Source organism: Limnohabitans sp. 2KL-27 (assembly GCF_001269345.1).
Taxonomy (GTDB): domain Bacteria; phylum Pseudomonadota; class Gammaproteobacteria; order Burkholderiales; family Burkholderiaceae_C; genus Limnohabitans_A.
Genome location: NZ_CXOP01000002.1, coordinates 1,176,581 through 1,232,241 on the forward strand (window position 1 = coordinate 1,176,581; position 55,661 = coordinate 1,232,241).

Annotated in this window: 57 protein-coding genes (2 of these 57 running past the window's edge); 29 read left to right on the forward strand and 28 right to left on the reverse strand. The window is 60.6% G+C overall.

Going from position 1 to position 55,661, the window contains the following annotated elements; all coding sequences use genetic code 11:
- From gltA to LHAB_RS08500, 7 genes are all read right to left on the reverse strand, one after another.
- A protein-coding gene (gltA, locus tag LHAB_RS08470; protein ID WP_090045364.1) for a citrate synthase crosses the window boundary here: on the reverse strand, positions 1-233 show its 5' end (the start). It extends 1,066 nt beyond the left edge of the window; only the first 233 of its 1,299 coding nucleotides appear in the window; its start codon is at positions 231-233; the stop codon falls past the left edge of the window.
- A gap of 41 nt (positions 234-274) precedes the next feature.
- Entirely contained in the window at positions 275-583 is a 309-nt protein-coding gene (locus tag LHAB_RS08475) for an FAD assembly factor SdhE (protein WP_090045366.1), read from the reverse strand.
- Positions 583-1,287: a succinate dehydrogenase iron-sulfur subunit gene (locus LHAB_RS08480; RefSeq protein ID WP_019427020.1), complete on the reverse strand. Its 705-nt coding sequence runs from the start codon at positions 1,285-1,287 to the stop codon at positions 583-585. The genes LHAB_RS08475 and LHAB_RS08480 overlap by 1 nt, the downstream gene beginning before the upstream one ends.
- 63 nt (positions 1,288-1,350) lie before the next feature.
- The gene (gene sdhA / locus LHAB_RS08485) at positions 1,351-3,156 is read right to left on the reverse strand and encodes a succinate dehydrogenase flavoprotein subunit (protein ID WP_090045368.1); all 1,806 of its coding nucleotides are present in this window, start codon (positions 3,154-3,156) and stop codon (positions 1,351-1,353) included.
- 53 nt (positions 3,157-3,209) lie between these two features.
- Complete coding sequence (gene sdhD, locus LHAB_RS08490; RefSeq protein WP_062405624.1) at positions 3,210-3,578, reverse strand: succinate dehydrogenase, hydrophobic membrane anchor protein; 369 nt, start codon at positions 3,576-3,578, stop codon at positions 3,210-3,212.
- A 40-nt stretch (positions 3,579-3,618) separates the two neighbouring features.
- Complete coding sequence (gene sdhC, locus LHAB_RS08495) at positions 3,619-4,050, reverse strand: succinate dehydrogenase, cytochrome b556 subunit (RefSeq protein ID WP_090045369.1); 432 nt, start codon at positions 4,048-4,050, stop codon at positions 3,619-3,621.
- Between the two features lie 128 nt (positions 4,051-4,178).
- Positions 4,179-4,964, reverse strand: coding sequence for a GntR family transcriptional regulator (locus tag LHAB_RS08500; RefSeq protein ID WP_090045372.1), 786 nt, complete (start codon positions 4,962-4,964; stop codon positions 4,179-4,181).
- A gap of 240 nt (positions 4,965-5,204) precedes the next feature.
- Here LHAB_RS08500 and LHAB_RS08505 point away from each other — a divergent pair, with 240 nt between their 5' ends.
- The 8 genes from LHAB_RS08505 (at position 5,205) to LHAB_RS08540 (ending at position 15,279) form a co-directional block, all read left to right on the forward strand.
- The gene (locus LHAB_RS08505) at positions 5,205-6,191 is read left to right on the forward strand and encodes a malate dehydrogenase (protein ID WP_090045374.1); all 987 of its coding nucleotides are present in this window, start codon (positions 5,205-5,207) and stop codon (positions 6,189-6,191) included.
- 109 nt (positions 6,192-6,300) lie between these two features.
- Complete coding sequence (locus LHAB_RS08510) at positions 6,301-7,209, forward strand: HpcH/HpaI aldolase/citrate lyase family protein (RefSeq protein WP_369814130.1); 909 nt, start codon at positions 6,301-6,303, stop codon at positions 7,207-7,209.
- Positions 7,210-7,238: 29 nt separating this feature from the next.
- Positions 7,239-7,760 carry a hypothetical protein gene (locus tag LHAB_RS08515; protein ID WP_090047822.1) on the forward strand — a complete coding sequence of 174 codons (522 nt, stop codon included), beginning with the start codon at positions 7,239-7,241 and terminating at the stop codon, positions 7,758-7,760.
- A 33-nt stretch (positions 7,761-7,793) separates the two neighbouring features.
- A complete protein-coding gene (gene acnB, locus LHAB_RS08520) occupies positions 7,794-10,385 on the forward strand; it encodes a bifunctional aconitate hydratase 2/2-methylisocitrate dehydratase (RefSeq protein WP_090045377.1) in 2,592 nt (863 codons plus the stop codon).
- Between the two features lie 168 nt (positions 10,386-10,553).
- Positions 10,554-11,516, forward strand: a complete 963-nt coding sequence (locus tag LHAB_RS08525) for an MBL fold metallo-hydrolase (RefSeq protein ID WP_090045379.1) — start codon at positions 10,554-10,556, stop codon at positions 11,514-11,516.
- Between the two features lie 180 nt (positions 11,517-11,696).
- The gene (locus tag LHAB_RS08530) at positions 11,697-12,692 is read left to right on the forward strand and encodes an aldo/keto reductase (RefSeq protein ID WP_090045381.1); all 996 of its coding nucleotides are present in this window, start codon (positions 11,697-11,699) and stop codon (positions 12,690-12,692) included.
- A 158-nt stretch (positions 12,693-12,850) separates the two neighbouring features.
- Positions 12,851-14,053 carry an FAD-dependent monooxygenase gene (locus LHAB_RS08535; RefSeq protein ID WP_090047824.1) on the forward strand — a complete coding sequence of 401 codons (1,203 nt, stop codon included), beginning with the start codon at positions 12,851-12,853 and terminating at the stop codon, positions 14,051-14,053.
- Between the two features lie 20 nt (positions 14,054-14,073).
- A complete protein-coding gene (locus tag LHAB_RS08540) occupies positions 14,074-15,279 on the forward strand; it encodes a lytic murein transglycosylase (RefSeq protein WP_090045383.1) in 1,206 nt (401 codons plus the stop codon).
- An 18-nt stretch (positions 15,280-15,297) separates the two neighbouring features.
- Here LHAB_RS08540 and LHAB_RS08545 read toward each other — a convergent pair whose 3' ends face one another.
- From LHAB_RS08545 to LHAB_RS08580, 8 genes are all read right to left on the reverse strand, one after another.
- The gene (locus LHAB_RS08545; RefSeq protein ID WP_090045385.1) at positions 15,298-17,565 is read right to left on the reverse strand and encodes a xanthine dehydrogenase family protein molybdopterin-binding subunit; all 2,268 of its coding nucleotides are present in this window, start codon (positions 17,563-17,565) and stop codon (positions 15,298-15,300) included.
- Positions 17,562-18,029: a (2Fe-2S)-binding protein gene (locus tag LHAB_RS08550; RefSeq protein ID WP_090045387.1), complete on the reverse strand. Its 468-nt coding sequence runs from the start codon at positions 18,027-18,029 to the stop codon at positions 17,562-17,564. The genes LHAB_RS08545 and LHAB_RS08550 overlap by 4 nt, the downstream gene beginning before the upstream one ends.
- A gap of 44 nt (positions 18,030-18,073) precedes the next feature.
- Positions 18,074-18,961: a tryptophan 2,3-dioxygenase gene (gene kynA / locus LHAB_RS08555; protein WP_090045389.1), complete on the reverse strand. Its 888-nt coding sequence runs from the start codon at positions 18,959-18,961 to the stop codon at positions 18,074-18,076.
- A 10-nt stretch (positions 18,962-18,971) separates the two neighbouring features.
- On the reverse strand, positions 18,972-20,258 hold the full coding sequence (gene kynU / locus LHAB_RS08560) for a kynureninase (protein ID WP_194943134.1): 1,287 nt from the start codon (positions 20,256-20,258) through the stop codon (positions 18,972-18,974).
- Positions 20,259-20,280: 22 nt separating this feature from the next.
- Complete coding sequence (kynB, locus tag LHAB_RS08565; RefSeq protein WP_090045391.1) at positions 20,281-20,907, reverse strand: arylformamidase; 627 nt, start codon at positions 20,905-20,907, stop codon at positions 20,281-20,283.
- Positions 20,908-20,975: 68 nt separating this feature from the next.
- Positions 20,976-21,284, reverse strand: coding sequence for a YkgJ family cysteine cluster protein (locus LHAB_RS08570; protein ID WP_090045393.1), 309 nt, complete (start codon positions 21,282-21,284; stop codon positions 20,976-20,978).
- 60 nt (positions 21,285-21,344) lie between these two features.
- Positions 21,345-22,283, reverse strand: coding sequence for an ornithine carbamoyltransferase (gene argF, locus LHAB_RS08575; RefSeq protein WP_090045395.1), 939 nt, complete (start codon positions 22,281-22,283; stop codon positions 21,345-21,347).
- Complete coding sequence (locus LHAB_RS08580) at positions 22,280-23,482, reverse strand: aspartate aminotransferase family protein (RefSeq protein WP_090045397.1); 1,203 nt, start codon at positions 23,480-23,482, stop codon at positions 22,280-22,282. Before LHAB_RS08580 ends, argF begins: the two co-directional genes overlap by 4 nt.
- A gap of 203 nt (positions 23,483-23,685) precedes the next feature.
- On the opposite strand from LHAB_RS08580, the gene LHAB_RS08585 reads away from it, so the two are divergent.
- The gene (locus tag LHAB_RS08585; protein ID WP_090045399.1) at positions 23,686-24,006 is read left to right on the forward strand and encodes a DUF3579 domain-containing protein; all 321 of its coding nucleotides are present in this window, start codon (positions 23,686-23,688) and stop codon (positions 24,004-24,006) included.
- Between the two features lie 293 nt (positions 24,007-24,299).
- Here the strand turns inward: LHAB_RS08585 and rpsT are convergent, their stop codons facing one another.
- The gene (gene rpsT, locus LHAB_RS08590; protein ID WP_090045401.1) at positions 24,300-24,602 is read right to left on the reverse strand and encodes a 30S ribosomal protein S20; all 303 of its coding nucleotides are present in this window, start codon (positions 24,600-24,602) and stop codon (positions 24,300-24,302) included.
- A 153-nt stretch (positions 24,603-24,755) separates the two neighbouring features.
- Here rpsT and murJ point away from each other — a divergent pair, with 153 nt between their 5' ends.
- Both murJ and LHAB_RS08600 read left to right on the forward strand, forming a co-directional pair.
- Positions 24,756-26,321 carry a murein biosynthesis integral membrane protein MurJ gene (murJ, locus tag LHAB_RS08595; protein ID WP_090045403.1) on the forward strand — a complete coding sequence of 522 codons (1,566 nt, stop codon included), beginning with the start codon at positions 24,756-24,758 and terminating at the stop codon, positions 26,319-26,321.
- An 18-nt stretch (positions 26,322-26,339) separates the two neighbouring features.
- Positions 26,340-27,200, forward strand: a complete 861-nt coding sequence (locus LHAB_RS08600) for a SirB1 family protein (protein WP_090045405.1) — start codon at positions 26,340-26,342, stop codon at positions 27,198-27,200.
- A gap of 80 nt (positions 27,201-27,280) precedes the next feature.
- On the opposite strand, the gene purM is transcribed toward LHAB_RS08600, so the two are convergent.
- Positions 27,281-28,333 (reverse strand): phosphoribosylformylglycinamidine cyclo-ligase, encoded by a 1,053-nt coding sequence (gene purM / locus LHAB_RS08605; RefSeq protein ID WP_090045407.1) that lies wholly within the window; start codon positions 28,331-28,333, stop codon positions 27,281-27,283.
- 129 nt (positions 28,334-28,462) lie between these two features.
- Between purM and LHAB_RS08610 the strand changes: the two genes are divergently transcribed.
- The 8 genes from LHAB_RS08610 to LHAB_RS08645 all read left to right on the forward strand — a co-directional run bounded on the left by LHAB_RS08610 (position 28,463) and on the right by LHAB_RS08645 (position 35,126).
- The gene (locus LHAB_RS08610) at positions 28,463-29,578 is read left to right on the forward strand and encodes an AI-2E family transporter (RefSeq protein WP_228763387.1); all 1,116 of its coding nucleotides are present in this window, start codon (positions 28,463-28,465) and stop codon (positions 29,576-29,578) included.
- Positions 29,575-30,261, forward strand: a complete 687-nt coding sequence (hda, locus tag LHAB_RS08615; protein WP_090045410.1) for a DnaA regulatory inactivator Hda — start codon at positions 29,575-29,577, stop codon at positions 30,259-30,261. The genes LHAB_RS08610 and hda overlap by 4 nt, the downstream gene beginning before the upstream one ends.
- Positions 30,258-30,926 (forward strand): histidinol-phosphatase, encoded by a 669-nt coding sequence (locus tag LHAB_RS08620; protein WP_090045412.1) that lies wholly within the window; start codon positions 30,258-30,260, stop codon positions 30,924-30,926. The genes hda and LHAB_RS08620 overlap by 4 nt, the downstream gene beginning before the upstream one ends.
- The gene (pcnB, locus tag LHAB_RS08625) at positions 30,923-32,479 is read left to right on the forward strand and encodes a polynucleotide adenylyltransferase PcnB (protein ID WP_090045414.1); all 1,557 of its coding nucleotides are present in this window, start codon (positions 30,923-30,925) and stop codon (positions 32,477-32,479) included. Before LHAB_RS08620 ends, pcnB begins: the two co-directional genes overlap by 4 nt.
- 29 nt (positions 32,480-32,508) lie before the next feature.
- Positions 32,509-32,982, forward strand: a complete 474-nt coding sequence (folK, locus tag LHAB_RS08630) for a 2-amino-4-hydroxy-6-hydroxymethyldihydropteridine diphosphokinase (protein ID WP_090045417.1) — start codon at positions 32,509-32,511, stop codon at positions 32,980-32,982.
- 2 nt (positions 32,983-32,984) lie between these two features.
- Positions 32,985-33,347, forward strand: a complete 363-nt coding sequence (locus LHAB_RS08635; RefSeq protein WP_090045419.1) for a DMT family protein — start codon at positions 32,985-32,987, stop codon at positions 33,345-33,347.
- Between the two features lie 96 nt (positions 33,348-33,443).
- Complete coding sequence (locus tag LHAB_RS08640) at positions 33,444-34,091, forward strand: DUF47 domain-containing protein (RefSeq protein ID WP_090045421.1); 648 nt, start codon at positions 33,444-33,446, stop codon at positions 34,089-34,091.
- A 21-nt stretch (positions 34,092-34,112) separates the two neighbouring features.
- On the forward strand, positions 34,113-35,126 hold the full coding sequence (locus LHAB_RS08645) for an inorganic phosphate transporter (RefSeq protein WP_090045423.1): 1,014 nt from the start codon (positions 34,113-34,115) through the stop codon (positions 35,124-35,126).
- Between the two features lie 79 nt (positions 35,127-35,205).
- Here LHAB_RS08645 and LHAB_RS08650 read toward each other — a convergent pair whose 3' ends face one another.
- Both LHAB_RS08650 and LHAB_RS08655 read right to left on the reverse strand, forming a co-directional pair.
- Positions 35,206-35,652 carry a TM2 domain-containing protein gene (locus tag LHAB_RS08650; RefSeq protein WP_090045425.1) on the reverse strand — a complete coding sequence of 149 codons (447 nt, stop codon included), beginning with the start codon at positions 35,650-35,652 and terminating at the stop codon, positions 35,206-35,208.
- A 7-nt stretch (positions 35,653-35,659) separates the two neighbouring features.
- On the reverse strand, positions 35,660-36,181 hold the full coding sequence (locus LHAB_RS08655; RefSeq protein WP_090045427.1) for a GNAT family N-acetyltransferase: 522 nt from the start codon (positions 36,179-36,181) through the stop codon (positions 35,660-35,662).
- Between the two features lie 137 nt (positions 36,182-36,318).
- On the opposite strand from LHAB_RS08655, the gene rpsP reads away from it, so the two are divergent.
- The 4 genes from rpsP (at position 36,319) to rplS (ending at position 38,524) form a co-directional block, all read left to right on the forward strand.
- Positions 36,319-36,570 carry a 30S ribosomal protein S16 gene (gene rpsP / locus LHAB_RS08660; protein ID WP_090045429.1) on the forward strand — a complete coding sequence of 84 codons (252 nt, stop codon included), beginning with the start codon at positions 36,319-36,321 and terminating at the stop codon, positions 36,568-36,570.
- A gap of 16 nt (positions 36,571-36,586) precedes the next feature.
- Positions 36,587-37,198: a ribosome maturation factor RimM gene (gene rimM / locus LHAB_RS08665; RefSeq protein ID WP_090045431.1), complete on the forward strand. Its 612-nt coding sequence runs from the start codon at positions 36,587-36,589 to the stop codon at positions 37,196-37,198.
- A 28-nt stretch (positions 37,199-37,226) separates the two neighbouring features.
- The gene (gene trmD, locus LHAB_RS08670) at positions 37,227-38,024 is read left to right on the forward strand and encodes a tRNA (guanosine(37)-N1)-methyltransferase TrmD (protein WP_090045433.1); all 798 of its coding nucleotides are present in this window, start codon (positions 37,227-37,229) and stop codon (positions 38,022-38,024) included.
- A gap of 116 nt (positions 38,025-38,140) precedes the next feature.
- Positions 38,141-38,524: a 50S ribosomal protein L19 gene (rplS, locus tag LHAB_RS08675; protein WP_090045435.1), complete on the forward strand. Its 384-nt coding sequence runs from the start codon at positions 38,141-38,143 to the stop codon at positions 38,522-38,524.
- A gap of 184 nt (positions 38,525-38,708) precedes the next feature.
- On the opposite strand, the gene LHAB_RS08680 is transcribed toward rplS, so the two are convergent.
- Together LHAB_RS08680 and orn are read right to left on the reverse strand one after the other, a co-directional pair.
- A complete protein-coding gene (locus tag LHAB_RS08680; protein ID WP_090045437.1) occupies positions 38,709-40,796 on the reverse strand; it encodes a DEAD/DEAH box helicase in 2,088 nt (695 codons plus the stop codon).
- Positions 40,797-41,056: 260 nt separating this feature from the next.
- Complete coding sequence (gene orn, locus LHAB_RS08685) at positions 41,057-41,647, reverse strand: oligoribonuclease (protein WP_090047828.1); 591 nt, start codon at positions 41,645-41,647, stop codon at positions 41,057-41,059.
- Positions 41,648-41,743: 96 nt separating this feature from the next.
- On the opposite strand from orn, the gene LHAB_RS08690 reads away from it, so the two are divergent.
- From LHAB_RS08690 to rsgA, 3 genes are read left to right on the forward strand one after another with little or no spacing between them, the layout of a single operon-like run.
- The gene (locus LHAB_RS08690) at positions 41,744-43,003 is read left to right on the forward strand and encodes a M48 family metallopeptidase (RefSeq protein WP_090045438.1); all 1,260 of its coding nucleotides are present in this window, start codon (positions 41,744-41,746) and stop codon (positions 43,001-43,003) included.
- Positions 43,000-43,311 (forward strand): 4a-hydroxytetrahydrobiopterin dehydratase, encoded by a 312-nt coding sequence (locus tag LHAB_RS08695; RefSeq protein WP_090045440.1) that lies wholly within the window; start codon positions 43,000-43,002, stop codon positions 43,309-43,311. Before LHAB_RS08690 ends, LHAB_RS08695 begins: the two co-directional genes overlap by 4 nt.
- Positions 43,312-43,317: 6 nt before the next feature.
- On the forward strand, positions 43,318-44,310 hold the full coding sequence (gene rsgA / locus LHAB_RS08700) for a ribosome small subunit-dependent GTPase A (RefSeq protein WP_090045441.1): 993 nt from the start codon (positions 43,318-43,320) through the stop codon (positions 44,308-44,310).
- 25 nt (positions 44,311-44,335) lie between these two features.
- Here the strand turns inward: rsgA and LHAB_RS08705 are convergent, their stop codons facing one another.
- A complete protein-coding gene (locus LHAB_RS08705) occupies positions 44,336-45,301 on the reverse strand; it encodes a CobD/CbiB family protein (protein WP_090045443.1) in 966 nt (321 codons plus the stop codon).
- A gap of 7 nt (positions 45,302-45,308) precedes the next feature.
- A complete protein-coding gene (locus LHAB_RS08710) occupies positions 45,309-46,043 on the reverse strand; it encodes a CoA pyrophosphatase (RefSeq protein ID WP_090045445.1) in 735 nt (244 codons plus the stop codon).
- 87 nt (positions 46,044-46,130) lie between these two features.
- On the opposite strand from LHAB_RS08710, the gene LHAB_RS08715 reads away from it, so the two are divergent.
- A complete protein-coding gene (locus LHAB_RS08715) occupies positions 46,131-47,033 on the forward strand; it encodes an NYN domain-containing protein (RefSeq protein ID WP_090045446.1) in 903 nt (300 codons plus the stop codon).
- 114 nt (positions 47,034-47,147) lie between these two features.
- Here LHAB_RS08715 and LHAB_RS08720 read toward each other — a convergent pair whose 3' ends face one another.
- The 5 genes from LHAB_RS08720 to LHAB_RS08740 all read right to left on the reverse strand — a co-directional run bounded on the left by LHAB_RS08720 (position 47,148) and on the right by LHAB_RS08740 (position 53,684).
- Entirely contained in the window at positions 47,148-48,155 is a 1,008-nt protein-coding gene (locus LHAB_RS08720; RefSeq protein ID WP_090047830.1) for a class 1 fructose-bisphosphatase, read from the reverse strand.
- Between the two features lie 15 nt (positions 48,156-48,170).
- Positions 48,171-50,882 carry an aminopeptidase N gene (gene pepN / locus LHAB_RS08725; RefSeq protein ID WP_090045448.1) on the reverse strand — a complete coding sequence of 904 codons (2,712 nt, stop codon included), beginning with the start codon at positions 50,880-50,882 and terminating at the stop codon, positions 48,171-48,173.
- 136 nt (positions 50,883-51,018) lie between these two features.
- A protein-coding gene (prfB, locus tag LHAB_RS08730; RefSeq protein ID WP_194943136.1) for a peptide chain release factor 2 occupies positions 51,019-52,123 on the reverse strand; the annotation gives its coding sequence in 2 pieces (ribosomal slippage) (positions 51,019-52,041 and positions 52,043-52,123; 1,104 coding nt in all).
- Positions 52,124-52,194: 71 nt separating this feature from the next.
- A complete protein-coding gene (locus tag LHAB_RS08735; RefSeq protein ID WP_090045450.1) occupies positions 52,195-52,725 on the reverse strand; it encodes a hypothetical protein in 531 nt (176 codons plus the stop codon).
- A gap of 44 nt (positions 52,726-52,769) precedes the next feature.
- Complete coding sequence (locus LHAB_RS08740) at positions 52,770-53,684, reverse strand: alpha/beta fold hydrolase (protein ID WP_194943137.1); 915 nt, start codon at positions 53,682-53,684, stop codon at positions 52,770-52,772.
- A 25-nt stretch (positions 53,685-53,709) separates the two neighbouring features.
- Between LHAB_RS08740 and LHAB_RS08745 the strand changes: the two genes are divergently transcribed.
- The gene (locus LHAB_RS08745; protein WP_090045453.1) at positions 53,710-55,479 is read left to right on the forward strand and encodes an acyl-CoA synthetase; all 1,770 of its coding nucleotides are present in this window, start codon (positions 53,710-53,712) and stop codon (positions 55,477-55,479) included.
- Positions 55,480-55,557: 78 nt separating this feature from the next.
- Positions 55,558-55,661 carry the beginning of an aldo/keto reductase gene (locus LHAB_RS08750; RefSeq protein WP_090045455.1) on the forward strand. It continues 958 nt past the right edge of the window, so the window shows 104 of its 1,062 coding nt (coding positions 1-104); its start codon is at positions 55,558-55,560; its stop codon lies beyond the right edge, outside the window.

Genomic DNA, 55,661 nt, shown 5'->3' on the forward strand with positions numbered 1-55,661 from the left:
ATGGGGTAGCCGCGGTAAAGCAGCTCGCCCTTGTCGCCGTCGATGTAGGTGATGGCCGACTGACACGAAGCCGTGGACAGGAAACCCGGGTCGTAGGTGAACATGCCGCTTTGACCGTAGAGTTTGCGGATGTCGATGACATCGGGACCGATGTTGCCGGAGTACACGGGCATGTCGATGCTGGGGCTGCCATTGGAGAACGACAGGGTGGCTTTGTTATCAGCGAGTTTCATGGTGGGTTTCCTCAAAAATTCCAGGTGTGATCCAGATTGGGTCACGCTCTCAACATGTCCAGGACTTCACGCACCTCTTCGGTGCTGATCTCGGGCTGCAGTTCCTTGCGGCGCAACAGCAAGTCCATGAGATCATTGTCAGACAGGTCCATCAGCACATACATGCCCCGAGCCTGTCCAACTGTCAAGCGAGAATCGTGCCGATTGAAGAAGCGCTCGATGAACAAATCGTTCTCGAGCAATCCGCGCCGGCTTCGCCAACGCAGTTTGCTCAAGGAACGCTCACTCAGTGGTGCCAGGCGGTCCGCCCCCACCAAGGATGCGTCTTCAAGAATCGGTGTGACGGTCATCAGACAGCGCGGCGAACCATCATCTCTTTGATCTTGCCGATGGCCTTGGTGGGGTTCAGACCCTTGGGGCAAACGTCGACGCAGTTCATGATGGTGTGGCAGCGGAACAAGCGATAAGGGTCTTCCAAGTTGTCCAGGCGCTCGGCGGTGGCCTCATCTCGGCTGTCGGCGATGAAGCGGTAGGCCTGCAGCAAACCGGCGGGGCCGACGAATTTGTCGGGGTTCCACCAGAAGCTGGGGCAGCTGGTCGAGCAGCTGGCGCACAAAATGCACTCGTAAAGACCGTTCAGCTCATCACGCTCTTCCGGGCTTTGCAAGCGCTCGGTCTCAGGCGGGATGGTGCTGTTGATCAGGTAGGGCTTGATCGAGTGGTACTGCTTGAAGAACTGGGTCATGTCCACGATCACGTCGCGGATCACAGGCAGGCCGGGCAGGGGCTTCAAAACGATGGTGCCGGGCAGCGTGTTCATGTTGGTCAGGCACGCCAAACCGTTTTTGCCGTTGATGTTCATCGCATCCGAACCACACACGCCTTCGCGGCAGGAGCGGCGAAAGGAAATGCTGGGGTCCACGGCCTTGAGCTTCATCAGGGCGTCGAGCAACATGCGCTCGTTGCCGTCCAGTTCGACCTGGATGGTTTGCATGTAGGGCTTGGCGTCCTTGTCGGGGTCATAGCGGTAGATCTGGAAAGTGCGTAGGGTCATGAAAGAACTCCTGGTGTATTCGGGTGGTGGACCGCCACTGTTTGTGCGCGGCCCAGACAATCTTTAGAACGTGCGAACCTTGGGTGGCACGGAGTCCACGGTCAGGGGCTTGAGCTTGACCGGCTTGTAGGTCAGGCTGTTGGAGGCGCTGTGCCACAGGGTGTGCTTCATCCAGTTGGCGTCGTCGCGGCCCAATGGGGCCACGGCGTCATCCACTGGGCGCTCGTAGTCGCTCACGGTGTGAGCGCCGCGGCACTCGCGCCGGGCAGCGGCGGACACCATGGTGGACTGCGCGGCTTCGATCAGGTTGTCCACTTCCAGGGCTTCGATGCGGGCGGTGTTGAACACTTTGGACGTGTCCTTCAGTCCGATCGCGTTGACGCGCTCACGGATCGCGGCGATCTTTTGCACGCCTTCGTCCATGGAAGCCTGGGTGCGGAACACGCCAGCGTGTTGCTGCATGGTGGCACGCATGTCGTTGGCCACGTCTTGGGCGTATTCACCACCACGGCCTTCGAGCTTGTTCAGACGGCTCAAGGTGAAGTCTGCGGCGTCAGCGGGCAGGGGTTTGTGCGACTTGGTCTTGCTGGCGAAGTCAACGATGTGGTTGCCGGCAGCGCGGCCGAACACCAACAAGTCGAGCAACGAGTTGGTGCCCAGGCGGTTGGCGCCGTGCACCGATACGCAAGAGCACTCGCCCACCGCATACAAGCCATTGACCACGGCGTTGTGGTCGGTGGCATTTTGCGTCACGACCTGGCCGTTGATGTTGGTCGGGATACCGCCCATCTGGTAGTGGATGGTGGGCACCACTGGGATCGGTTCTTTGGTGATGTCGACGTTGGCGAAGTTCACGCCGATTTCGTACACCGAGGGCAGGCGCTTGTGGATGGTTTCGGAACCCAGGTGGTCCAGTTTGAGCAGCACGTGGTCCTTGTTTGGGCCGCAGCCACGACCTTCCTTGATCTCTTGGTCCATGCAGCGGGACACGAAGTCACGTGGGGCCAGGTCTTTCAAGGTGGGTGCGTAGCGCTCCATGAAGCGTTCGCCATTGCTGTTGAGCAAGATCGCGCCTTCGCCGCGGCACCCTTCGGTCAACAACACGCCCGCACCGGCCACGCCGGTGGGGTGGAATTGCCAGAACTCCATGTCTTCCAGAGGAATGCCCGCACGAGCGGCAATGCCCAATCCGTCACCGGTGTTGATGAAGGCGTTGGTAGACGCCGCATAAATGCGGCCTGCACCACCGGTGGCCATCAGCACGGTCTTGGCATGCAAGACATGCAGATCGCCAGTTTCCATCTCGAGAGCCGTCACGCCCACCACGTCGCCTTCGGCGTCACGGATGAGGTCCAAGGCCATCCACTCCACGAAAAAGCTGGTTTTGGCAGCGACGTTTTGCTGGTACAGGGTGTGCAGCATGGCGTGACCTGTACGGTCAGCAGCGGCGCAAGCGCGTTGCACCGGCTTTTCGCCGTAGTTGGCGGTGTGACCGCCAAACGGGCGCTGGTAAATCGTACCATCCGGGTTGCGGTCAAATGGCATGCCCATGTGCTCCAGGTCATACACGACCTTGGGTGCTTCGCGGCACATGAATTCGATGGCATCTTGGTCGCCGAGCCAGTCGGAGCCCTTGATGGTGTCGTAGAAGTGGTAGTGCCAGTTGTCGTCGGACATGTTGCCCAGGCTGGCGCCGATACCGCCTTGGGCGGCCACGGTGTGCGAGCGGGTGGGGAACACTTTGGACAGCACGGCCACATTCAGGCCCGCGCGGGCCAGTTGCAGCGAGGCACGCATGCCCGAACCACCGGCGCCGACAATCACGACATCAAACTTGCGGGTGGTGATTTTCTCTTTGGTATAGCTCATGGTTTATCTTGGTTGGTGTGGTTTCAGCACAATGACAGGCGAGGGCTGACGCATCACAGGCGCCACAGGGCCTGAACAGCCCAGCCGGCACAGCCGACCAGCCAGACGAGGGTGAAAACGTGCAAGGCCAGGCGCAAGGCCAAGGGCTTGATGTAGTCCATCCAGATGTCACGCATGCCCACCCAGACGTGGTAAAGCAAGGCGATGATGACGCTGAAAGTCAAAACCTTCATCCATTGCGAGGCAAAAATGCCAGCCCACTCTTCGTAGCCGATGGGGCCGGAGGTGAAGATCACTTGGGCCAGCAAGACAACGGTGAACAAAGCCATCAGGACGGCGGTCACACGTTGGGCCAACCAGTCACGAAAGCCGTAGCCAGCACCGGTCACGATGCGTTTGGAGCCGTAATTCACGGACGACATAGGTCAGTTTCCTTGTTGTTTTGAGTCAGGGGCGAAGAAATCAGTACAAGCCAAACAGCTTGGCGGCCAGCACGGCGGTCAAACCCAAGCTCAGCACCAAGGTGGCCACGGCAGAGGACTTGCCGAATTCTTTGGTCACGGCATGGAAAGCATCCATATAGACATGGCGCACACCGGCGATGAAGTGGTGCAAGTAGGCCCAGATCAGGGCCAGTGCCAATAACTTGAAGAACCAGCCGGGGACAAAACCGATGCCGATGCCGAAAGCGGCCGAAAGCTTGGCAAAGGAAATTTCGGAGGTGATGGAGTTATCAAACATCCAGATGAACAGCGGCATGAGCAAAAACATCAGGAAACCGCTGATGCGGTGCAGGATGGAGACGATGCCAGCGGCCGGCAGACGGTACGAGGGCAAGTCTTTCAGGGCGTTGATGTTGCGGAATTCAGGCCGCTTGCGGACGAGTTCGGTCATTTGGGTACTTTCTGGGTGAAACGCGTTCGTGTTGTAGATAACAAGCCGGTGAATTCTATTGCAACGCAACAAACTGACAGGAGCATTTCAGCGACAGTCTTCTACAAGACGGTTGCGGCGGCTTGGGGTCAATTCAAATCGTTGTGGTAATGGTGGGTGTCGGTGCGGTAGAAGCCGCGCCGCAGCTCCATCGGGGTGTCTTTGTAGGTGTAGGCAATGCGCTCCACACTGAGCAAGGGCGTATTGGCCGGCAACTGCAGCAATTCCCTTTGTGCCTTGTCGGGTAACACGGCTCGGATCTTTTCTTCGGCCCTGACCATGCGCACACCGAACTCGGTTTCAAACAAGGCGTACATGGGGCCGTGGTAGTCGGCCAAGCGCTCGGCCGTCAGGCCCTTGAACGGGGCGCCGGGTAACCACAGGTCTTCCAAGATGGTCGGGACGTTGGCAAACGAAAGAACTCTTCGAACCTGCAAAACGGTATCACCGGAACGCAAAGCCAATGCGCGGGCGATCTCGGCCGAGGCGCGCAAGCGTTTGCAGTCGACGATCTCGCGCTGAGCAGGGCCTTCGGTGTTGAGGTCGCCTTGGTCTGGCACCAGTTTCAAAAACCGATATTGCACCTGGTGTTCAGCGTGGGTCGCGACGAAGGTGCCTTTGCCTTGCTTGCGAATCAGCAAGTGCCCGCTGGCCAGCTCGTCGATGGCTTTGCGCACCGTGCCCTGGCTCACCCGGTAACGCGCGGCCAGCTCCATTTCACTGGGAATGGATTCTCCGGGCTTCCACTCGCTCGCTTGCAGGCTTTGCAGGATCAAGCCCTTGATTTGCTGGTACAGCGGGCTGAATGCGGGGGTTGTCGCTGGGGATTCGGCAACGACAGCGGGTGCGTCGGTCAGTGGCAATGGGTGGTTCATGAGGGCGGGCAGGGCTTGCGGGTCAGGTCCATGTCAGGAGCGCCATCATATCTTATATAAGACATAAGACAAATTGACGAATCAGGGTTTTCGCGGGTACACTCGAAAGCTGTTTGCTTGCGTTTGCGGCTTTTTTGGAAAAACCTGCCAGCGCGGGTCCGGTGCGCCGGACGGCCTTGCTGACATGGATGTTGGCAGCGGACTGCAACGCTTGTTTTCAACACTTCGGAGTTTTCCACCATGAGCAAAAAGCCCGTCCGCGTTGCCGTTACCGGCGCAGCAGGTCAAATCGGTTACGCATTGTTGTTCCGCATCGCCTCTGGCGAGATGCTGGGCAAAGACCAGCCCGTCATTCTGCAATTGCTCGAAGTGCCTGTTGAAGGCCCACAAAAAGCGCTCAAGGGCGTGATGATGGAACTCGAAGACTGCGCATTCCCTTTGCTGGTGGGCATGGAAGCCCATGGCGACCCCATGACCGCTTTCAAAGACGTGGACTACGCTTTGCTGGTCGGCTCACGTCCACGCGGCCCCGGCATGGAGCGTGCTGAATTGCTCGCCATCAACGGCGCCATCTTCACCGCACAAGGCAAGGCCCTGAACGCCGTGGCGTCGCGCGACGTCAAAGTGCTGGTTGTGGGCAACCCTGCCAACACCAACGCCTACATCGCCATGAAGGCCGCACCTGATTTGAAGCCCGGCAACTTCACCGCCATGCTGCGCTTGGACCACAACCGCGCTGCTTCGCAAATCGCCGCCAAGACCGGTAAAGCCGTGGCCGACATCGAAAAATTGTGCGTGTGGGGCAACCACTCGCCCACCATGTACGCTGACTACCGTTTTGCCACGATCAAAGGCGAGTCGGTCAAGGCCATGATCAACGACCAAGAATGGAACGCCAACGTGTTCCTGCCAACCGTTGGCAAGCGTGGCGCGGCCATCATCGAAGCACGTGGCCTGTCCTCGGCCGCCTCGGCTGCCAACGCGGCCATCGACCACATGCGCGATTGGGCTTTGGGCACCAAGGGCAAGTGGGTGACCATGGGCATTCCGTCGCAAGGCTGGTATGGCATTCCCAAAGACGTGATGTTCGGCTTCCCGGTGACCTGCGAAAACGGCGAATACAAAGTGGTTGAAGGTCTGGAAATTGACGCATTCAGCCAAGGTTGCATCGACAAGACGCTCAAAGAGCTGACCGACGAGCAAGCTGGTGTGGCGCACCTGATCTGATTGAGGCAGAGAAGTCCAAGTGAGCCATCCTCGCGACGTTCTGTTGGGTGCTCAAGCCGCAAGCGTTCAGCTGCCGGTTTGTGACCACTACAGCGGTGTCGACGCGAGGATGCGCAAAAGCTTGCAGCTGCAAGCTGACATGACGCAGGAGTTTGGCGCTTGTGTCTTTGATGTGACCCTGGACTGTGAAGATGGCGCCCCGGTGGGTGGCGAAGAAGAGCATGCTGCGCTGGTGACCGAGCTGGCGCTGGGTGCTGCGCCTCAGGCCCGAGTCGGTGTGCGCGTTCACCCCGTGGATCACCCCAGTTTTGAAGCCGATATGGCCACCATTGCAGGCCAGGCGGCGAACCGCTTGACGCACATCATGGTGCCCAAGGTCGAGTCGGTGGCCGATGTGCAGCTGGCTGAACAGGCCTTGCTTCAGGCCGGTGCGCACGATTTGCCATTGCATGTGCTGATTGAGTCACCCGCTGCCGTGCACCGCGCCTTTGACATCGCAGCGCATCCGCGTGTGCAATCGATCAGCTTTGGCCTGATGGACTTTGTGTCTGCGCACGGTGGGGCCATTCCTGCGGAGGGCATGGGCATCGAAGGCCAATTCACACACCCTTTGGTGTTGCGCGCCAAGCTCGACATTGCCAGTGCCTGCCATGCCCACGGCAAAGTGCCCTCGCATGGCGTTGTGACCGAATTCAAAAATCTCGATGCGATCCGTATGGCGGCCCAAAAAGCTGCGCGAGAGCTGGGTTACACCCGCATGTGGAGCATCCACCCCGACCAGATTCGACCGATCTTGGAGGCCATGGCCCCGAGCGAAGCACAAATCGATCAGGCCAGTGAGATCATATTGGCGGCACAAACAGCCCAATGGGCACCGATCAGCCATGCTGGGCAATTGCACGACCGGGCCAGTTACCGGTTTTTCTGGCAATTGATTGAACGTGCGCACAAGACGGGTCGGCGTTTGCCTCCACAGATGCGTATATTTTTCAACGAACCTGTCGGGGTTGTTGCATGATGAAGCCCATCTACTTGAAGGGGAAATGCATGCCTAAAACTGCCTTGATCGTGCTGTTGTCCTTGTTGATATCGCCGGCGTGGTCGCAAACCGAGGCCAGCAAGGCCAAGTCGTCCCCCGCCCAATCCAGAACGGCAGCCCCCAAGGCTGTCAAAGCAAAAGCACCACCACGAAGCGAAGCCGTGACGCCCATGGGGCCCGATGAACTGGCAATCGCCGACCGTGTTCACCAAGGTCGATTGCCCTGTGAGTTGGGTGCCACCGTTCGCTTGGAAGCCGATGCCGAGCAACCCGGGTATTTTTATTTGCATGGCAAAGGGTTTCGCTACCGCATGCATCCCGTGGTCACCACCACCGGCGCGATCCGTCTGGAAGACCGCAAGGCAGGCGCTGTCTGGCTGCAACTGGCCAACAAGTCCATGCTGATGGACCAGAACAAAGGTCGTCGGCTGGCCGATGAGTGTGCCCATGCCGAACAAGTTGCCTATGCCGAGAGCATGAAAACCAATCCCCCGCCCAGCCTGATCGACACGACCGGCATGGGGCGATAAATCTTGAAACTTTGACTGACCGGAGAAAAAACCATGTTGAAAGCGTACCGTGAACACGCAGCCGAACGCGCTGCATTGGGAATACCGCCCCTGCCCCTTGATGCCAAACAAGTGGCCGATCTGATCGAGCTGATCAAAAATCCGCCTGCTGGCGAAGAAGCCTTTTTGATGGAACTGCTCACGCACCGCGTGCCACCAGGCGTGGACGATGCTGCCAAGGTCAAGGCCTCTTTCTTGGCTGCCGTGGCGCACGGTGACCTGAGTGTTGCCCTGATGAGCAAAGCGAAGGCCACTGAGCTGCTGGGCACCATGGTGGGCGGCTACAACGTGCACCCCCTCATCGAGTTGCTCGACAGCGCCGAAGTCGCTGCCGTGGCCGCAGAGGCCCTGAAGAAAACCCTGTTGATGTTCGACTTCTTCAACGACGTCGCAGAAAAAGCCAAGGCTGGCAATGCCAAGGCCAAGGAAGTCATGCAAAGCTGGGCCGATGCCGAGTGGTTCACCAGCCGTCCCGAAGTTGAGAAGAAAATCACCGTCACCGTGTTCAAGGTGCCCGGTGAGACCAACACCGATGACTTGTCTCCCGCCCCTGACGCTTGGAGCCGCCCCGACATCCCGCTGCACTACCTGGCCATGCTCAAGAACACCCGTACCGGCGCGGCGTTCACGCCCGAAGAAGACGGCAAGCGCGGCCCCATGCAGTTCATCGACGACCTCAAGAAAAAAGGCCACTTGGTGGCCTATGTGGGCGACGTGGTCGGCACGGGTTCGAGCCGCAAGTCGGCGACCAACAGCGTGATCTGGGCCACCGGCCAAGACATCCCCTTTGTGCCCAACAAGCGTTTTGGCGGCGTGACTTTGGGCGGCAAGATCGCCCCCATCTTCTTCAACACCCAAGAAGACTCTGGCGCATTGCCCATTGAAGTCGACGTCTCGAAGCTGGAAATGGGCGACGTCATTGACATCCTGCCCTACGACGGCAAGATCGTGAAAAATGGTGCGACTGTCACCGAGTTCAAACTCAAGAGCGATGTGCTGTTTGACGAAGTGCGCGCTGGCGGCCGCATCAACCTGATCATTGGCCGCAGCTTGACCGCCAAAGCCCGCGAATTCTTGGCGCTGCCCGCGTCCACCGTGTTCCGCTTGCCTGCGCCTCCTGTGGCCACCCAAGCAGGCTTCACGCTGGCCCAGAAGATGGTCGGTCGTGCGGTTGGTTTGCCAGAAGGCCAAGGCGTGCGCCCCGGCACCTACTGCGAACCCAAGATGACCACCGTGGGTTCACAAGACACCACCGGCCCGATGACCCGCGACGAGTTGAAAGACTTGGCCTGCTTGGGCTTCAGCGCCGACATGGTGATGCAGTCCTTCTGCCACACCGCCGCATACCCCAAGTCGGTGGACGTCAAAACCCACCGCGAGTTGCCTGCTTTCATCAGCAACCGTGGCGGCGTGGCCTTGCGTCCTGGCGATGGTGTGATCCACAGCTGGCTCAACCGTTTGCTCTTGCCCGACACGGTGGGCACCGGCGGCGACTCGCACACCCGTTTCCCCATCGGTATCAGCTTCCCGGCGGGTTCGGGTTTGGTGGCCTTTGGTGCGGCCACGGGCGTCATGCCTTTGGACATGCCCGAGTCGGTGTTGGTGCGCTTCAAAGGCGAAATGCAGCCTGGCGTGACCCTGCGCGACCTGGTCCATGCGATTCCTTTGTACGCCATCAAAAAGGGCCTGCTCACGGTGGCCAAGTCCGGCAAGATCAACGAGTTTTCTGGCCGCATCCTGGAAATTGAAGGCCTGCCTAACCTGAAGGTTGAGCAAGCGTTTGAATTGTCCGACGCGTCCGCCGAGCGCTCGGCTGCGGGTTGCACGATCAAGCTCAACAAAGAGCCGGTCGAGGAGTACCTGAAGTCCAACGTGGTGCTCATGAAAAACATGATCGCCGATGGCTACGCGGACGCCCGCACGCTGGCACGCCGCATTGAAAAAGTCGAAGCTTGGTTGGCTGCGCCCAACCTGCTCGAAGCCGACCAAGACGCCGAATATGCCCATGTCATCGAGATCGACATGAACGAGATCAAAGAGCCGATCTTGTGCTGCCCCAACGACCCGGACGACGCCAAGTTCTTGTCCGACGTGGCGGGCACCAAAATCGACGAGGCTTTCATCGGTTCGTGCATGACCAACATCGGCCACTTCCGCGCTGCAGCCAAGCTGCTCGGCGGCAGCCGCGACATTCCCGTCAAGCTGTGGGTCGCCCCACCGACCAAGATGGACGAGAGCGAGCTGATCAAGGAAGGCCATTACGCCAACTTTGGCGCGGCCGGTGCACGCACCGAAATGCCTGGCTGCTCGCTGTGCATGGGCAACCAAGCCCAGGTGCGCGAGGGCGCCACGGTGGTGTCCACCTCCACCCGCAACTTCCCCAACCGCTTGGGTAAGAACACCAACGTGTTCCTGGCCAGTGCAGAGTTGGCGGCGATTGCGTCCAAGCTGGGCCACATCCCGACTGTTGCCGAGTACCACGAAGCCATGGGCATCGTGAACAAAGATGGTGCCGCGATCTACAAGTACCTGAACTTCAACCAGATCGACGAGTACGTGGAAAACGCCAAGGGCGTGACCGCCTGACCCCCTCGCTTGGAACCTGAGCCCCGTCAACGAAAGCTGGCGGGGCTTTTTTTCGCGCCAGATCTTGTGCGGCAATACCCCTGCGTCCATCGTGGGCAATGGGGACCTTGGTCATAGACCATGGCGGCCCGCGTATTCTGGGGGGCTGATTTTTTAGGAGACACCGAGATGTTGAACCGCCGTCATTTTTTGGGTACAGGTATTGCCGGGGCGACCGCGCTGACCTTTTCATCCGTTTGGTCGCAAAACACCCCCCAGTTTGGCGCGCCTGAATTGCCCTCGGTGGGTTTCAAGCGCATGAAGCTTGGCACGATGGAAATCATTGCCCTGAACGATGGCGCATTGCGTCGCCCTTTGGGTCAGGAGTTTGTGCCCGCTGTGCCGCTCGACCAAATCAAGGCGCTGTTGGCGTCACAAAATTTGCCCACCGACTACATCGATATTCCTTTCACCCCGTTTTTGTTGGTCAATGGCAATCAGCGCTATTTGTTTGACACCGGCTTTGCCGACAATGGCCCACCCACCACCGGCAAACTGCTGGGCAATTTGGCCGCTGCCGGCTTCAAGCCTGAAGACATCAACAACGTGGTGCTCAGCCACTTTCACGGCGACCACATCAATGGTTTGCGCTTCAAAAATGGCAGCTTGGTTTACCCCAACGCCCGCGTGCATGTGCCTGCGCCCGAGCACGCCTTCTGGACGGACGAAGCCCGCATTGCGGCTGCGCCTGCGCCCATGCAAGGCGCTTTTGCAGCCGTCAAACGTGCCCTGAACGGCTTGACACCTGAGCAATTGGTCAAGTTTGAGCCGGGCAGCACCTTGGCGCCCGGCATCGAGTCGGTGGCCGCCTTTGGCCACACCCCGGGCCACACCTTGTTCACCGCGCGCTCCGAAGGCCAGTCGTTTGCCTACGTGGCGGACATCACCAACGTGCCGTCCTTGTTTGCACGCAACCCCGACTGGGCGGTGCTCTTTGACATGAACCCCGAGATGGCCCGCCAAAGCCGCCGCAAGATCTTTGACATGTTGGTCAAGGAAAAAATGATGGCCGGTGGTTTCCACTTTCCCTTCCCGGCTTTTGGCACCATCACGCCTTCGGGCAATGGCTACCAGTTTGTGCCGGTGGCCTGACCGAACCCGATGGTTCAGGTGCCACAGATGCCCCTGAAAAAAAGCCCGGTCCAGACAGCCCGGGTTTTTTTGTGTCCGTTTTGGACAGGGGCTGAGCCGGGGCTTGGCTAATATGTCTTCTGAACCCAGCGTGAGGCCCCCATGGGGGCTTCGCATTTCTGTTTTTTCGGAGATCTCGACATGAAATTCACCACCTTGGGCCAAAGCCCCCTGAAAGTGTCCCGCCTGTGCTTGGGCACCATGATGTTTGGTGACCAAACGCCGCTTGAAGATGCCCGAACGATGGTGGCCGATGCGCAAGAAAGTGGCTGCAATTTCATCGACACCGCCGACATTTACACCCTGGGCAAATCCGAAGTCATGGTGGGCCAGGTTCTCAAGGGGCAACGCCATCGCTGGGTGCTGGCCAGCAAGGTCGGCAACCCGATGTCGGACCAACCCAACTGCCAAGGGTATTCGCGCAGCTGGATGCTACGGGCCTGCGAAGACAGCTTGCGACGCTTGGACACCGACCACTTGGATATTTATTACCTGCACCGTGACTACAACGGCATGAACCTCGAAGAGCCCTTGCGGGGCATCGAGGCTTTGCTGCGCGACGGCAAAATCCGCTACTGGGGCGTGTCCAATTTCCGGGGCTGGCGCATTGCCGAGATGGTCAACATGGCCCGTGAGATGAACATGCCCGGCCCCGTGGTGTGTCAGCCTTATTACAACCTGCTCAACCGTTTGCCGGAGGTGGAAATTCTGGAGGCTTGCGGGCATTACGGCCTGGGCGTGGTGCCCTACAGCCCGATTGCGCGTGGCGTGCTCACGGGTAAATATGCGCCTGGCCAGGCCCCCGCAGAGGGCAGCCGCGCAGCGCGTGGCGACAAGCGCATTCTGGAGACCGAATTCCGTGAAGAGTCGCTGCAAATTGCCCAAACCCTGCGTCAGCATTGCGAGGCCAAGGGCGTGTCGCTGGCGCACTTTGCCACCGCCTGGGTGCTGGCCAATCGGCATGTGAGCGCGGTCATTGCCGGGCCCCGCACGCTGGCGCAGTGGCAAGACTATGCGGGCGCTTTGGAGGTGAGCATCACCGCCGAAGACGAAGCCCTGGTCAACAGCTTGGTGGCCCCTGGCCACCCGTCCACGCCAGGTTACAACGATCCTTCTTACCCCTTGAACGGGCGCTGACATCACCAGGGGCGGGCTTCTTGGGCACCCCCTGTGGCGCTGCGCAGGTGTTGGCACAATTTGTGGTGTTTTGCTATTGACCACTGAACTCAGGCCACTGGATCGCCAGCAGGATGGCGTCGGTCACGGATGCACCCTGCTCGGGGCACAATCAGCGCATGACAAGCCATGAGCTCAAACAGGTGGTGATTGCGGGCGGCGGTATTGGTGGCCTGGCCGCTGCTGTGGCGTGTGCGCAGCGCGGCGTGCCAGTGCGATTGGTCGAACGCGCAGCGCAGCTGAGCGAGGTGGGTGCTGGCATCCAGATCGGACCGAACGTGACGCGCATTTTGCAAGCCTGGGGATTGGGCGAGGCGATGGCGCAGGTGGCGGCTTTTCCGCATCAGTTGCAAGCGCGCGATGCCCACAGCGGGCAGGTGCTGGGTACCCTGACTTTGGGCCGGCAGGCACAGGCACGGTATGGCGCGCCTTACGCCACCATCCACCGAGCCGATTTGCAAGGCTTGCTGCACCGCGCAGCCCAAAGCGCAGGGGTGGACCTGTTGCTGGGGCAGACCGTGCACGACTGGCAGGACACCCAAGATTCTTTGCATGTGAACACCTTGGAAGGCCTCAGCCTCCAGGCCAGCGCCCTGATCGGTGCCGATGGCGTGTGGAGCGCTGTGCGCCAGCAAATGCTGGGCGATGCCCCGGCGCGCTTTACCGGGCACCTGGCTTACCGGGCCTTGGTGGCCCAAGCCGATCTGCCTGCGCACTTGCGCAGCGACCAGGTCACCGTTTGGATGGGCGCGCGACTGCATGTGGTGCATTACCCGGTGCGCAGCGGGCAGTGGCTCAATCTGGTGGCCATCGTGCACGGTGCCAAGCCAGCCCCAGATCCAGACTGGGATCAGATCGGGCACACCGAGGCGCTGATGCAGGCCATGGGCGCGGTGGGCCGTGATTTGCACGAGCGCTTGGCATCGGTGCCCGCATGGCGGCAGTGGGCTCTGCACGATCGCGTGCCCTTGAGCCGTGCCAGCCAGATGGCCCAAGGCCGCGTGGCCTTGCTGGGTGATGCGGCCCACCCCATGCGGCCTTATCTGGCGCAGGGCGCGGGCATGGCCATCGAAGATGCTCAGGTGCTTGCGCAGAGCTTGAGTACAGGCAGCGCATCGGTCGTCCAGCAGCTCCAAGACTATGCCGAACAACGCTGGGCGCGCAACGCGCGCGTGCAGGCGCGCGCCATCCGCAATGGCCGCATATTTCACGCTCAAGGCGCAGTGGCACTGGGGCGCAACGTGTCGATGCGGCTCATGGGTGAGCGGGTGATGGATGTGCCATGGTTGTATGGCGGCGGGCGGATTTCGGGCAGTCAATAAATTTTCAGGAACGCTTCTTCATGACACGACGTCCATCCAACCCATGCACCACCGCCCTTGTGCTGGCCAGCGCTTTGCTCGCACCCGCAGCTTGGGCACAAAGCACCGATTTGTCGGCTTGCATGGCCGAGCTCCGTCCGGCAGCACGCAGCGGGAAAGTGAGCGACGCGACCTGGGCGCGCCACACGGCAGGGCTGCAGGCTGACTTCAGCGTGATTGAGAAGCTGAACTTCCAGCCCGAATTTCGCACTGCCATTTGGGACTACATGTCGGCCTTGGTGGACGAGGAGCGCGTGGCCGATGGCGCGGCGCGTTTGTCCCAGCACCGCCAAGCGTTGGCGCGTGCCGAAGAGCGCTTTGGCGTGGACCCGGCCACGGTGGTGGCGGTCTGGGGCGTTGAGAGCAATTTTGGCCAGACCTTTGGCAAATACCCGCTGGTTCAGGCCTTGGGCACGCTGTCGTGCCACGGGCGGCGGCAAAATTATTTCAGGGGTGAGTTTTTTGCGGCGCTGCGCATCTTGCAAGCTGGCCACATCGCGCCCGAGCGTTTGGTCGGTTCGTGGGCGGGCGCGTTCGGCCACACCCAGTTCATGCCCAGTACCTTCGAGCGCCTGGCGGTGGACTTTGATGGCGACGGCCGCGCCGACCTGATGGACAGCAGCGTGGACGCGCTGGGCTCGACCGCAAACTTTTTGGCCCGTGCAGGTTGGCAACGCGGCTTGCCCTGGGGTATCGAGGTCAAGTTGCCAGCAGGCATCTCTTTGGCCGGAGAAGGTCGCCGCAGCAAGCGCCCGGTGTCTGAATGGACCGCCCGTGGCGTGCGCCGCATCGATGGCACTGCTTTGCCAGAAAGTTTGGGCAACGTGGGCTTGCTGACGCTGGCCGGTGCCAATGGCCCGGCCTTTTTGGTGACACGCAACTTTGATGCACTCTACAGCTACAACGCCGCCGAAAGTTACGGTTTGGCGATTGCCCACCTGAGCGATCGTCTGCGCGGCGGCGGCCCCTTCGCCACGCCCTGGCCCACCGATGACGCGGGCCTGTCACGTGCGGAGCGGCGCGAGTTGCAAGGCCTGCTGACGGTGCGCGGCCACGATATTGGTTCCATCGACGGCATGTTGGGCGACAAATCGCGCGAGGCGATCCGTGCCGAACAAAAGCGCTTGGGCCATGAGGCCAATGGCCGTGGCGGCCAGAAAATCCTCAAGGCTTTGCGCGGGGGCTGAGGCCCTCGGGGGCTGGGTTCACACCTTCAGCGGCAAAGCCCTCTGCCTTTTGCCGGTCAGAGCAAAAAGCGCATTGCCCACCGCAGGCGCCAGCGGCGGTACCGCCGGTTCGCCCACGCCGGCCGGGTGACGGGTGCTGGGCACGATGTGGGTCTCGACCGTGGGCGCCTGGCTGAGCGTCACCATGGGGTAGCTCGGAAAATTGCTTTGCTGCACCACACCGCCCACGATGTCGATTTGGCCAAAGAGTGCGGCGCTCAGGCCGAAGATGACGCTGCTTTCCATTTGTTGGGCCACAGTGCCGGGGTTGACCACGGTGCCGCAGTCGATGGCGCAGACCACGCGGTGCACGTGTATTTGGCCTTTGATCAAGGACACCTCCGCCACCTGGGCGACGATCGAGCCAAACGACCGGTGCAGTGCGAGGCCCCGTGCGCGGCCTGCAGGTAATGGCAAGCCCCAGCCAGCTTGATCGGCCGCCAGTTGCAGCACAGCAGCGTAGTGCGGTGCGTCTTTCAGCCAATGCAGGCGGAACGCCAGTGGGTCTTGTTTCGTGGCAGCGGCCAGCTCGTCGATGAAGCTTTCCGAAAAGAAGGCGTTGTGCGAATGGCCCACCGAGCGCCAAAACCCTACCGGCACGCCTGAGCTTGTGGCCACATGGCTCATGTGCTGGCTGGCAAAACCATAGGGCAAATCGAACAGGCCTTCCGAGGTGGTTTTGTCGGGCATGTCGACGGGAAGGGAGAGTATGGGAACGGCTCGCTGCGCATAGCGTGGGGTGATGGCGTCGCCCGCCGATTTGATGCGCAGGCTGGAGACTTGGCCTTTGTCATCGAGCGAGGCCTGGAATTTGGCCAAGTGCATGGGGCGGTAAAAGTCATGTGTCATGTCTTCTTCGCGCGACCAGCTCAGTTGCACCGGCTGGCCCTCGCAGGCCATGGCCACTTGCACGGCCTGACCGACAAAGTCGACTTCGAGCCTGCGTCCGAAACCACCACCCAGTTGCGTGACGTGAACGGCAACTTGGGTCTTGTCCACCTTGGCCACTTTGGCGGCCATGTCGCGTACCATTTGCGGCACTTGCGTGGGCACCCAGATTTCTACTTGGCCGTCTTTCACCTGTGCGGTGCAGTTCATCGGCTCCATGGTGGCGTGGGCCAGATAGGGCGCTTGGTACAGCGCATCGATGCGCGTGACGGCGGCTTTTTCGGCTTGGGCGGGCACGCCTTGTTCGTGGAAGGTGAAGCCGCTTTCGGTGTTCAGGGCCTTGAGCAGATCGGCCTGGATGCGTTGGCTGTCCAGAACACCTGCAGCGGGGGCTTGCCATTGAACCTTCAGGGCTTGTGCACCAAGATGTGCGTGCCAGGTGGTCTGGCCCACCACCGCCAAGCCAGCGGTGCCTCCGCCCCAGGCGTCCAGCGGCACGACTTTGGACACGCCCTTCAGGGCCAATGTGTCTTTCGTGTCCATGGACGCTGCCGAGCCGCCCAGCATGGGACACATTTGAACGGTGGCAAACAGCATGCCGGGCAGGCGCACATCGCCACCAAACTGGGCTTGACCTGTGACTTTGGATGGGATGTCGGAGCGCGGCGCGAATTGACCGATGAGCTGCCAGTGCTCGCGCGATTTGATTTGGATACCCGTTGGCGTGCTGCCCGAAGCGGCAGCGACCATTTGTCCGTAATGTGCCGATGGGCCTGAGGCGTGTTGCATCACGCCATGGACCACGGTGATTTCGCTGGCGGGCACTTTCCATGCAGCAGCTGCTGCATGCACCAGACTGGCGCGTGCCATGGCAGCGGCCACGCGCAAGGGGTCCCACAGGTCAGCGATTGAAGACGATCCGCCTGTGGCGTTGATGCCGAGCTCGCGGGCGACCTTGCCCACCACCCATTCGCTCATCTTGATGAGGGTGGGTTTGTGTTCGCCCTCGCTGTCCAGAGGGTGAAAGGGCAGGCTGGCCACTTGCATGGCCACGTTGCCGTAAATACTGTCATCTCCAGCTTGCTCCAGACACACACGGCTCAGTGGCACGTCCATCTCTTCGGCGACCAGCATGGCCAGCGCGGTGTGCACGCCTTGGCCCATTTCGCTGCGGGGCATGGCCAGCACCACCGAGCCATCGGCAGCGATTTTGATCCAACCGTTCAGGGCGAGATCGCCTTCGGTTTTCAGCATCGACTCGGGTGAACCCAGGCGTGAGCGGGCGGGCAAAACGGACCATCCCACAACCATGGCGCCAGTTGCGCCCAAGGCGCTGAGTAACCAGGTGCGGCGTTTCATGCGGCGCCGCCTTTCTTCATGGCTGCCGCAGCGCGGTGAATGGCCGCGCGCACGCGCTGGTAAGTGCCGCAGCGGCACAGGTTGGTCATGGCCGCGTCGATGTCGGCGTCACTGGGTTGTGGCGTTTTGTCCAGCAAGGCAGCAGCCGCCATCAACATGCCGCTTTGGCAGTAACCGCATTGCGGCACTTGCTCTGCGATCCATGCGGCTTGCAGGGGGTGGGGCTTGTCTGCTGAGCCCAAGGATTCGATGGTTTTGATTCTTTGATTCGCCACAGCAGATGTGGGCGTCACGCAAGAGCGCACAGGCTGGCCGTCCACATGCACGGTGCAGGCCCCGCAAGCGGCCATACCGCAGCCGAATTTGGTGCCTGTCAGGTTCAGTTCATCGCGCAACACCCACAGCAAGGGCGTGCTGGGATCGGCATTGGCGGTGCGGCTTTCGCCGTTGATGTTCAGTTGCACGGTGGTCTTTGTGGTGGATGACGAGGCGTGATGTTAGCCGGGCTTTACAGCTGGGTGCGAAGCGTCCAGATTTCCGGGAAGAGCACCGTGTCCAGCATCTTGCGCAGATAGCTCACGCCACCTGTGCCACCCGTGCCGCGTTTGAAGCCGATCACGCGTTCTACCGTGGTCACATGCCGAAAGCGCCACAAGCGGAAGGCATCTTCCAGATCGGTCAGTTCTTCGCCCAGTTGGTACAGATCCCAGTGCTGCTGCGGGTTGCGGTAGACCACCAGCCAGGCGCTTTCCACCGCATCGCTGGCCGCGTAGGGTTGTCGCCAGTCGCGTTGGGTGTGGGTGTGGGGGACATCGAGGCCGCGGCGCTTCAACATCCGCAGGCATTGGTCGTACAGCGAAGGCGCTTCATAGGCGGCCTGCACGGTGGCCGACAGGTCGGGCCGGTGCGCATGGGGCTGCAGCATCGCTGCATTCTTGTTGCCCATTGCAAATTCGATGCAGCGGTATTGCCAGCTCTGAAAGCCGCTTGATTGCGCCAGGTAGGGGCGAATGGCGCTGTACTCGGGTGGCGTCATGGTGGCCAGCACGTCCCAAGCATGGACCAGCTGCTCCATGATGCGACTGACGCGTGCGAGCTTTTTGAAGGCGTCGGGCAATTGGTCTTGTGCGATGCCCGTCATGGCCGCTTGCAGCTCGTGCAGCATCAGCTTCATCCACAACTCGCTGGTCTGGTGCTGCACGATGAACAGCATCTCGTTGTGGTCGGGCGAGAGGGGCTTTTGTGCGTTCAGGATGGCGTCGAGCTGCAGGTAGTCGCCGTAGCTCATGCGGCCATCAAAGTCGAGCTGGGCTTTTTCATCGTGCACGATGCGCTCGCCGGCTGCGTTGCTGGTTGGGGTGTCGGTGTTCAGCGTGTGGAAAGGACATGAACTCATGAGGTGTCTTTCAGGTCACGGCGTTTTTTTGCGCAAACCGGGCGTCTTGCCACTCGCCACTTTGCATCACCTGGTACAGGTGCTCAGCGGCCTGCCACACATCCGCATAACCGACATAGAGCGGCGTGAAGCCAAAGCGCAGGATGTCGGCGTGCTGACCGCCATCGCCTGCCCTGAAGTCGCCAATCACGCCGCGCGCGATCAAGGCCTGCACGATGGCGTAAGCGCCCTCTGCGCGGGTCAGGCTCACTTGCGAGCCGCGCAGGGCTTCTTCGGCCGGGGTGGCGATGCCAAAGCCGTGTCCGTGCAGACGCGTGCGCACCAGTTGCATGAACAGACCCGTGAGCGCCAATGACTTTTGGCGCAGCGCGGCCATGCCGCCCAAGGCCTCGGCGGCCAAAAAGGCGTCCAGGCCGCAGTCGAGTGCCGTGAGGCTCAGGATGGGTTGCGTGCCGCATTGGTAGCGCGTGATGCCTTGGGCGGGTTGGTAGTCGGGCGTGAAGGCAAAGGGCGCAGCATGACCCCACCATCCGGCCAGTGGCTGCCAAAAGCGGTCGGTGTGCTCAGGGCGCACCCAAACAAAAGCCGGTGCGCCGGGGCCGCCATTCAAGTATTTGTAGCCGCAGCCCACGGCAAAGTCGGCCCCTGAGGCGTGAAGATGAACCGGCACCGCGCCCGCGCTGTGCGCCAGGTCCCACACCGTCAGGATGCCTTGCGCGTGGGCCATGGCGGTGACTGCCTGCATGTCGTGCATGGCGCCTGTGCGGTAGTTCACATGGGTGAGCATCAGCACCGCCACATCGGCTTGCAGTGCGGCTGCGAGCTCGTCGGCTTCGACGAGCTGCAGCGTGTAGCCGCGTTCTTGGCACAAGGCTTCGGCGATGTACAAGTCGGTGGGGAAGTTGCTGCGTTCGCTGACGATTTTGGTTTTGTGCGGGTGGTCGGCCGCTGCGATGTGCAGCGCGGCGGCCAGCACTTTGAACAGGTTGATCGAGGTGCTGTCGGCCGCGATCACTTCGCCCGGTTGAGCGCCTATGACGCGGGCAATTTTGTCGCCCACGCGCTGGGGCAGGGTGAACCAGCCCGCGCTGTTCCAGCTTTTGATCAGGTCGGTTCCCCATTCGTGCGTCACGGCATGGGCCACCCGTGCCGGGGCGGTTTTGGGCATGACCCCCAGCGAGTTGCCGTCCAGGTAAATCACGCCGGGTGGCAAGTCGAACAGGTGGCGCAGTGGGCGCAGTGGGTCTTGCGCATCCATCAGTTCGCAGTCTTGCAGGGTGGGGGTGATGTTCATCATGGGGATGTCTTTCAAGTGGTGCTCAAAGTTCGCGCAAGACTGCCCGCACGGGGCTGGCGTCGGCGCTCATGAGCTTGAGGGGCAGGGCGATCAGCTCGTAATCGCCCTCGGGCACGTCATCGAGCAGCAGGTTTTCCAGCACGCGCAGGCCGCGCTGGCGAATGACTTGGTGGCTGGGCAAGGCTTTGCTGTCGGCCGGGTCGATGCTGGCGCTGTCGGTGCCGATCAGCAGCACACCCAGGTCGGCCAGGCGCTGCACGCAGGTGGCGTCAAATCCGGTGAGCTGGGTGTCGAACTGCGCGAGTGGAAATTGGCGGTAAGTGCGCACCAGCACGCGTGGTGGCAGATCGGACAGGGCGTGCTGCAAGTGCGCAAGGGTGATGAGCGGGCTGGCGTTGAGCGCATGGATGACGCGGCAGTGGCCTAAGAATGGGGTCAGGTCGAGTGCGCCCACGGCCAAGCCCTGCGGGTCGTAATGCAGCGGCGCATCGGCATGCGCGCCCACATGCGGGGAGAGGGTGATGGAACTCACATTGACGGGACAGTTCTCCGTCAGCGTGGCGGCCCATTTCTGGGTGTAAGGCGTGTCGCCCGGAAACACGGGGCTTTGTGTGTCAACAGGCGGGGAAATATCCCAAAGTCTTTTCATGGTGTGCGAAGGTAGCACCCTACAAAAAACCGTGGTGTCGGTTATTTCCAACACCCGGAAAAAAGACTTCAGGGGTTCAGTGCAGGCAGGCCGTGGCGGCGGCGGGCTTGTTCGCAGGCGGGGCTGCCTTCTTCAAACTCCCGACAGGGCGAGGGCCGCCATTCGTAAATGCCGCAAATTGCTTTTTCGCCTGTCTTGCCATAGAGCGCGGCGCAGCGCGGCGGGCTGTGGTCGGTGCCGCGCATGCGGCAGGTGTGCTCGGTGAGGGGTGAAGCCAAGCCTGCCGGCACAGCGCCGCCACCTTCTTCGTATTCGCAGATGGAAAAATCCACGCGGAAGCTCACGCAGCAAGCGCCGCAACTGGTGCAGGAAGACATGGTGTGAAGATCGCGCTGGTTCCCGGATCCAGTCCGGTGTGAGAGGTCGAGGGTGACCGATCAGCCTTCGACGCGGCCGAGCAACAAAAACTCCATGAGTGCTTTTTGCACATGCATGCGATTTTCGGCTTCGTCCCAGACGACCGATTGCGGGCCGTCGATGACTTCGGCGCTGACTTCTTCACCCCGGTGCGCGGGCAAGCAGTGCATGAACAGGGCATCGGGCTTGGCCACTTGCATCATGGCTTCGTCCACGCACCAGTCGGCGAAGGCTTTCTTGCGGGCTTCGTTTTCGGCCTCAAACCCCATGCTGGTCCACACGTCGGTGGTGACCAGGTCAGCGCCTCGGCAGGCGTCTTCGGGGTCTTTGAAAATCTTGTAGCTGTCGGTGCTGCGCAAACCGGCCACGGCTTGGTCCACCTCGTAGCCGCTGGGGGTGCTCAGGTGCACCGTGAAGCCTAGCAACTCGGCCGCCTGCAGCCAGGTGTTGGCCATGTTGTTGCCGTCGCCCACCCAAGCGACCACTTTGCCGGTCATCGATCCACGGTGCTCGATGAAGGTGAAGATGTCGGCCAGGATCTGGCAGGGGTGGAACTCGTTCGTGAGGCCGTTGATGACCGGCACACGCGAGTGCGAGGCAAAGCGCTCGATTTTGTCATGGCCATAGGTGCGGATCATGACCAGATCGGTCATGCGGCTGATGACTCGGGCGCTGTCTTCGATGGGCTCGGAGCGGCCCAGCTGACTGTCGCCCGTGGTCAGGTGCACCACCGAGCCGCCCAGCTGGTACATGCCCGCTTCAAAGCTCACGCGGGTGCGGGTGCTGGCTTTTTCAAAGATCATCGCCAGCGTGCGGTCGGCCAGCGGGTGGTATTTTTCGTAGGCCTTGAACTTGCGCTTGATCTCGGCGGCGCGGGCAAACACATGCGCATACTCGGTGGCCGTCAGGTCGGTGAACTGCAGGTAGTGCCGCACGGGCACAGGTGGGGTCTGGCTCATGCGGGCTCCGCCAAAAAGGTTTTGATCAGGGGCGCCAAAATGGCGACCACTTCGTCGGCTTCGGCTTCGGTCATGATGAGCGGCGGCACCAGGCGGATCACGCTGTCGGCCGTCACGCTCAGCAGCAGACCGGCTTCGGCAGCCCGTGTCCAAATGGCGCCGCAAGGGCGGTCCAGTTCAATGCCCAGCATCAGACCCTGGCCGCGCACTTCTTTCACGCCTTGCACACCCGCCAGAGCCTTATCCAGCGCACCGCGCAAATGCGTACCGACTTTGGCCGCGTTGGCCATCAGGCCGTCTTTTTCCATGATGCGGATGGTCTCAACCCCCGCACGCATGGCCAGCGGGTTGCCGCCAAAAGTGGTGCCGTGGTTGCCGGGCTGGAAGATGTGGGCGGCCTTGGGGCCTGCCACCACTGCGCCAATCGGCACACCCGAGCCCAGACCCTTGGCCAGCGGCATAACGTCGGGCACGATGCCCGCCCATTGGTGGGCAAACCACTTGCCCGTACGGCCCATGCCGCACTGCACCTCGTCGATCATCAACAGCCAGTCTTTTTGGTCGCACAGGGCGCGCACTTGCTGCAGGTATTCGATGCGCATCGGGTTGATGCCGCCTTCGCCCTGGATGGTTTCCATGAACACCGCCACCACATTGGGGTTGCCTTCGGTGGCTTTTTTCAGGGCATCTATGTCGTTGACCGGCACGCGCACAAAGCCTTCGAGCATGGGGCCGAAGCCTTTTTTCAGCTTTTCGTTGGCCGTGGCGCTCAAGGTGGCGATGCTGCGGCCGTGAAAAGCTTTTTCGTAAACCACGATCTCGGGCTTATCGATGCCCTTGTCGTGGCCGTATTTGCGCGCCAGCTTGATGGCTGCCTCATTGGCCTCCAGGCCCGTGCAGCAGAAAAACACATTCGTCATGCCCGACAACTCCACCAGCTTGGCCGCCAGCACTTCGGCGTTGGGCACATGGAAGTAGTTGCAGCTGTGGATCATCTTGCTGACTTGGTCCTGCAGTGCGGGCACCAAATCGGGATGGTTGTGGCCCAAAGTGTTCACGGCGATGCCTGCGAGCGCATCCAGGTAGGGCTTGCCATTGACGTCCCAGACTCGGCAACCCTGACCATGGCTGAGTGCGATCGGCAGTCGGCCATAGGTGTTCATGGTGTGCGGTGAGGCGGCTTCAATGTGAGCGGACATGCGTGAACTCCTGAAATAAAAAGCGGCCCAATGGTGAGGGGCCGTTGAAGGAATATTTTAGAGGCTTTGTCTGACCCTCAGAAGCCATCATTCGCAAACGCCAGCGGTCACAAGCCACAAGTCTTATATAAGATACAATACTGGTCTAACGAAAGCAGTGGTGATCCCGGTGCTTTTGGTGTTCACTTCACCCCCTCTATCCGATGGTCTCCAACACTGCCAAAGAAGTCTTTATCCAAGGCATCACCGAGGATGGAAAGACATTCAGGCCCAGCGACTGGGCTGAACGTTTGGCGGGCGTGATGAGCCAGTTCCGACCCGGCGGCGCTGTGCCGGGCAGCCACTTGAGTTATTCACCTTGGTGCGTCCCCACCACCATGGGCCATGTGAAATGCGTGGTGGTGCACCATGACCTGCGCGATCACGATGTGATGGCCTGGGATTTTGTGATGAATTTCGCCAGAGACAATGGCCTGCAAGTGGCAGAAGCTTGCTTGCTGCCTGAGCCGCCCCCCAAAAAGTAAGACTCAAGAACTGACCGCCCAAGGGCGGTTTTTTATTGCCAGCGCGATTTGATTCGATAGGTTGCGGTGAACCACGCTGAGTTGGGGCCATCGCCGGGTGACGACTTCTACGAGCGAAGCGAGTCATGAGGAGCCTGGCGATGGCCCGAACTCAGCCTCCGCCAATCTGCCCACAGGACATGAAAAAACCGCCAAGGTTTGCACCTGGGCGGTTCAGTTTTCGCGGACAGCGCACCCGTTTCAAACGGCAGCGAGGACCAAGCCTCGCCGGGCTGTTGATCTGGTGGAGCGGATCAGGCTGCGGCGAGAGCCAAAGTCTTGACTTTGGCGCTCAGGCGGCTCTTGTCACGAGCAGCCTTGTTCTTGTGGAAGATGCCCTTGTCGGCAATGGTGTCCACCACGGTTTGCATCTTGGCAAACAACTCGGTGGCTTTGGTTTTGTCGCCTGCTGCAACGGCTTTTTCGACGTTTTTCACAGCAGTGCGGTATTTGGAGCGCAGCGAAGAGTTCGCAGCGTTGATTTTGATGTCTTGGCGGACGCGTTTACGGCCAGAAGCAAGACGGGGATTTTTCTTTTTGGGTTTAGCGGATGCCATATAGAGGTTCTTTCAGTGTCTGAGGATGATGTCCAGCGAACCCAACATTCTAGCAGAGCCGCTGCAGGTATTTGAGGGACCCCGTCGGGCGGGCGCCCTGTCTAAACAATGCGCCCAATTGGGGCATTCAGCGGACCGCTACACTCGCCCACTGTGAGCCTTCTTCGATCTGCCTCTGTCGTGTCGATTTTTACCCTGGTCTCCCGGGTGACGGGTTTGGCGCGCGAGCTGCTGATCGCTTCCATGTTCGGGGCCAGCGCCTTGACCGACGCCTTCAATGTGGCCTTTCGCATTCCCAATTTGTTTCGGCGGCTGTTTGCCGAAGGCGCGTTCAGCCAGGCTTTTGTGCCGGTGCTGGCGGCCAGTCGGGCCCAGCATGGGGACGAGGCCACGCGCGAGGTGATTGACAGCGTGGCCACGGCCCTGGCCTGGACGGTGTTGGCTTTGTCGGTCTTGGGTGTGCTGGCCTCGCCCTGGTTGGTCTGGGCGCTGGCCAGTGGCTTGCAGCAAGATGCCCGGGGTTACGGCGCAGCGGTCCAGATGACACGCTGGATGTTCCCCTACATCGCTTTCATGTCCCTGGTGGCCTTGTCGGCCGGTATCTTGAACACTTGGAAGCGTTTTGCTGTGCCAGCGGCCACGCCCGTGCTGCTGAATGTCAGCGTGATCGCCGCGGCCTGGCTCTTGTCGCCCTGGCTGGCCAAGCAAGGTGTTGAGGCCATTTATGCCTTGCCCGTGGGTGTGATGCTGGGCGGCTTTTTGCAGTTGGCGCTCCAAATTCCGGCCTTGGCCAGCTTGGGTTTGCTGCCCCGCCTTGGCTTGCGGCCCCGCGCCATCCAAAAGGCCTGGACCAACCCAGCCACCTTGAACATCCTGCGCCTGATGGGCCCGGCTTTGCTGGGGGTTGGTGTGGCACAAATTTCCTTGCTCATCAACACGCAGATCGCCTCGCACCTGGCTCCGGGCAGTGTGAGTTGGCTGACCTATGCAGACCGTTTGATGGAGTTCCCGACGGCCATTTTGGGCGTGGCGCTCGGGGCAGTCCTGATGCCGCAGCTGGCGGCCGCCAAAGCCACGGGCGACAGCGAGCGTTATGCGGCCATGCTCGATTGGGGTTTGCGTCTGGTGCTGATGCTGGCCTTGCCGTGTGCGGCGGCTTTGTTGGTTTTTTCGCAGCCCCTGGTGTCGGTGCTCTACCACTACGGTGCATTCACCGAACGCGATGTGCAACAAACCACGTTGGCCTTGACGGGCTATGGTGTGGGCTTGCTGGGCTTGGTGGCCATCAAGGTGCTGGCGCCGGGTTATTACGCCAGCCAGGATATCCGCACGCCTGTGCGGATTGCCGTGGTGGTGCTGGTGCTCACCCAAATCCTCAATGTGCTGCTGGTGCCGTATTTGGCCCATGCCGGCTTGGCGCTGTCCATTGGTTTGGGTGCATTGGTCAATGCCTTGTGGCTGCTGGTCGGCCTTATGCGCCGGGGCAGTTACAAGCCCCAACCTGGCTGGTGGCGCTTTGGCTTGCAGGTGCTGCTGGCCACGGGCTTGTTGACGGGTTTGCTGTGGTTCGCTGCGGTCCAATTGCCGTGGGTGGCCATGCGCCAAGAGGCTTGGCTGCGCATCGGCTGGATGGGCCTTGTTTTGCTGGGCTCGGGTGTGCTGTATTTCGGGGTGTTGTGGGCCACGGGTCTGCGGCTCAGAACCTTTCTCAAACGCTGACGAGTCGCCCTATCAGTCATGCTGTTGAATTTGTCATCACCCACCCCGCTCAGTTACTTTGCCAGTCTCGTGCAAAGTGATGAACATTTCCCGTTGCTGGAGGCTGCAGCCAGCTTGGCACAGGACGAAGAGCCCAGTTTGGACGTGCAGCATGTGCTGGACGATGTGGCGCGTTTGCTGCGCCGGGTTCATGCGCGTTTGCCTGAAGACGCCGATGACCTGACCCGGCTGGCCATCTTGACCCAAGTTTTCTACCAAGATTTGGGGTTTGGGGCCAATGCCAATGATTTCTACGCACCCGAAAACAGCTACCTCCATGAGGTTCTGCGCACACGCCGGGGCATCCCGATTTCTTTGGCGGTGCTGTGGCTGGAATTGGCGCAGGCCTTGGGACTGAACGCGCAGGGTATTTCCTTCCCTGGCCACTTTTTGGTGAAAGTCACGCTGAAGGATGGCTTGGTGGTCCTGGACCCGCTCACGGGCGAATCTTTGGGGCTGGACACTTTGTCTGAAAGATTGAGCCCATTCCGAGACCCCGTTGACCAGACCGCATCAGCCGACTTGGACGAGGGCGAAACCCCCTTGGGTTTGTATTTGCAAGCTTGTCCGCCCCGAGATGTATTGGCCCGTATGCTGCGCAATTTGAAAGAAATTTTCCGATCGCAAGAGGACTGGCCGCGCATGCTGCAAGTGCTTGACCGGCTGGTGATTTTGTTGCCAGAGGTCTGGACCGAAAGGCGCGACCGGGGTCTGGTGCATGCCGAACTGGGGCATGTGCATGAGGCGCTGCAAGATTTACAGGTGTATTTGGACGCCGAACCTTTGGCACCCGATATCTCAGCGCTGAAAAATCGGGTGTCTGAACTGTCTGCGCTTTGAAGGCTTGAGCAGGCTTGGAGCCAAGGTCAGTGGGTGGGCCCGAGGCGATGGGGCCCAGTACGCAAGGGCACAAAAGCCTTTTAGGCGACCACGACCTGAGCCCCTTCGCCTTGGACAGCAATGCGGCCGATCGTGTAAACCTGCTCTCCGGAAGCGCGCAAGGTTGCCGCGCAGCGCTCGGCTTCGGCCGCGTCCACCACCACCACCATGCCGATGCCGTTGTTGAAAGTGCGGTTCATCTCGATGTCGTCGATGCCAGCGGTGGCTTGCAGCCAGGCAAACAGCTCGGTCTGGGGCCAACTGCCTTTTTGCAGGTGGGCAGCCAGGCCATCGGGCAGTACGCGGGGGATGTTTTCCAGCAAGCCGCCACCGGTGATGTGGGCCAGGGCCTTGATGCCAGAGGAATGTTCTGTGTTCGGGTGCTGGGCCAGTGCGGCCAGCACATTCAGCACGTAAAGGCGGGTGGGCGCCATCAGGGCTTGCTTGAAGGGCTGGCCGTCCAGGGTTGCAGGGGCATTGCTGCCCGCGCGCTCGATGCACTTGCGCACCAGACTGAAACCGTTGGAATGCACGCCGCTCGACGCCAAGCCCAGCACCACGTCTCCGGCTTTCACGTTCTGACCCGTGAGGATTTTGGATTTTTCGACCGCACCGACCGCAAAGCCAGCCAAGTCGTATTCGCCTGCAGGGTACATGCCAGGCATCTCTGCCGTTTCGCCACCAATCAGGGCGCAACCCGACATTTCGCAGCCCTTGGCAATGCCGCCGATCACGGCGGCTGCCGTGTCCACATCGAGCTTGCCGCAGGCAAAGTAATCGAGGAAGAAAAGGGGCTCGGCCCCTTGCACCAACACGTCGTTCACGCTCATGGCCACCAAGTCAATGCCCACGGTGTCGTGCATGTTCCATTCAAAGGCCAATTTGAGTTTGGTGCCCACGCCGTCTGTGCCGCTCACCAGCACCGGCTCTTTGTAGCGCTTGGGCACTTCAAACAAGGCACCAAAACCGCCGATGCCGGCCAGCACGCCCTCGCGCATGGTTTTTTTGGCCAGGGGTTTGATGCGCTCGACCAGCGCGTCGCCCGCAACGATGTCGACGCCAGCGTCTTTGTAGGAAAGAGGGGTTTGAGTCATGGTTTGGGCCCGAATAGGGCTTGTGAATGGGGAGAGGGCCAATAAACGGGCTGGCAGACTAAAATCAGGGCTTATTTTAAGGGTTAGCCCTGAGCGCACGGGCCAGACCCCGGCAACACAAGAGACCGCATGCAAGCCCCTCTTCCATTTTTCATGACCCGACTGGCCGCCTGGCTGGGCCTGGCCTTGGTCGCCGTGCTGGTTTTCTGGCTGTTGGCACCGGTGCTGGCCCCGTTCGTCATTGCGGCGGTCATGGCCTATGTCCTGCACCCCTTGGTGCTCAAGCTGGAGGGCGTGGCCAGTGGGCGTTTGCCGCGTGCGCTGGCCGTGGTGCTGGTGGAGGCGCTGGCCTTGCTGGCCCTTTTGGGTTTGTTTTTGTTGCTGGTGCCAATTTTGGTGCGCGAATGGCCTCTGTTGCAGCAACAACTGCCCTTGCTGCTGGACCGCCTGGGCGATGCCATCAACCCCTTGTTGGCCCAGTTGGGGCTGAATGTCTCGCTGGATCTGGCCGACCTGAAAAAGCAGCTGGTGACTTATCTGAGCGCCAACCGTGAAGACTGGTGGGCGCCACTCATGTCCTCGCTCAAATTGGGCGGAAGCGTGGCTTTGGCCTTGGCGGGTTATTCGGTGCTCGTGCCCGTGGCCTTGTTTTACATGCTGTACGACTGGACGCGGCTGGTCAACAGCGTGCTCGAGTTGGTGCCACCGGCCTGGCGCGAGCGATTTGACAGTTTCATGCACGACTGCGACGAGGTGTTGGGCGAGTACCTGCGCGGGCAAATGTTGGTGATGCTGGCTTTGGCCGTGTTTTATTCGCTGGGGCTGACTTTGTTCGGTCTGGACCTGGCCCTGCCCATCGGTGTGTTCACCGGGCTGGCCGTGTTTGTGCCCTACCTGGGCTTTGGCCTCGGTCTGGTGCTGGCACTGTTGGCCGGTTTGCTGCAGTTGGCGCCGTCGCAGGCCTTGCTGATGGTGGCCGTGGTTTATGGCTTAGGGCAGTTGATTGAAAGCTTTGTGCTCACGCCCCGTCTGGTGGGCGAGCGCATCGGCTTGCACCCATTGGCCGTTATTTTGGCCTTGATGGTCTTTGGCCAGCTGCTGGGTTTTGTGGGCGTGCTGATCGCCTTGCCCGCCAGTGCGGTCTTGCTGGTGGGCTTGCGCCGTTTGCGTGCGCAATACCTGCAAAGTGATCTGTACCGGAAAAGCGGCTCGGGTGCCCTTGAACAAGGACCCGATCAGGCATGAAGCAACTGGCTTTGGACATTGGCTTGGCCACGATCCCCACGTTGGACAATTTTTTTGCGGGCCCCAACGCAGCCGCACTGATTCATCTGCGTTTGTGGACCGCTTCGTCCAGCCGCTCCCCCGTGCCCAGCTATTTGTGGGGCGAGAGCGGTTCGGGCAAAACCCATCTGTTGCAAGCCGTGCACCATGCGCTGCAAGAGCAGGGCGCACAGGTGGGCTGGCTGGACGCCCACCGCATGGACCCGCCTGAGTTCAACGACGATTGGGCCGCCGTGCTGATGGACGATGTGCACCTGTACAACGCCGAGCAGCAGCACACCGCCTTCAACTGGTTTGTCAACGCCCTCACGCCTCGCAGCGGTCTGCCGCGCTGGGTCTTGGCCGCAGGGGCCTTGCCTCCAGCCGACCTGAAACTGCGCGACGACTTGCGCAGCCGCTTGGGGTGGGGCCACATCGACGCGTTGCAGGTGCTCGGCGAGTCCGAGCGTCGGGCAGTGCTGCGCCAAGAGGCCGATGCCCGGGGCCTGTTTTTGAGCGACGAGGTCATGTCGTACATGCTCAAGCGCTTTTCGCGTGATTTGGGCAGCCTGATGCAGCTGCTCGACCACCTGGACCACTACGCCTTGCAAACGCAGCGTGCCCTGACCATTCCCCTGGTGCGCGCGATGCTGGAGAACGAATGAAACTCGCCCTGTTCGACTTGGACCACACCTTGCTGCCGCTGGACTCTGATCACACTTGGGGCGTGTTCACGACCGAAATGGGTTGGACCGACCCGGCAGTTTTCAGCCAGCGCAACGATGAGTTTTATACCCATTACCAAGCGGGCACGCTGGACATTCATGACTACGTGCGCTTTGCCACCCGCGCCGCCCGCGAACGCGGCGCGGCCCAGGCCGCCCAGGCGCACGCCCGGTACATGGATGAAGTGATACGCCCGCGCATCACGCCCGAGGCGCTGGCGCTGGTACGATCGCACCAGCACGCGGGTGACACGGTCATGATCGTGACCGCCACCAACGAGTTTGTGACCCGCCCGATTGCCCTGGCCTTCGGGGTGAGCGAGTTGATTGCTGTCGATCTTGAACGCGATGCCACTGGCTGGATCACCGGCGAGATCCGGGGCACCCCGTCGTTTCGAGAAGGTAAAGTCACCCGGGTCGCGCAGTGGTTGGGCCAAAAAGGCCTGGACTGGAGTGATGTGGAGATGACCTTCTACTCGGACTCCATGAACGACCTGCCCCTTCTGGAAAAAGCCCACCATCCGGTGGCAACGAACCCTGACGCTCGGTTGCGTCAATTGGCCACAGAGCGTGGCTGGCGCATCCTCGACCTCTTTCAAGAATGATCAAACAATTCATCGACAAGCTGATGGGCAAAGCGCCCCAAAGTACCAAACCCCATTTTGGCCGCCGCACCGAGGTGCCCGCGTCTGTCCACGGCATCGACCCAGGCTTGGTCGACGAGCGCGCCATCAACGTGACCCGCACCTTGCAGCAAGCTGGGTTTGAGGCCTACATCGTGGGCGGCGCCGTGCGCGACCTGCTGCTGGGCCTGCGTCCCAAAGATTTTGATGTGGCCACCGATGCCACGCCCGAGCAGGTCAAGGGCCTGTTTCGCCGCGCTTTCATCATCGGTCGGCGCTTTCGCATCGTGCACGTCGTCTATGGCCGCGGCCGCGACAACGAGGTGATCGAGGTCTCCACCTTCCGCGCGCACTTGGACAACGTGGCCGCAGAGCAGGTCAAGGGCAATGAGCGCACCAGCAAACGCCAGCTCGAGGGCATGCAGCATGCGGTCGATTCATCGGGCCGTGTGCTGCGCGACAACGTCTGGGGCCCGCAAGACGAAGACGCCACGCGCCGCGACTTCACAGTCAATGCCATGTACTACGACCCCGAGTCGCAAACCGTGGTGGATTACCACGGCGGCATCCAGGATTCCAAAAAGCGCATCCTGCGCATGATCGGTGACCCGGTGGCACGCTACCGCGAAGACCCGGTGCGCATCATCCGCGCGGTGCGTTTTGCGGCCAAGCTCAACCCCTTGGGTTTCAAGCTCGAAGCCAAGACCGCCAAGCCCCTGACGCAGTCGGCCACTTTGCTGGCCGATGTGCCGCAAAGCCGATTGTTTGACGAGATGCTCAAGCTGCTGCAGACCGGTCATGCCTTGGCGTCGATCGAACAGCTCAAAAAGTTGGGACTGGCCACCGGGATTTATCCCTTGCTGGACGTCGTCGTGGAACGAGCCGACAGTGCTTTTGTACAAGTCGCTTTGGCCGATACCGACCGCCGTGTGGGTGAGGGCAAGCCCGTTGCCCCCAGTTTCTTGTTGGCCTGTGTGTTGTGGGCCGATGTGCGTGAAGGTTGGGCCAAACGCCTGGCGCGCAAAGAGCACCCGCACCCCGCTTTGCAGGATGCGATTGACGAAGTCTTCGATGCGCGCATCGGCGATGTGTCCGGGCGCGGCAAGCTGGCCGCTGACATGCGCGAGATCTGGATGATGCAGCCGCGCTTTGAAAAGCGGGTGGGCAGCACACCGTTTGGTCTGGTGGAGCAGCCACGCTTTCGCGCAGGTTTTGACTTTTTGCGTTTGCGTGCGGACATCGAAGAAGTGGACATTCGCTTGGCCGACTGGTGGCAAGAGTTCAGCATGGCCAGCGATTCAGAGCGTGAAGACTTGGTGCATGCGGCCAAGGCCGAGCAGCAAGCCTCCCAAACGGCCAAGCCCCGCGTGCGCCGGGCACCTCGGCCCGAAGGCGCATCCGCCTCGCCAGCCGAGAGCCGCCCTGCAGCGGAGGCTGACAGTGCCGACGAGGGTGCGGCCAAAAAACGACGCCGTCGTCGCCGCAAGCCCGGAGCTTCTGGCGATCAGGCGGGCGACGGCGGCAGTGCCGCTTGAATCTGTGATCTGAACGGCCAGGGGCGATCTTGCGAGACCCAGTCACCGCCTATGTGGCCTTGGGCGCGAATTTGGGTGATGCCCGCAGCGCTGTGCTGCAGGCTTTTGAGACACTGGCCTCTTGGCCCGAGATGCAAGTCACAGGCCGCTCAGCGCTTTACCGCACAGCGCCCCATGAAGCCCATGGGCCCGACTTCATCAACGCGGTGGCCCGCATCGACACGCGGTTGAACGCCCCCGATTTGCTGGACACTTTGCTCGCCATCGAGCGCCAGGCGGGCCGCATGCGACCCTACGTGAATGCACCGCGCAGCTTGGACCTGGACTTGCTTTTTTATGGCCATGCCAGCATGCACAGCCCCCGCTTGACTTTGCCCCACCCGCGCTGGCGCGATCGGGCTTTTGTGCTGGTCCCCTTGGCCGATGTGTGGCCGCAGCGTGTGGCCCCTGAAGACCTTGCCCGCGTGGTGGGCCAGGCCATTGAACGTGATGGCGCGGTGTGACCATGACATTTTTCAACAGCTTGCCCGTGCCATTGCAGACCATCTTGCTTTTGCTGGCCAGCAACGTGTTCATGACCTTGGCCTGGTATGGGCACCTGCGCAACATGGCCACAGCCCCTTGGTATGCCGCGGCTTTTGTGAGTTGGGGCATAGCCTTGTTGGAATACTTGTTCCAAGTGCCTGCCAACCGCATCGGTTACACCCAGTTCAGCGTGGCGCAGCTCAAGATCATGCAAGAAGTCATTACTTTGAGTGTGTTTGTGCCTTTTGCGCTTTTTTATCTGAAAGAGCCGTTCAAGCTTGACTACCTGTGGGCGGCTTTGTGCATGGTGGGCGCGGTTTATTTCATTTTCAGAAGCCCCTGATTCGCTCGGTCGAAATTCCTGTATTTCGTACGGTTAAACTCGCCGCTGTCACGCTATTGTCACATTTGACTTTGTCCCGTTATCAGGAGCTTTTCTATGCTGTTTGGCAAATTGCTGCCCAAAGAAGGCAACTTCTTCGAACTCTTCAACCAACACGCAGACCGCATTGTCGAGGCGGCGCGCGCTTTCTCCAACTTGGTGGCCAATTACAACGATGTTCACCTGCGGGAAAAGTACAACCGTGATGTGGACAACGCCGAGCACGCTGCTGACCGCGTGACCCAGGAGGTGAACCGCCTGATCCACACCACTTTTATCACCCCGATCGACCGTGAGCAAATTCACGCCCTCATCAACCTGATGGACGACGTGGCCGATCTGATTCAGGACTCGGCCGAAACCATGGCGTTGTATGACGTAAGGCACATGACCGAAGAAATTACCCGGCTGACCGATTTATCGGTCAAGTGCTGTGAGCGCGTCCAAGATGCGGTCAAGTTGTTGGTCAAAATTGGTGAACCCTCTGTGGCCGAGGCTGCCTTGAAGACCTGTGAAGAGATCGACCGCTTGGAGTCCGACGCGGACCGTGTGATGCGCAGCGCCATGAGCAAGTTGTTCCGAGATGAACCTGATGTGCGCGAGATCATCAAGCTCAAGGCCATTTACGAATTGTTGGAAACCATCACCGACAAGTGCGAAGACGTGGCCAACCAGATCGAGGGCATCGTCCTCGAAAACTCCTGATCCGAAACGGGAATCCTGAACATGGAAACCGTACAAGCCGCCTTGTGGGTGGTGATCTTGCTGGTCGCCCTGGCGCTCATTTTTGACTTCATGAACGGCTTTCACGACGCCGCCAATTCGATCGCGACTGTGGTGTCGACGGGCGTGCTCAAGCCGGGGCAAGCCGTGGTGTTTGCCGCCTTCTTCAACTTCATCGCCATTTTTGTCTTCCACCTGAGCGTGGCCGCCACGGTGGGCAAAGGCATTGTCCAGCCCGGCGTGGTCGACACCCATGTGGTGTTTGGTGCGCTGATGGGGGCCATTACCTGGAACATCATCACTTGGTATTACGGCATTCCCAGCAGTTCCTCACATGCCTTGATCGGGGGAATTGTGGGGGCTGTCATCGCCAAGGCCGGTGCCACAGCACTGATTTCGACGGGTATCCTGAAAACCGTGGCATTTATTTTTGTCTCACCCTTGCTTGGCTTTCTGCTGGGTTCCTTGATGATGGTGGCGGTGGCGCATCTTTTCAGACGATCCAGGCCCTCGAAAGTGGATAAATGGTTCCGGCGCTTGCAATTGGTCTCGGCTGGGGCTTATAGCTTGGGGCATGGCGGTAACGATGCGCAGAAAACAATCGGCATCATTTGGTTGCTTTTGATCGCCACAGGCTACGCCACTTCGGCCGATGCCGCCCCACCAGGATGGGTCATCGTCAGCTGTTACCTCGCGATTGGTTTGGGCACCATGTTTGGCGGCTGGCGCATCGTCAAAACCATGGGCCAAAAAATCACCAAACTCAAACCTGTGGGCGGCTTTTGCGCCGAAACGGGCGGTGCCATGACCTTGTTTTTGGCCACTTCACTGGGTATTCCGGTCTCGACCACGCACACCATCACAGGCGCTATTGTGGGCGTAGGCTCGACCCAGCGGGCCAGTGCCGTGCGCTGGGGCGTGGCGGGCAACATTGTTTGGGCTTGGGTGCTGACCATTCCTGCCAGCGCCTTTGTGGCGGCCATCTCCTACTGGCTCAGTTTTCAAATTTTCGACTGATGGTGCGGCCCCCGGTGCCATCCGGTGATCCCCCTTCACCCAAGGCATACCCCCTGAGTGCAACACTCAGGGAGTATTTTCATTGGCTGATCAGCCGAGCCGCTTCAATTTGGTACTCAAAGTAGCGCTGAAAGCTGAAGACCAGACTGGACATCAGGACGGTGGTGCCCAGCAGCAAGGCCACGGCAATGCCAATGATCGTGCCCCATTGCGTGCGACCCGACGGTGTGAGTGCATCGGCTTGGGGGTTGAATTTGGTGTTCCATTTTTCGATGGGTGTTAGGCCATAAATGATGGCGTTCAGAGCGCAACCTGCGATGGTGAAGCCCAGCAAAGGGATGAGCATCCAGCTGATCGTGTCGTCTTGGCCAAATTGCTGTACACGCTCCAAGCCATAAAAACCGAGCGCTGTGGGGATGGGCAGCAACCAAGCCAGCGTGTCCGTCAATCCGTACAAGTAGAAACGGTGCAGACCCAATGGACCTGTCCAGAAAGCCAGCCAAGTCGCGAGTGTTTTGTTTTTCATGGGGCGATTATTGCGGAGGGCTGCTGTCACCTGCACCCAAAGGCTTTTCCATCATCACGACATCGATCCAGCGGTCGAATTTCCAGCCGCAGGACTTGAGGACACCGACGTGGCTGAAGCCCACGGCGGTGTGGACTCCAATGGAGCCCGCATTGGCCGAGTCACCGATCACGGCCAGAAATTTGCGCACGCCTGCGCGTTCGGCCTGCGCGCACAATTCGGCCAGCAGGGCGCGGCCCATGCCTTTGCGGTGGGCGTCTGACGCCAAGTAAATCGAATCTTCGGCTGAAAAGCGGTAAGCCGGACGGGGCTTGAACCAGTTGCAATAGGCAAAGCCGATGACGCGGCCTTGGTCTTCGACCACGAGATAAGGCAAGCCCTTGGACAGCACATCGGCGCGGCGGCTGGCCATCTCGGATTCGGTGGGTGGATCGATCTCGAAGGTGCCGGTGCCCGTCAGCACATGGTGGCGGTAAATGGCCGTGATGGAGGCGACGTCTTCATCGCGGCTGGGTCGGATCAGAGGCAAGGCAAGGCTCCCGATGTATAATGGTCGGCTTTTCAGTGTGTCACTGGCCGGGTGGCCAGTTGCGTGTCTCAAACGCTGAAGGATACCGGGCATCTGGGCAATTGTTCCCAAGAAGCCCAACCACCCAAGGATAAATCATGGTTGTTATTCGTCTGAACCGCGGCGGCTCTAAAGCACGTCCTTTCTTCAACATCGTCGTCGCCGACAAGCGCGTGCGTCGCGATGGACGCTTCCTCGAGCGCATCGGCTTCTACAACCCCACAGCCAAAGGCGGCGAAGAAGGTCTGCGCATCGCGCAAGACCGTTTGACTTACTGGAAGGGCGTTGGCGCCCAGGCTTCCCCCACTGTGGAGCGCCTGATCCGTCAAGCCGGCAAAGCCGCCGCCTGATTGGTTCGCACGGGTCATGCGTCCGCCTTTGGAAACAGCCGCACTGCCGGCTGACGCCATCGAAATCGGGCGCATCACCGATGCCTGGGGCATCAAAGGCTGGTTCAAGGTCTTGCCCCACAGCGCCTCGCCCGAGGCGCTTTTTTCTGCCAAAAGCTGGTTTTTGTTGCCGCCCGATCGGCCCATGAAACCCCAGCGTGGCCAAGAGGCCTCAGCCTTTGCGCAACAGACCTGGCATGAGCCTTTGCTGCTCAACATCCTCGAAGTCAAAGACCATTCCGACACCGTGGTGGCGCGTGCCCAAGGCATTGACGACCGCAATGCGTCCGAATCCTTGCGCGGGGGCCGAATTTTTGTGCCGCGCTCGAGCTTCCCGGCCGCCGCCGATGGCGAGTACTACTGGGTTGATTTGATGGGCCTGCAGGTGTTCAACCGCGAAGGTGTGGATCTGGGTCAGGTGCGCGACCTCATGTCCACCGGCCCGCAAACCGTTCTGGTCATTGAAACCGCTGCCGAGACGGAAGGCGGCAAACCTGTCGAGCGCATGATCCCGTTTGTGGCAGCTTTCATCGACGGCGTTGACTTGCCAGGCAAGCGCATCACGGTCGACTGGCAGCCCGACTACTGAGCCGCTCCGGCCGTGGAGGGCCATCCCCATGCGCTTTGACATCATCACCTTGTTTCCCGAACTGTTTGGGCCACTGTTGACCAGCGGCATCACGCGCCGTGCCTACGAAAGCGGTTTGGTGGACGTGCGTTTGTGGAATCCGCGCGACCACGCCGAAGGCCATTACCGCCGGGTGGATGACCGCTCTTTCGGCGGTGGTCCTGGCATGGTCATGCTGGCCGAGCCCTTGTTCAAATGCCTGACGGCCATTCGTGCTGATCGGCAAGAAGAAACGGCTGCACCTTTGCTGCTTTTTTCCCCGATAGGCCAGACCCTCAACCACAACGCGGTGGCCCAATGGTCGGCCAGCGCGGGTGCGGTGCTGCTGTGTGGCCGCTACGAAGGTGTGGACCAGCGGTTCATTGACCAATACGTCGACCAGCAAATCAGCTTGGGCGACTTTGTGCTCTCGGGTGGTGAAATCGCCGCCATGGCCTTGCTGGACTCGGTGGCCCGTTTGCAGCCGGGGGTGCTGGGCGACGAGGGCAGCCACCAACTCGACAGCTTCAACCCGGCGCTCGACGGTCTGCTGGACAGCCCGCACTACACCCGTCCAGAAGTCTGGCAAGGCCAGGCGGTGCCGTCTGAATTGATGTCGGGTCACCATGCGAACATCGCGCGTTGGCGGCGTGAGCAAAGCCTGCGATTGACGGCTTTGCACCGCCCCGAATTACTCGAAGATGCCCGCTTGGCCGGGGGGCTCAGTCGTCATGACGAGGCCTTTCTGAAGCAGGCTTTGGGCAGCACGCCAGGTTCGGACGAGCCTGTGCCAGCGAAAAAGCTATAATCAAGGGCTTTTCGATCCTCTACCCGCCGCGATCTGGCTCAGTCATGTGAATGCATGGCCCCTACAGAACAGAACGCCCCTTGTGTAGCGAGGCATGATCGGACGGAGTTCAAAAAATGAATTTGATTCAAACTCTTGAGCAGGAAGAAATTGCCCGTCTGGGTAAGGTAATTCCTGAGTTTTCCCCCGGCGATACCGTGATCGTCAGCGTCAACGTGGTCGAAGGTGCGCGAAAGCGTGTCCAAGCCTACGAGGGTGTTGTGATCGCCAAGCGTAACCGTGGTCTGAACAGCGGCTTCACTGTGCGCAAGATCTCCAGTGGTGAAGGTGTGGAGCGCACGTTCCAGACTTACAGCCCTGTGATCGCCAGCATTGAAGTCAAGCGCCGTGGTGATGTTCGCCGCGCCAAGCTGTACTACCTGCGTGACCGCAGCGGCAAGTCGGCACGTATCAAAGAAAAGTTGCCTCAGCGTAAAGCAGCACCAGCTGCCAAAGCGTAAAGCCTTTTCGTTCTTACGAAAAAACCGCCCGGGTTTGCGCCCAGGGCGGTTTTTTTATGGGCGCTTCAAAAGGTGCATCTGTTTCGGTGCATCCGTTTCGCCCCGCCATGAAAAAAGGCCTTGCCGGTGGGGGCAAGACCTTCGAATGTGATCTTGAAGTCCTGGGTTGACCCCAGGAAAACAATCAACCGCGCGTGATTTTCAGAACGCGAGTGCCGCCACGCTTGCCTGCAGGGCCTTCGCCTGCGGCGTGGGGCTTGAAGTTGCCGGCACCAAACTGTTTAGGGCCACGGGCGAACTTGTCTCCAGCACCCGCCGCGCCGCGGGGGGCAGGACGGGCGACGTTGCGGTTGTCACCACCACGGTCTTCCCAGCGGCCGCCTTGACGTGGACCGTCCTGGCGGGCATCTTGGCTCGGGGCAGGGCGGCTGTCGCCCTTGTCCCAAGGGTGCGCAGGTGCGCCACGCTGTTCAAAGCGATCACCGCCGCGGTGGTCACCGCGGGGGGCATCAAAACGACCGCCATCTTTGCGGGCATCGAAGCGGGGTTCGCTGCGCTGGTCAAAGCGGGGCTGCTCGTCGCGGAAGTTGCCACGCGGGGCGCGGTTGTCAAAGCCACCACCGTTGTCGCGGTCACGGTTGCCACCGAAGTCGCGGCCACCGGGGGCGGGACGGCCACCACGGAAACCACCGCCTGCATTGGCGTAGTTGCGCTCGCCGCCAAAGCGGTCGCCGCCACGGCCCATGGGCTTGCGCGCTTCGGGCATGCGCATTTTGGGCTCCAGGCCCGGGATCACTTCGGCCTTGAAGGGCTGGCGTGTGTAGGCCTCGATGTCACCGATTTTGCGGCGGTCGCGCATTTCGGCAAAAGTCACGGCCAAGCCATCACGGCCTGCCCGGCCAGTGCGGCCAATGCGGTGGGTGTAATCCTCGGCCTTCATCGGCAAGCCGAAGTTGAAGACGTGGGTGATGGTGGGCACGTCGATGCCGCGAGCGGCCACGTCAGTGGCCACCAAGATCTGGACTTGGCCGTTGCGCAGCGCCATCAGGCGGCGGTTGCGCATGCCTTGGCTCAGGGCACCGTGCAGGGCCACAGCCGAGAAACCATCTTGCTGCAAGTCCGCGGCCAACCCGTCGCACTCGATTTGGGTGCTCGAGAAAACGATGGCTTGGTCAATCGTCGCGTCACGCAACCAGTGGTCGAGCATCTGGCGCTTGTGTTGGGCGTTGTCGGCCCAAAACAGCACCTGCTTGATGTTGTTGTGCTTTTCCTGGGGGTTGTCGATCTGGATTTTCTGGACCGAGGAACCGCCGTCGTGCATCACACGCATGGCCAGTTGTTGAATGCGGGGCGCGAAGGTGGCGCTGAACATCATGGTTTGGCGGCGCTGGCTGGTCATGTCGTTGATGTCGGCCAGGTCGTCCGAGAAGCCCAGATCGAGCATGCGGTCGGCTTCGTCCACCACCAAAAACTGAACCTTGTCCAGCTTGATTTGCATGGAGCGTTGCAGATCGAGCAAACGGCCAGGCGTGGCCACGACCAGGTTGGCGTTTTGCAGCTTGGCGATTTGCAACTGGTAAGGGATGCCGCCGACCACGTTGGCCACGCGCAGACCGCGAGTGTGTTTGACCAACTCGATGGCGTCTTGCGCCACCTGTTGGGCCAATTCACGCGTGGGGCAGACGATCAAGGCGCCGGGTGTGGGGGCCTTGAAGTTACGTGGGTTGGTGGGGTCTTTGCGCTTGGAGCGCTTGGGGGCGGGTTCGCCCTTGGCGGCAGCATCGGCGCAGGCTTGATCGAACTCGGCGCGTTCTGCGGCTTCTTGTTCGGCCATTTGCTGGATCAGCGTGTGCAACACCGGCAGCAAGAAGGCGGCGGTTTTGCCGCTGCCGGTCTGGCTGGAGACCATCAGGTCGGTGTAGCCATTGGACTTGCCGTCCTTGGAGCCACCGGCCGTGGGCAAGGCCAGGGGAATGGCACGCAATTGCACGGCGGTGGGCTGGGTGTAGCCCAAATCGGCCACGGCTTGCACCAGCTCAGGCGCCAAGCCCAGCTCAACGAAACCGTTGGGCACGTCGGCAACGGCTTCAACTTCTTCGGTCACTTCGGCATCGACTTCAGGTGCTGCCTCTGGAGTGATTTCAGCCGCTGCGGCGACCATGATTTCAGTGGCCAGGTTGGTCGCAGCGGGCTGTGCAGTCGACTCAGTGGCGATGGATGTGATTTCGGCAGGCGACAAGTCGTCCTGCACTGTGTTCAAAGTGTCAGTCATGTGTATGTATAAAACTCGCACGGAACAACGGCCGCCAACAAAGGTGTGTTGGATGGAGCCGCAGGCACCGCTAGGTTGAAAAAACATCAACCATCAAACGGTGCTCGCGAGTGGCGCTGGGCGTGGAGCCTGGCCGCTGTGAGTGACCCTATCGTTGGGTCAAGGCATGAAGGGAGATGTATGAAACGCTGCAACTTCTTGCAACGAGCCCATGATTATGGCACGGATCAGAGAAAACCGCTAGGGTTTTCCCTAAAAAATCACAAGCGGATGAAATGCTCGCGGTAATGTGCCAGTTCGTCGATGGATTCGTGCACATCGGCCAAGGCGGTGTGCTTTTGTTGCTTTTTGAAGTTGGCGTAGACCTCCGGCTTCCAGCGGCGAGACAATTCCTTGAGGGTGCTCACGTCCAAGTTGCGGTAATGGAAAAACGCCTCCAGCTTGGGCATGAACTTGACCAGAAAACGTCGGTCCTGGCTGATGGTGTTGCCGCACAGCGGCGAGCTGTTTTTCGGCAGGTACTTTTTCAGAAAGGCCAGGATCTGTTCTTCGGCATCGGCCTCGCTGATGACGGAGGCCTTGACCTTGTCGATCAGTCCGCTTTTGCCGTGGGTGCCCTTGTTCCACTTGTCCATCTGGTTGAGTAATTCATCGCTTTGGTGGATGACCAGAACCGGGCCTTCGATGCGGGGCGTGAGATGGGGGCCGGTGACAATCACGGCGATCTCCAGCAGACGTTCTTTTTCGGGGTCCAAGCCCGTCATTTCACAATCGATCCAGACCAGGTTCTGGTCCGATTTGGGCAGCTCTGCGGCCTCAGGGGCGGGGGTAGGGGTATTCGCATCAGACATGCAGGGATTGTCGCCGATGCCACGAGTCCCTTGGTTGCGGCCTTGAATCGCGGCCTGCCTCAGCGGCACTCAGGGTGCGGCTCCTACAATGGCGGCATGAATGCATCCCTGACTTTGACCCTGACTCTGGTGGTGGCCTTGCTGGCCCATGTGGCGCTCAAGTTCTGGCTGAATGGCCGTCAGGTGCGGCATGTGGCCCGCCACCGCGATGCGGTGCCGCAGGCTTACACCGACACCATGGCCCTGGCCGACCACCAAAAAGCCGCCGATTACACCCTGGCCAAGGCCCGGCTCTCGCAAATCGACATCGCCCTGGATGCAGCAGTGCTGTTGGGCTGGACGCTGCTGGGCGGGCTCGGTGCACTCAACCAGTTGCTGCTGGGCTGGATGGGCCCGGGCATGGCGCAGCAAATCGCGTTGGTGCTGGGGTTCATGTTGGTTGGCGGACTCATCGGTTTGCCCTTGTCACTCATGCAAACCTTTGGCGTGGAGCAGCGCTTTGGCTTCAACAAGACCACGCCTGCCTTGTGGCTGGGCGACATGGCCAAGGGCTTGGTCTTGGGCCTTGCGCTGGGCCTGCCGCTGCTGTGGGTGGTGCTGTGGCTCATGCAAGCCGGGGGGCAGTGGTGGTGGTTGTGGGCTTGGGGCGTTTTGGTGGGCTGGCAGCTGTTTTTGATGGCGATTGCACCGAACGTGATCATGCCGCTGTTCAACAAATTCACGCCCTTGGAAGACGACTCGCTCAAGGCCCGCGTGCAGGACCTGATGCAGCGTGCAGGCTTCACTGCCAAAGGTTTTTTTGTCATGGACGGCAGTCGCCGCTCGGCGCACTCCAATGCTTTTTTCACAGGCTTTGGAGCCAGCAAGCGTGTGGTGTTTTTCGACACCTTGCTCAAGCAGCTGAGCCCTGCCGAAATGGAAGCGGTGCTGGCCCATGAGTTGGGCCACTTCAAGCACAAACACATCTTCAAAATGATGGTGACCAGCTTTGCCATGACGCTGGCGGGCCTGGCCTTGCTGGGCTGGCTGGCGCAGCAGGTCTGGTTCTACACGGGCCTGGGCGTGGTGCCCAATCTGTCGGGCAGCAACGATGCTCTGGCGCTGGTCTTGTTCATGTTGGTCACGCCCGTGTTCACCTTGTTTTTTGCGCCTGTTTCGTCCTGGCGCTCTCGCCAGCAGGAGTTCGAAGCCGATGCCTATGCAGTGTCGCAAACACCAGGTCCGGACTTGTCGTCGGCCCTGCTCAAGCTCTACCAGGACAATGCTTCTACCCTCACACCGGACCCTTGGTATGTGAAGTTTTATTACTCGCACCCACCGGCGAGCGAGCGTTTGTTGAGAATGAAAGCCACATGAGCACCCCAGAAGTCAGAGCCCTCAAGCCCACCGAAGTGATCATGGCGCTTGGCCAACTACCGGGCTGGCGGTTGACGGGCGATGGTGAGAACGTCGCCATTGAAAAAACTTTTGAATTTGCCGAACACACACACGCATTGCTCTTCGTCAACAGCGTGGGCTGGTTGTCTGAAAAGCTCAACCACCACCCCGAGCTGGCGCTGACCTACCGCCGCTGTCGAGTGAGCTGGAACACGCACGATGTGCGCGGCTTGAGCCGACTGGACTTTGAGGCGGCCACCCAGACCGACGCATTGCTACCGGCATGAGTCTGCATGAATAAAGCCAAAGCACGCCAGGCCATTCCCTCAGCGCCCGGGCAGGAAATCTTGCTGGAACCCGGTCTGGTGGTGGCCACCTATGGCCGCCATTGCCTGGTGGAGACGCCCGAGGGTCGACGCCTGATTTGCCACCCCCGGGGCAAGAAAAACCAGGTGGTGGTGGGCGACCAGGTGCTGTGGCAGATCGCCGGCGACGAAGGCAGCATCGAAAAACTGCAGGAGCGCCGCAATCTTTTCTACCGTCAAGATGAAATCCGCACCAAATCCTTTGCCGCCAATCTGGACCGCGTGCTGATCCTGATCGCGGCCGATCCAGAGTATTCAGAAAGCCAGCTCTCACGCGCTTTGGTGGCGGCCGAAGCCGAGCGCATCACGCCCATCATCGCGCTCAACAAAAGCGATCTGGCCAAGCCCTTTGCGCAAGCCTGGGAGCGTCTGGCCCCCTACCGCGACATGGGCTACAGCGTCATGCCCATCAGCCTGAGCCCGCGCAGCCCGGTGGCTGACGATGGGGTGGACGCCTTGTGCGCGCATTTGCAGGGCCTGACCACCTTGGTGTTGGGGCCATCCGGCAGTGGCAAAAGCACACTCATCAACCGCCTGGTGCCGGACGCGCAGGTAGAGACAGGTGAAATTTCGCTGGCGCTCAACTCGGGAAAGCACACCACGACCAGCACGCGGTGGTACTGGGTGCCCGCGCTCGATGGGCTGGCTGAAAAGGCTGCTGCACGCACCGCATTGATCGACTCCCCGGGCTTTCAAGAGTTTGGTTTGCACCACATCGAACCCACCCGTCTGGCCGACTGCATGCCCGATTTGCGCAAGCACCTGGGCGGTTGCAAGTTCTACAACTGCACGCATCTGCACGAGCCCGGTTGCGCCGTGCTCGCGCAAGTCGAATCCGCTGAGCACCCTGGCACCATCAGCGTGCGCCGTCACCGCATTTACGCGCAGCTGTTTGAGGAGTTGGGTCAGCAGCGCTGGTGAGAGGCCAGCTGCCCTCAACCCACCATCAGCCTACCAAATTGGCCATGGTCAGCAAGGCCACCAGGACCAGCCACATGATCACCGTGCGCCAGACCAATCCCACCACCTGAGCGAAGTGGGCCACTTCGGGAATGCGTCCCGGTGTGCTGCTGCCGCCCGTCATTTCCTGGCGTTCATCGTCCTCGTTGTCTGCCTGCAAGGCGGCACCACCCAAGCGGATATTGATGGCACCTGCTGTAGCCGCGAGGATGACCCCGTCGTTGTCTTGCGGGAAGTTTTGCGCATGGTTGCGCCAGCCATCCATGGCGTCTTCAAAGCTGCCCACAATGGCAAAGCCCAATGCGGTCATGCGCGAGGGCAGCCAATCCATGGCCTGCCAGGCTCTTGAGGCCACAGAACGCAAAGCCTCGCTCACCACCGAGCCGTCGGTGGTGGGCTCTTGCCAACGGCGCTGCGCCAGTTCAGTGAGGCGGTAAACCACAGCGCCGACGGGTCCCAAGCCAATGATGGACAGGGCCGCATACCAAAAGAACACCCCGAACACATGCCGGTGGGCGGCGATCATGGAGAACTCGATCACGTGACGTACGATCTCGCTGCGGGGTATCTGGCCCACTTGCACCTGTTGCCACTGGGCCAGAAGTTCACGGGCTTGGATTTCATCGCCATTCTCCAGGGCCTCGCGGATGGCCGTGAAATGGTGACTGAACTGACGAAACCCCAGTGTGATGTAGAGCAAAGCCACGTTCCAGACCATGGCAAACAGCCAGCCCAGGCCCCATTCGAGCGCCCAGTGCACGAGCATGGTCAAAAGTGCCGGACCGATCACTGTGATGCCCCAGGTGATCCAGGCCTGGTGCCGAACGCCCGCGTCAAACGTGCGGGCAACCCAGGCGACCCAGCGCTTGATGGCGGTGTAAATCGCATTCACGGGGTTCAATGGATGCGCCTGCTCCAGTACCAGCGCCAACAGGATTGCAAAAAAACTCATGGCGTCCTCATGGGGAGGGGTTGACGACCAAAAAACGATAGAAGTTACGAAGCATAGCGGCTGTCGCCCCCCAGATGAAACGCTCGACCAAGTCGCGGTCACCGCTGGGCGTCATACGGGGCTCTTGGTACGGCATGGAAAACCATTGTCGCTTGGCACCTTGCCACTCCACGGTATGGCGACGGTGGTTGGCTGGATTCATCAAGAAATCGAGCGGTACTTCAAAGACGTCCTGCACCTCATCCGCGTTGGGTCTCAGCTCAAATCCCGGTGTGACCAGCCCTATGACAGGGGTGACCCAAAACGAGGTGCCGGTGACATACACCGGTAATTCGCCAATGACTTGCACGTGGCAGGGGTCCAGGCCCACCTCCTCGTGGGCCTCTCGCAGTGCCGTGGCATGCCGGCTGGCGTCCTGCGGGTCGACTTTGCCGCCAGGAAAGGCGATTTGGCCTGAGTGCGTCGACATGTGATTGGCTCGCTGGGTCAGCAATACGGTCGACTGTGAAAAATCGGGCCCACGCATGACGATCGGCACCAGCACCGCTGCGGAAGCTGGCTCGCGTTTGGAAAAGGAGGTTTCCCGCTCGACTTCGGGTTGCCAGGCGGGAGGCTGCTCAAACCGGGCTCGAAGGGCATCGGGCAACAAATGGGCCGACGGCACCGCGGGCATATCGTGATCGATGCGCCAAACCGGGACATTGCGGGGATCAAAAGACAAAGGACTGGACACAGAGGGCATTTATAACCGAGACAGAGACCGCCAGCTTTAGAATGACCGACGCTGCACCTTTTAGCAGCGCTATTTTTATCTCTACAGGTTGACACCATGAAGCGTGACTATTTTTCTCAAAACAACCCTTCTGATCGCCGTTCTGGTGAACACCGGTCTGGCACCTGCATGGCGCTGATCGATGGCCGTTTCCTGATCTGGATGGCCCAGCAAGGCGCTTTGGGGACCACGGGCGAGTCGGTCAATCGCCAGGGCTTGCTCAATTTGTTGTCGCAAGCGTTGGCGCATGCCGGCTTGGACGTCGATTTGCGCCGCATTTATTGGTACAGCGACCGCTCTGACGGTCTGATCATCGACGACCAAATCGTGCGCTTGGTACAAACCCACGATGCCGACGGTGGGGCTTCTTTGCTGCGGTCATTGGGCCATGACCTCCAGCAATTGGCCCAGCACCATGCCTGCGACCATGTGCTGGTGGCCAGCGACGACGAACGCTTTTTGGCCACCATCGACGAGGCCCAGTTGAGCGGCCTGAGCGTTCACCTGCTGGCCGATGAATCGGCCCGCAACATGCCCCAAATGGTGCGGACCGATCCGGGTTGGGCGCGTTTGCTGGCTCAGGCCGACCGCCGTGTGGTGGTCAATTCCCAGGCTTTGGCCGACATGCTCCAAGGCAAGTTGCCGACCGGCATGGGTCTGGCTGTGGAAGATGTGGAAGAGCTGCGCAAGTCGATGCACGAGGTCATCACCGCTTGGTGGGCGGATGAGCCCGAAGATTTGCGCGAAGACCTGCGCGATGCGCTGCAAGTCAGCCGTGGCATCCCTCAGGAAGTCGATCGTCAACTCTTGCTGCGCATGCGCCAGCGCTTGGCACGCGCCTTGAGCTTGCCCGAAAAGAAAATGCTGCGCGAAACCTTGCGTGCCGTGGTGGCCGAGCCTGCTGCGGCTGCAGCGCTTGTGCCTGCTGGCGATGGCTTTCCGCCAGACAACGACGAATGATTCACCACGCAAGCCAATGGCTTTCGGTCATGAATGGCAAAAGGCCCCAGACACGCCAGTGTCTGGGGCCTTTTGATCAGTGACTTGCCGCAGCAAAGCTGCAGGGCCTGGCGCTTAAACCTTGGCGTGGTATTGGGTCACGCGATCGACCTCGTTTTTAGAGCCCAGCACCACGCTCACGCGCTCATGCAGTTGGCTGGGTTGCAAATCGAGAATGCGCTCTTTGCCATTGGTGGCAGCGCCACCGGCTTGCTCGATCAGCCAGCTCATGGGGTTGGCTTCATACAGCAGGCGCAATTTGCCGGGTTTGTGCGGTTCCCGCTTGTCCCAGGGGTACATGAACACGCCGCCGCGGGTCAGGATGCGGTGCACATCGGCCACCATAGAGGCGATCCAGCGCATGTTGAAGTCCTTGCCGCGCGGGCCTTCCTTGCCTTGCAGGCATTCGTCGATGTAGCGCCTCACGGGTTCGTCCCAGTGGCGCATATTGCTCATGTTGATGGCAAATTCTTGGGTGTCCGCAGGCACTTGCACGTTTTCGTGCGTCAACACGAATGACCCTTGTTCGCGGTCCAGGGTGAACATGGCCACGCCATCGCCCACGGTGAGCACCAGCGTGGTTTGCGGGCCGTAGACGCAATAACCCGCGGCCACTTGTTGTTTGCCCGGTTGCAAGAAGTCTTGTTCGGTCACACCCTGGTTGTCGTCGGCTTTTTTCAGCACGCTGAAAATCGTGCCGATGCTGACGTTGACATCGATGTTGGACGAGCCGTCCAGCGGATCGAACATCAGCAGGTATTCGCCTTGCGGGTAGCGGTTGGGCACCAGGTAAATGCTGTCCATTTCCTCGCTGGCCATGGCCGCCAGGTGGCCACCCCATTCGTTGGCTTCGAGCAAGACTTCGTTGGCAATGATGTCGAGCTTCTTTTGCACCTCGCCTTGCACGTTTTCGCTCTCGGCACTGCCCAGAACCCCCCCCAGTGCGCCTTTGTTCACGGCATGGCTGATGCTTTTGCACGCGCGGGCCACCACCTCGAGCAGCAGACGCAAATCGGCCGGGATATGCCCTTTGTCGCGTTGCTGCTCCACCAAATAGCGGGAGAGGGAAATTTTGCTGCTCATGTTCATTCCTTGGGGTCAGGTGCTGCTCAGTGCGCGGTTGATGACTTCGCGCACGTCGTTCGACAGGTCTGCTTTGGAAGCCACCCGCTCGATGGCCACTTTGGCCGCGCTGCGGTAGGGCTCGGCCAAGCGGCTCCAGCGGTCCATCGCACGGGCCAGGCGGGCTGCTACTTGCGGGTTGATGGCGTCGAGTGCCAGCACCTGTTCGCTCCAATACACATAGCCCGCCGCGTCGGCGCGGTGAAATCCGGCCGGGTTGGCGCTGCAGTAGCTGAAGATCAGGCTGCGGGCGCGGTTGGGGTTGCGCAGGCTGAAGTCGGGATGAAGCATGAGCTGGCGCACGCGGGGCAACACATCGCCAGCCCGATCAGGAGCCCCGGCTTGCAGAGCAAACCATTTGTCAATGACCAGCGCTTCGTGCTGGAACAGCTTGTGGAAGAGGGCCAGGGCCTCTTGGGCCAAGGCATGTCCGCTGATCACCAGCGCCGACAAGGCATTGAAGCGGTCGGTCATGTTGCCAGCGTCTTTAAATTGCTGGTAGACACGGCCTGGGGTGACGGCGTCGCCGCTGTGCACGGCGGCCACACACAGCATGCCCATGGCCAGCCCAGCCAAGGCGCGGCGGCCACTGGACTTCGCATCGGGGGAATAAGCGCCATTGTGCTTGTGGGCTTCCCAGGCCCATTGCCAGTCGGCTTCCAAAGCTGTGGCCAGTTGTCGGCGCATGTTTTCCCGCAGCGAATGCACGCGTTGCGGGTCGACAATGTCGAGTTGGTCGGCCATGTAGTTTTCGCTCGGCAGCGTCAGCGCCAAGTCTTTGAAGGCCGCATCCAAGGAGGGGTGGCGCAGCACGTTGCGCAGCGCCGCCACCAAGGCGTCGGACAGCACAGCTTGGCCCGTCAGATCCTTGTTTTGCTGGATCGCGTCAATGGCGCTTTGCAGCATCAGGCGCTGACCGGCTTCCCATTGGTTGAACGGGTCACTGTCGTGGGCCAGCAAAATGAGCAAATCGTCTGGGGACAAACCGTCTTCCAGCACCACGGGTGCACTGAAACCCCGCAGCAGCGAGGGCACGGGCTCGCTGTCGATGTTGACGAAGGTGTAGCTGGCGCTGGCTTCGGTCAGCACCAAGGTTTGTTGCGGCAACACGTCGCTGGAACCTGCCAACTGCAAGGGCAATGCCACGCCATGTCGGCTGAGCAGGCCCAGTGTGACGGGAATCACGAACGGCGCTTTGCGTTCTTGGTCCGGTGTGGCCGGACAGCTTTGGCTCAAGGCGAGCGTGTACGTGCGCTCGGACGCGTTGTAGCTGCCGGTCGCTTGCAAACGGGGGGTCCCCGCCTGGCTGTACCAATGTTTGAAAGTGCTGAGGTTTTGCGCCAAGGCTGAGCCAGGGTTGGCATCGGCAATGGCCTGAGCGAAATCGTCGCAGGTCACGGCCTGGCCGTCATGCCGCTCAAAGTACAGCTTCATGCCTTGGGCAAAGCCGTCCCGGCCCTGCAAGTCAGCAGGGGTGGCCACCAGCGTTTGCATCATGCGAACGACCTCAGAGCCTTTTTCGTAGATGGTGACGGTGTAGAAGTTGTTGATCTCGACGTAGCTGTCAGGCCGTACCGGGTGGGCCATGGGGCCCGCGTCTTCAGCGAACTGCACGGTGCGCAGCACGCGCACGTCTTCGATGCGCTTGACAGCGCGGGCGCTGGCAACGCCCGCCATGTCCTGGCTGAACTCTTGGTCACGGAAAACCGTCAGGCCCTCTTTCAGCGAGAGCTGGAACCAGTCGCGGCAGGTGATGCGGTTGCCTGTCCAGTTGTGGAAGTATTCGTGACCGACCACGCTTTCGATGTTGCCGAAATCCATGTCGGTGGCGGTGGCCGGGTTCGCCAACACGTATTTGGTGTTGAAAATGTTCAGGCCCTTGTTTTCCATCGCGCCCATGTTGAAGTCGCTGGTGGCGACGATCATGAAGCGCTCCAGATCGAGCGGCAGGCCAAAGCGCGCTTCGTCCCAGGCCACACTGGCCATGAGTGAGTTCATCGCGTGCTCGGTCTTGTCCAGATCGCCGGGACGCACAAACACTTGCAGCAAATGTTCGGTGCCAGAGCGGCTGAGGATGCGCTGTTCGCGTGCCACCAACTGGCCGGCGACGAGCGCGAACAGGTAGCAGGGCTTTTTGTGGGGGTCCACCCATTTGGCAAAGTGGCGTCCGTCTTCCAGTGCCCCTTGCTCAACCAAGTTGCCGTTGGACAGCAGCACCGGGTATTTGGCCTTGTCGGCGCGCAAGGTGACGGTGTAGCTGGCCATCACATCCGGGCGGTCCAGGAAGTAGGTGATGCGTCTGAAGCCCTCGGCCTCGCATTGCGTGAAAAACGTGCCTTGGCTGACGTACAGACCCATCAGCTGGGTGTTCTTTTCCGGGTTGCAGGTGGTGAAGATTTCGAGGTCAAAGGCCTCTGGGCCTTCGGGCAGATTTTCCAGCACCAGCTGGTTGCCGTCCATCTTGAACGAGGTGCCACCGCCATTGACCAGCACACGGGCCAGGTTGAGGTCTTCGCCATCCAGGCGCAGCGCTTGTGCCGCCACGTCCGGGTTGCGGCGCAGGCGCATTTTGTTCAGCACGCGGGTCTTGGCCGGGTCTAGGTCAAAAGTCAGATCGACCGTGTCGATCCAGAAAGCCGGGGCGGCATAAGCCTCCCGGTGAATCGCGGTGGGTTGTCCTTCACGCATCACATGAGTCCTGTCTTGATCGTTGCGCCGTCATCGCGAGCGCAGCGTGGCGATCCAGAGCATCTGGACTGCCGCGCTTCGCTCGCAGTGACGAGTTGGGAAGCATCTTTGCTCGTGTCGCCCCTTGGCATGGCCATCAGAGGCCTTGTTTCAGTGAGGCTTCGATGAACGCATCGAGGTCGCCATCGAGTACCTTTTGGGTGGCCGAAATTTCGACGTTGGTGCGCAAATCCTTGATGCGGCTGTTGTCCAGCACATAGCTGCGAATCTGGTGACCCCAGCCCACATCGGTCTTGGTGTCTTCCAGCTTTTGCTGCTCTTCTAGGCGCTTGCGCATCTCGAAGTCGTACAGGCGCGAGCGCAGGCGTTGCCAAGCCACATCGCGGTTGCTGTGTTGGCTGCGTCCATCTTGACACTGCACCACGATGCCCGTGGGGATGTGCGTCAAGCGCACGGCCGAGTCGGTTTTGTTGATGTGCTGACCGCCCGCGCCGCTGGCACGGAAGGTGTCGGTGCGCACATCAGACGGGTTGATGTTGATCTCGATCGAGTCGTCGATTTCGGGATAAACAAACAAGGATGCGAACGAGGTGTGGCGACCGCCCGATGAGTCGAAGGGGCTCTTGCGCACCAAACGGTGCACCCCGGTTTCGGTGCGCAGCAAGCCAAAAGCGTACTCGCCCTCGATCTTGATGGTCGCGCCCTTGATGCCGGCGGTGTCGCCCGGGGTTTCGTCTTCCACCGTGGCTTTGAAGCCCTTGCGTTCGGCGTACTTGATGTACTGGCGCAGCAGCATGCTGGCCCAGTCGCAGGCTTCTGTGCCGCCTGCACCGGCTTGGATGTCGACAAAGCAATTGAGCGGGTCGGCCTCATGGCGGAACATGCGGCGAAATTCGAGGTCTTCCACGAGCTTGGCCAGTTTGGCCGCTTCGGCTTCGATGGTTTGCAGGCCTGCATCGTCGCCTTCTTCCTTGCTCATCTCGAAGAGTTCAAGGTTGTCGGCCAACTCGCTCGTCAGGTTGGTGATGGTGACCACCACGCTGTCGAGCGCTTTTTTCTCTTTGCCCAATTCTTGGGCTTTCTTGGGGTCGTTCCAGACCGAGGGATCTTCGAGCGATGCGTTGACGGTTCTCAGCCGTTCGGATTTGGCATCGTAGTCAAAGATACCCCCGTAACTCGTGGGTACGAGCGGTCAGGTCTGTGAGGGATGCGCCGATTTGGTTGATGTGTTCTGCGTCCATGGGGAAAGTGTCCGGTTCGGTAAACCGGGCATTTTCTCATGAGTTGGCCGAGTACAAGTCGAAGTCAGGCCTTAAAACTGACGTCCGTAAGAGAACATCAGGGCCGCATTGCCCAAAAACTGGAGTTGCACCGAATCGTGCGGGGTCAGTTTGTAACCCACTGCCGGGATGACGGCCGGTGAAAAGCCGTTGTGGTTGAGGGGGACCTTGTTCTCATAGGGGGACACGTAGCCATACATGATCCCACCCGTGACTTTGGCGAACAACTGGGGCACACCCCACAAGTTGTTGAACTGCTGACCGGCATAAACGTACACCGAAGGCTGCCCAAACGAGTTGCTGAAAAAGCTGATCCCGCACAAGCGGTCACCGGGCAGTTGCTCGTCCAAGGCCACCAGCACCACTTTTTTGTGCTCCGGGTTGTTGCTGAAGTGGTGGGTGTAGGGCGAGAAGGTGATCTCTCCCCGGTGCGCGGGCGCTGGTGCCCCTTTGACGGCCAAAAAGTCAGGGCAGTAACGGATGGATGAATCGGCGTGCGCCGTAGAAAACAAGATCGACAAGGCCGCAGCCAAGCCAAAGCGGGATAGGGAGAAGAGGGGCATGGCCAACAGTCATCAAAACTAAAACAAGCCGATTTTAGGTCCTGTCAGGCCATGAACTTTTCGAGCACAGCCGCCAAAGCCTCTGCTTGGTCATGGTGCAGCATGTGCCCAGCGTCCTGAATCACGGCTTTTTGGAGGTTGGGCACGGACTTCAGACGTTCGTGAAACTCGGCCAATGTGTATTTGCCTTTCCACCACTGGCTGAGCGAGTCGTCAGAGGCCTCTACCACCAGCACGGGGGCACTGATGCGGCGGTACATGGCCAGCGCTTCTTCGACGTGGAACAGATACGGGTTGACCACCTTGTGTGCCGAGTCACCGAGGATGCGCCACTGGCCATCTGGGCCCGGGTGGGCCCAGTGCTGCGCCAGCCAGTCGGCTCGGTCCTGGCCCAGGCGACGGTTGGTCTTCATCAGCCGGGCTGCGACACCCGCGGCGTCGGGGTAGGCTTTGAGCGTGTTGTCGCCTGCGCGTTGGGCTTTGAGCTCGTCGAGCCACTGGGCCATGCGATTGGGTGCTTGGCTAGGCTGTGTGGCGGCCATGCCAAAGCCTTCGAGGTTGACCAGGCGGCGGATGCGCTCGGGACGGGTGCCCGCGTACATCATGACCACGTTGCCGCCCATGCTGTGCCCGACCAGATCAATGGCTTGGCCGGGGTAGAGCGCATCCAGCAGGGCATCCAGATCGGCCAGGTAATCGGGGAACCAGTAGCTGTCGGTGGGCGGGGTCTCGGTGAGGCCGTAACCGCGCCAGTCCATGGCGATGATGGGGCGTTGGCTGACAAAAGCTTCGCTGAAGGCGTCGACCATGAACTGCCAGGAGGCGGCCACGTCCATCCAGCCGTGGGCCAGCACAAGCGGCGTCGCGCCGGGTGTCGGGGTGCCCCATTGGCGTACGTGGTAGCGGCAGCTGCGCAGCGGCAACCAGTGGCTTTGTGATTCGCGTAAAACTTGGTACATACTTTCGATCATAAGGAGACAAACGATGAGCGTCAGTCGCAACCAGGACCGCCCGAGCCCTGTCACCCCTGACCGCTATGCGGCCATTCACCAGGGCTTTGTCTGGAAAGTGCCCAAGCGCTTCAACATGGCGCAGGCTTGTTGCGGCCAGTGGGCTGCGCAGCCCGCCACGGCACGGCGAGTCGCCATCTGCGAGCATGTGGCCGGCCAAGGCCTGGGCCAAAGCTGGACATTTGAGCAGCTGCAAACGGCGGCCAACCGCCTGAGCCGGGTGTTGCAGGGTCTGGGCGTACAACGTGGCGACCGGGTGGCGATTGTGTTGCCCCAGCGCTTTGAAACGGCCGTGGCCTACATGGCCGTGCTGCAAATGGGGGCGGTGGCCATGCCGCTGTCCATGTTGTTTGGGCCTGAGGCGTTGTCCTTTCGCATCAACGACAGCCAAGCCCGCGTCGCAGTGTGCGACGAGTCCACCGTGCAGGCCCTGCAGCAAGCTCGGCCCGATTGCCCCGGCTTGCAAAGCCTGATCGGTGTGGGTTCGGCGGGCGCGCAGGCCGACCTGGATTACACGCAGGCTGTTTTGAGTCAGGCGGCGACGTTCAAAGCCGTGAGTACCCTGGCAGAAGACCCGGCGGTGCTGATCTACACCAGCGGCACCACGGGCAACCCCAAGGGCGCGCTCATCCCGCACCGGGCACTGATGGGCAACCTGACGGGTTTTGTGTGCAGCCAGAACTGGTTTGGTTTTGACCCCTTTGACGCCAGCCGCCCTTCCAAAGCGGTGTTCTGGTCACCGGCCGATTGGGCCTGGACCGGCGGGCTGATGGACGCCTTGCTGCCCAGCTTGTACTTTGGCAGGCCCATTGTGGCCTTCAACGGGCGTTTCTCGCCCGAGACGGCGTTCGAGATTTTGCAAAAGCACGGCGTCACCCACACCTTTTTGTTCCCCACGGCGCTCAAAGCCATGATGAAGGCGGTGCCCAACGTGAAATCCCGCTACCGCCTGAAGCTGCAAGCCATGATGAGTGCGGGCGAAGCGGTGGGCGACGCGGTGTTTGGCTATTGCCAAAAGCAGATGGGTGTCACGGTGAACGAAATGTTCGGCCAGACAGAAATCAACTACGTGGTGGGCAACTGCGCCCGCCTGTGGCCTGCCAAACCGGGCAGCATGGGCAAGGGCTATCCGGGTCACCTGGTCGCGGTCATCGACGAGGCCGGGCAGCAGTGCCCGCCGGGTACAACCGGCGAAGTGGCCGTGAACCGCTTGGATGTGCACGGCCAGCCCGATCCCGTGTTCTTTTTGGGCTACTGGAACAACGACAAAGCCACCCAGGCCAAATACACGGGCAACTGGTGCCGCACTGGCGACATGGCGGTGGCGGACGCGGACGGCTACCTCTGGTACCAGGGCCGCACCGACGACATGTTCAAGGCAGCCGGTTACCGCATCGGGCCGGGCGAGATCGAGAACTGCTTGGTCAAGCACCCCGCCGTGGCCAACGCCGCCGTGGTCCCCAAGCCCGACGCCGATCGGGGCGCGGTGGTCAAGGCCTATGTGGTGCTGTCGCCCGACTGGCTGGCCCGCAGGCCCACTGGGCCCGGCCAAGCCAGCTTTGACGACGAGGTGCGCCGCGAACTGCAGGTTCATGTGAAGGGTTTGTTGGCCCCCTACGAATACCCCAAAGAGATCGAGTTCATCGACCAGCTGCCCATGACCACCACCGGCAAGGTCCAGCGGCGGGTGCTGCGGCTGCAGGAAGAAGCACGCGCGACAGCGCTGCAGGCCCAAGCGCGTTGACGCGTGACAAAATCAAGCGATATCTCCTTGCCCCGTGTGGGGAACACCAAGGGGCTTGAATTCAACACAGGACACACCATGAAACTCGTACAACTCGGTCAATCCGACCTGCAAGTGACCCCCATCTGCTTGGGCACCATGACCTTTGGCGAGCAAGTCAACGAGGCTGACTCGCACGCCAT

Coding starts and splice junctions, on each gene's coding strand:
- LHAB_RS08475 (WP_090045366.1), bottom strand. CDS start 583: ATGACCGTCACACCGATTCTTGAAGACGCATCCTTGGTGGGGGCGGAC.
- LHAB_RS08480 (WP_019427020.1), bottom strand. CDS start 1,287: ATGACCCTACGCACTTTCCAGATCTACCGCTATGACCCCGACAAGGAC.
- sdhA (WP_090045368.1), bottom strand. CDS start 3,156: ATGAGCTATACCAAAGAGAAAATCACCACCCGCAAGTTTGATGTCGTG.
- sdhD (WP_062405624.1), bottom strand. CDS start 3,578: ATGTCGTCCGTGAATTACGGCTCCAAACGCATCGTGACCGGTGCTGGC.
- sdhC (WP_090045369.1), bottom strand. CDS start 4,050: ATGACCGAACTCGTCCGCAAGCGGCCTGAATTCCGCAACATCAACGCC.
- LHAB_RS08500 (WP_090045372.1), bottom strand. CDS start 4,964: ATGAACCACCCATTGCCACTGACCGACGCACCCGCTGTCGTTGCCGAA.
- LHAB_RS08505 (WP_090045374.1), top strand. CDS start 5,205: ATGAGCAAAAAGCCCGTCCGCGTTGCCGTTACCGGCGCAGCAGGTCAA.
- LHAB_RS08510 (WP_369814130.1), top strand. CDS start 6,301: ATGCGCAAAAGCTTGCAGCTGCAAGCTGACATGACGCAGGAGTTTGGC.
- LHAB_RS08515 (WP_090047822.1), top strand. CDS start 7,239: ATGCCTAAAACTGCCTTGATCGTGCTGTTGTCCTTGTTGATATCGCCG.
- acnB (WP_090045377.1), top strand. CDS start 7,794: ATGTTGAAAGCGTACCGTGAACACGCAGCCGAACGCGCTGCATTGGGA.
- LHAB_RS08525 (WP_090045379.1), top strand. CDS start 10,554: ATGTTGAACCGCCGTCATTTTTTGGGTACAGGTATTGCCGGGGCGACC.
- LHAB_RS08530 (WP_090045381.1), top strand. CDS start 11,697: ATGAAATTCACCACCTTGGGCCAAAGCCCCCTGAAAGTGTCCCGCCTG.
- LHAB_RS08535 (WP_090047824.1), top strand. CDS start 12,851: ATGACAAGCCATGAGCTCAAACAGGTGGTGATTGCGGGCGGCGGTATT.
- LHAB_RS08540 (WP_090045383.1), top strand. CDS start 14,074: ATGACACGACGTCCATCCAACCCATGCACCACCGCCCTTGTGCTGGCC.
- LHAB_RS08545 (WP_090045385.1), bottom strand. CDS start 17,565: ATGAAACGCCGCACCTGGTTACTCAGCGCCTTGGGCGCAACTGGCGCC.
- kynA (WP_090045389.1), bottom strand. CDS start 18,961: ATGAGTTCATGTCCTTTCCACACGCTGAACACCGACACCCCAACCAGC.
- kynU (WP_194943134.1), bottom strand. CDS start 20,258: ATGATGAACATCACCCCCACCCTGCAAGACTGCGAACTGATGGATGCG.
- kynB (WP_090045391.1), bottom strand. CDS start 20,907: ATGAAAAGACTTTGGGATATTTCCCCGCCTGTTGACACACAAAGCCCC.
- LHAB_RS08570 (WP_090045393.1), bottom strand. CDS start 21,284: ATGTCTTCCTGCACCAGTTGCGGCGCTTGCTGCGTGAGCTTCCGCGTG.
- argF (WP_090045395.1), bottom strand. CDS start 22,283: ATGAGCCAGACCCCACCTGTGCCCGTGCGGCACTACCTGCAGTTCACC.
- LHAB_RS08580 (WP_090045397.1), bottom strand. CDS start 23,482: ATGTCCGCTCACATTGAAGCCGCCTCACCGCACACCATGAACACCTAT.
- LHAB_RS08585 (WP_090045399.1), top strand. CDS start 23,686: ATGGTCTCCAACACTGCCAAAGAAGTCTTTATCCAAGGCATCACCGAG.
- rpsT (WP_090045401.1), bottom strand. CDS start 24,602: ATGGCATCCGCTAAACCCAAAAAGAAAAATCCCCGTCTTGCTTCTGGC.
- LHAB_RS08600 (WP_090045405.1), top strand. CDS start 26,340: ATGCTGTTGAATTTGTCATCACCCACCCCGCTCAGTTACTTTGCCAGT.
- purM (WP_090045407.1), bottom strand. CDS start 28,333: ATGACTCAAACCCCTCTTTCCTACAAAGACGCTGGCGTCGACATCGTT.
- LHAB_RS08610 (WP_228763387.1), top strand. CDS start 28,463: ATGCAAGCCCCTCTTCCATTTTTCATGACCCGACTGGCCGCCTGGCTG.
- hda (WP_090045410.1), top strand. CDS start 29,575: ATGAAGCAACTGGCTTTGGACATTGGCTTGGCCACGATCCCCACGTTG.
- LHAB_RS08620 (WP_090045412.1), top strand. CDS start 30,258: ATGAAACTCGCCCTGTTCGACTTGGACCACACCTTGCTGCCGCTGGAC.
- pcnB (WP_090045414.1), top strand. CDS start 30,923: ATGATCAAACAATTCATCGACAAGCTGATGGGCAAAGCGCCCCAAAGT.
- LHAB_RS08635 (WP_090045419.1), top strand. CDS start 32,985: ATGACATTTTTCAACAGCTTGCCCGTGCCATTGCAGACCATCTTGCTT.
- LHAB_RS08640 (WP_090045421.1), top strand. CDS start 33,444: ATGCTGTTTGGCAAATTGCTGCCCAAAGAAGGCAACTTCTTCGAACTC.
- LHAB_RS08645 (WP_090045423.1), top strand. CDS start 34,113: ATGGAAACCGTACAAGCCGCCTTGTGGGTGGTGATCTTGCTGGTCGCC.
- LHAB_RS08650 (WP_090045425.1), bottom strand. CDS start 35,652: ATGAAAAACAAAACACTCGCGACTTGGCTGGCTTTCTGGACAGGTCCA.
- rpsP (WP_090045429.1), top strand. CDS start 36,319: ATGGTTGTTATTCGTCTGAACCGCGGCGGCTCTAAAGCACGTCCTTTC.
- rimM (WP_090045431.1), top strand. CDS start 36,587: ATGCGTCCGCCTTTGGAAACAGCCGCACTGCCGGCTGACGCCATCGAA.
- trmD (WP_090045433.1), top strand. CDS start 37,227: ATGCGCTTTGACATCATCACCTTGTTTCCCGAACTGTTTGGGCCACTG.
- rplS (WP_090045435.1), top strand. CDS start 38,141: ATGAATTTGATTCAAACTCTTGAGCAGGAAGAAATTGCCCGTCTGGGT.
- LHAB_RS08680 (WP_090045437.1), bottom strand. CDS start 40,796: ATGACTGACACTTTGAACACAGTGCAGGACGACTTGTCGCCTGCCGAA.
- orn (WP_090047828.1), bottom strand. CDS start 41,647: ATGTCTGATGCGAATACCCCTACCCCCGCCCCTGAGGCCGCAGAGCTG.
- LHAB_RS08690 (WP_090045438.1), top strand. CDS start 41,744: ATGAATGCATCCCTGACTTTGACCCTGACTCTGGTGGTGGCCTTGCTG.
- LHAB_RS08695 (WP_090045440.1), top strand. CDS start 43,000: ATGAGCACCCCAGAAGTCAGAGCCCTCAAGCCCACCGAAGTGATCATG.
- rsgA (WP_090045441.1), top strand. CDS start 43,318: ATGAATAAAGCCAAAGCACGCCAGGCCATTCCCTCAGCGCCCGGGCAG.
- LHAB_RS08705 (WP_090045443.1), bottom strand. CDS start 45,301: ATGAGTTTTTTTGCAATCCTGTTGGCGCTGGTACTGGAGCAGGCGCAT.
- LHAB_RS08710 (WP_090045445.1), bottom strand. CDS start 46,043: ATGCCCTCTGTGTCCAGTCCTTTGTCTTTTGATCCCCGCAATGTCCCG.
- LHAB_RS08715 (WP_090045446.1), top strand. CDS start 46,131: ATGAAGCGTGACTATTTTTCTCAAAACAACCCTTCTGATCGCCGTTCT.
- LHAB_RS08720 (WP_090047830.1), bottom strand. CDS start 48,155: ATGAGCAGCAAAATTTCCCTCTCCCGCTATTTGGTGGAGCAGCAACGC.
- pepN (WP_090045448.1), bottom strand. CDS start 50,882: ATGCGTGAAGGACAACCCACCGCGATTCACCGGGAGGCTTATGCCGCC.
- LHAB_RS08735 (WP_090045450.1), bottom strand. CDS start 52,725: ATGCCCCTCTTCTCCCTATCCCGCTTTGGCTTGGCTGCGGCCTTGTCG.
- LHAB_RS08740 (WP_194943137.1), bottom strand. CDS start 53,684: ATGTACCAAGTTTTACGCGAATCACAAAGCCACTGGTTGCCGCTGCGC.
- LHAB_RS08745 (WP_090045453.1), top strand. CDS start 53,710: ATGAGCGTCAGTCGCAACCAGGACCGCCCGAGCCCTGTCACCCCTGAC.